This window comes from Legionella sp. ST3F1, from assembly GCF_048553315.1.
GTDB classification, from domain to species: Bacteria; Pseudomonadota; Gammaproteobacteria; order Legionellales; family Legionellaceae; genus Tatlockia; species Tatlockia donaldsonii.
The window spans coordinates 1-57,671 of record NZ_JBLZIO010000012.1; the positions used below are offsets into that span (position 1 = coordinate 1).

Here is a 57,671-nt window from a genome sequence, read left to right on the forward strand (position 1 = left end):
CTCGAAGCGCCCACACAGTTTGTCTTCCACTTCTTAATGAACCCGCCCCGAAGGCGTGATGCGTATTCTACTCATCCTCACTTCCTTGTCAAACACTTTTTTCATTTTTCATCAAAAAAATGTTTTTTATTTCAGTCTGCTTTTTGTAAGCGCACTTTGGCAATTCGACGTTTACCAACTTGAATAACATAAGATTGACCGGCATGGAGTGTCATCGCAGCGTCTGTTACCCGCTCGCTATCTAGCTTCACCGCACCTTGATTAGTTAATCTAATAGACTCAGAAGTGCTTTTTGTCAAATTAAGTTGTTTGAGAAGTTGCGCCATAACGATTGAGCCTTCACAGGAAATGGTTTGTTCTACCAGATCATCCGGAATCGCCCCTTTTTGAAAACGCTCGATAAAAGCTTGATGGGCAATCTCTGCCTGAGTTGTATCATGGAAACGTGCTATTAATTCCTTGGCTAAATCAATTTTAACATCCCGCGGATTTAAACCTTCAGCAACTGCCTTTTTGGTTTGCTGAATTTCACTACTGGATTTAAAACTAAGTAAATCAACGTAACGCCACATTAATTCGTCTGAAATGGACATGATTTTGCCAAACATCGTTTCTGCTGGCTCACTAATACCAATATAATTATTGAGGGACTTCGACATTTTCTTAACACCATCTAATCCCTCAATTAAAGGAGTCATCATTACGACCTGTGGCTCATACCCATAATGCTTCTGTAATTCACGTCCCATCAAAAGATTAAATTTTTGATCAGTTCCACCTAATTCTATATCGGCTTTTAAAACAACAGAATCATAGCCTTGTACCAAGGGATAAAGAAATTCATGAATAGCAATAGGTTGTCCTGTACTATAGCGCTTGCTGAAATCGTCTCTTTCCAACATTCGTGCTACCGTATGAGTCGCAGCTAAACGAATTAAATCTGCTGCATTTAAACGCCCCATCCATTCAGAGTTGAAAGCCACGGTTGTTTTTTCCGGGTCAAGAATTTTGAATACTTGCTGTTGGTAAGTTTTGGCATTTTCAATGACTGCTTCCTGGCTTAAAGGCATGCGAGTTACATTTTTTCCGGTTGGATCACCAATCATGGCTGTAAAATCACCGATTAAAAAAATTACCTTGTGGCCGATTAATTGAAATTGGCGTAGTTTATTGAGCAAAACAGTATGTCCTAAATGAAGGTCAGGCGCGGTAGGATCAAAGCCTGCTTTAATTGTTAACACCTGATTTTTTTGTATTTTTTTTTCCAGTTCTTGCTCTGGAAGTACCTCTTCACAACCGCGTTTTAATTCGGTGCATACTGATTTTTCGATTATCATAACAACAAAACCTTATTTTTAATGATTGACCTAACATCCTACAGCGAGTATCTTAGCCCGGTTATTCTCTTCTCGCTAGAGTATAGATAATCAGAAGAGATTAGAAGCGTTAAAGCTTAAGTGGTAATGACTAGTTGTGACTGATTCATCAATCTACCGATTGGGTTGAGGCACCTTAACTAAGCGGTCAGAACCAGAAGATGACTGTAAATATATTTACTGTAGCATTTTAAATAACAGCATTCTCCAGGATGACAGTAGTAAAGGCGAAACATGGATCAACGACCCAATGTCTCATTAGAAAATTCTGCAAAGCCCTCTAAATTGCTGGCACTTATTGCCTTGGTGATCGCTTTTGCTCTGCCTTTTGTTTTAGTCAAATCCTTTCCCCACAAACACAGAACAGGTTACAGTGAAAACCGTTTGTCGGTCCCAGAATTAGAAGAACCCAGTTCTATTCCAGTAACTGCTGTACGGCAAGCAGCCGCCACCGTACGAACTCAAAACACACCTGCAAAAGCAGCACCGAAGGTAACCCAGCCCTCTAAAACAACGGAACACGCCTCCGCAGCAACAAAGCCTAAATCGGTTGCGCCCACACGTACGCCAGCACCACCGGCGCCTGAAAATGAGTGGAAGACAGTTATTACAAAGAGTGGTGATTCCCTCGCCACCGTATTTAATCGACTAGGGTTAAGTCCAAAAATATTGCAAGCCATTATTCACGATAATCCGCATGCAAGGACCCTCACCCACCTCAAGCAAAATCAACAATTACAATTTTTGATCAAAAGACACACCTTGCAAAAAATGATAATTCCTTTTAGCGAAACCCAGTATTTAGTTGTTTCCAAAGAAGGGCAGCGTTATAAAAGCAAAGTGAATTCGCGCAAGATGAATAGCTACAATCATTACGTCACTGCCACTGTGCGCGGTTCTTTGTATAGTACCGCCAAGCGAAATAACATTCCTTATAAACTCATTCAGCAAATGACTGAAATTTTTACCTGGGATATTAATTTTGCCAAAGAAGTGCGAGCGGGGGATCAATTCACTATCATCTACGAAGCTTTTTATATTGAAAATAAAGTAGTTGGCACGGGTAATATTATTGCAGTGAGTTACAAAAACCGCGGCAAAACTTATCAGGCTATTCGCCACACAGATAAATCAGGGAACACGGAGTATTATTCCCCACAAGGGACCGGTTTAAAAAAGGCGTTCAATCGCTACCCGCTTCGCTTTAGCCATATCAGCTCCACTTTTAGCCTATCAAGAACACATCCCATTTTACATTACAGGCGTCCTCATAAAGGGGTGGATTTGGCAGCGCCAATCGGTACGCCGATCACCGCAACAGGTAATGGGCGTATTGAAATTATTGGCCGTCAGAGTGGTTATGGCAACATGATAAAGATAAGCCATAATAAACTTTACAGTACTATTTATGGACATATGTTGAGATTTCAAAAGGGCTTATCCAGAGGCTCCTATGTCAAACGCGGTCAAGTTATTGGCTATGTCGGACAAACAGGTTTGGCAACAGGTCCGCATTGCCATTATGAATTTCATATCAACAGGCAACCCAAGAATCCTACCACCGTTGATTTACCACGCGGATTACCCGTTCCCGCCAGAGAAATGGCTACTTTTAAAACCAAGAGCAACCTATTATTAGCTCAATTAAAACAGTATGAGAGAGCTGCTCTTGCCAGTAAAGGTCCTAATAAACCCCACAAAATAGCATAACCTGACCAGCACCCATCTGTTCATTTTTTATACTAATAGACTATACTTCTAAGGTTTGATGCATTAAAGCAAGCATAAACTCTGTGGAGAAAGAAATGAGCAGAAAAGAGAAAACCCCTAAGGCTGAAAAAGTAACTACTACCAAGAAAAAAAAGCTTGGCTCTGAGAATTTAAAAGAGGTTAGTGGCGGTAGATTGAGTCCAACGCGTATCCCTTGGCTGCCTAGAGGAAGATAGCGCAACAATAGACAACCTAGGTAAAAAGCTGGCGTTTAGCCATCGATTGGAATAAACCATCCTGCTGCATTAATTCGGAGTAGGTTCCTGATTGGATAACTTCCCCCTGATTCATTACCAGGATTAAATCAGCTTTCTCGATGGTCGTTAAACGGTGGGCAATGACTAAGCGAGTCGCTTTTAATCGTTCTAAACTTTCAATAACAACAGACTGGGTAAGATTATCCAGGGAACTGGTTGCTTCATCGAAGAATAGAATTCTTGGCTTTCTAGCCATTGCTCTTGCAATCAGTACACGCTGGCGTTGGCCTCCCGATAAGGTTCCTCCACGCTCAGAGACAATAGTATGCATCCCCATTGGCATTTTACGGATATCATCGGCCAAACCAGCCATTTCCGCAGCATGCCAGGCATCCTCCTGAGTTAAAGGTGCAGAGCCGACGATATTGTCAAACAAGGTGCCTGAAATTAATATACTATTTTGTAATACTACTCCGCATTGCTCGCGAACACGCTGTATATTTAACTGTTTAATATCGTGGTCATCAAAGAAAATATTGCCTTGCACAGGCTTTTCAAAACCCAGTAAAAGGCGCAAAAGTGTTGATTTCCCTGAACCGGAAGGCCCAGTAATAGCAATATATTGCCCAGGCTCAATTATAAAAGAAACGTCTTTAACAACTGTCTGCTCTTTAGAGGAATAAGAAAATCGTAAATGGTCTACCTCAAGCTTACCCTGTAACATCCCGGGATCAAGCTTCCCGGCGTAGATTTCAGGAATGTTTTCAATAATAGGCTTAATGCGTTTCATAATGGGGATACTGTTGATAACAGTACTGATTGCATCGGTCATTGCGAGCATACTCGCGGTAAACTGTCCTAAAGCCGCGTTAAACGCCAAAAATACTCCCAAACTGGGTGGATGTTCACGGCTAACAAATTGGGCAAAAATGATGACATACAATATAGTCAGGCATAAAGCATTCAAACTGGATAACAACGCGTTATACCAATTGGACTTATAGGTCTCCTTTTTTATCTGACTGTTTTTTATAGCCCACAACGAGAAAGCTGTTTTTTCGCGACCACTAGTCTGGATTTTACCAATACCCCCTAATAGTTGTACCACTATACCAGAGAGCTCCCCGCCAAGAGATGCTATCGCTTTATAATGAAAAAGTTGCTTTATGCTAATAAACAGTGTGTAAGCACAAACGAACAATATGAGGAAAATAGCTATTAAGGCCAATTTAACATCGTAATAAAATAATAGTGCAATACTAAAGAATGAAAAAATACCACTTAAAAGCGAGCTAATAACGACGCCAGCCATAATTTGCCGAACACGACTAGTTGCCATGGCCCTTTGGGCTAAATCACCGGTAGTAAATTGCTGAAAAAAAGTAACAGGAAGGCGAATAAGTCTATCCCAAATAGCGATTTCAAGATTAAGATTTAACTTAGAGCCGACCCGAAGCACGGTAATGGCTCGAACAAGCTCAAATAAACCAGCAGCCAAAGCTGCGACAACCAAAGCCCATACGATCTGATGCAATTGAAATTTATCGCCGGCAGGCACTACTTGTTCAAATAGAATGCCAGTAAACCATGGGGTAACCAAACTGAGTATCGCAGCAAAAGAACCTACCACTACCAAGCGAATTAAATCCCGCTGGCAACCTTGGAATGCAAAAGAAAATAAATCTCTAATTTTTAGTTTTTCCTTAGGTAGCGAAGAATAAATTTGCCAGGCTTCCATTGAAAATAACTCTGCGTCCTCGAGGGTTAATTTTTTCCTTAACCCTTTGAGGGGATCAATCAAAATGGAACCACGAGCCCCCTTAGGTAGTACCAGATAAAATCCTTCTTCATTTTCTTTTTTTAATAACAGGGGGTGTGTAACAGTCTGCCACCAGTTTTTACTCAGCCGGACTTGGCGCGTTTGCATGTCTGTTTTTGATGCGATTTCCTCTATTCTCGTAAAAGTAATATGTTCAGCCAAGGCGATTTGATAAAACTGAGCTGCATTTTGTATACAAAACGTCAGTGTATTGCTTCGTCCTATTTTACCAATAGAGCCATAGTGATGCAGAATTGAAAGCATTTGCATATGAGCACGTTTGAGTACATTATTTTCAATTTTTTTCCTTTCGCTGATACGTTGCGCTTCCTTGTAACGCGCCAACTTGATAGTAGCCATTAATTGCGGCTGAATATGATGGTAAAAACTTAAGAGCTCATCATGTAATTGGTCGGGCGACCCGGCAGCGATATCGGCAGTAGGCTGTTTGGCATAGTCACTTTTATATTGATGTAAATAAGTAATAAAGTGTTGCTTCCACTGTTGTAAAGACTCTAATCGTGATGGCTTGTCAAGAGCATCCCCGCGTAAGCGCTTTAAGGTAGTATTAACAGAGCAAGAGGCTAATAATTGCAGGCTCTCTTGTTTATCCCCCCCCTGCAATCCAATGAGGACTTCACCGGTTTTCCAGTGTCCTAAAGGATAACGCCTACCACACTCTTTTCCGCGAGTAGGGATTAGAAACACATCAACGCTCCCGCTGATAATTTCATAATGGCAATCAGTCGCAAGTAAATCAAACTCGCGAGGAAAAGAATCTTGCTTATCTGAAGTACCAGTCATTATTAGGCCTCACTCGCTAATAAACGACAATAAGCCCCTTGAAGAGCCACCAACTCTTCATGCGTACCACGCTCAACGACGTTGCCTCCTTCCAGTAGAATGATTTCATCTGCGTCACGTATCGTACTTAAACGATGAGAAATGATTAGCAAGGTACAACCCAAACGTCGTAAATGCGTGTCAATAACTTGTTCCATTTGTGCATCAAGCGCAGAAGTTGCTTCATCCAGGATAAGGATACTCGGCTTTTGGAGCAACGCCCGGGCAATTTCCAAACGTTGGCGTTGTCCACCACTAAAGTTGGTGCCGCCTTCGTTAATCATGCTTTCGTAACCATTTTCTCGTTCACCAGTAATCACGTCATGCATTAAGACTGCTTTACAAGCATTAAGTATTTCCTCATCCGGAACCAGAGGATCCCATAGGGTTAAATTGTCCTTAAGCGTTGCATGAAATAAATTGATATCCTGGTCCACGCTGGCAATTGAATGTACCCTTACCTCGTTGGGGATTTGCTGCAATAATTTTCCATCAATCCAGATTTTACCTGACCAAGGTTGATAATAGCTGAGTAAGAGTTTACCAATAGTTGATTTACCACTTCCTGAACTTCCTACCAAAGCAACTCGTTTACCTGGTTTAATTTCCAGGGAAAATTTGGTTAATAAGGGCTCTGCGAGAGGGCTATAGCCAAATGTAACGTCTTCAAAAACCACGTGTCCTATCAGCTTATCAATCCTGGCGGGGGTTTTGGTGGTCTCCTGATAACGCTCTGCCAATTTATGCGAGGTAATATCTTCTATCGTTAATAAATCGGCTGTAGTTTCCTGAATCTTTCCGGCCAGCATCACCAACATTTTGATTGGATAGATAAATCCCCTGTATAACAGTTGAAACCCGACCACTGCTCCAATAGTCATCTCTCCCTCGATTGTTAACCAGGCACCCAACCCCAGGATGAGTGTATTGGTTAATAATTCCAACACGATTGGAATTACCGAAATACAATCTCTCGTCCATCCCAACTGTTGCTCAGCTAATAAATAATTAGCGTGCATACCGCTAAATTTACGGAAGAAATCACCCTCTGCACCAGATGCCTTATAAGTTTCCATCATTTGCAAACCACTAATCGCAGTACTCATTAGATTATTTAACGCTTTGGTCTGCCGTTTGCTTTCACTGGCTCGTCGTTGTGCAACAAGAATGAGAATTAACACGTTAATTAAAGTCGAGAATATGACTAACAACGTTAAAGGTACACTTAACAAGAACAAAATGGCCAGATAAATGAAAGCCAGTAATATATTAACCATATTCGTGCCAAATTGTTGCGAAACTAAATTGGCAACAGTATCGCTAGCCTGCAAACGATTAAGGATATCCCCCAGATAGCGCTGATTAAAAAAAGACATGGGTAAGCGAAGTAAATGCCAGAAAAAGAAAGAACCATTCATTAGAGCCATTTTAGTCTCTAACCGACTCAACATAATTCGTTGATACCAGGTTAATAACGCATTAAAACAAGCCGCAATTACTAAACTGATTAAAACAGGCCTTTGCCAATTCGTCATATCCTGAATGAGAACCTCATCAATAAAGATCTTATTCAGCCCTGCGATAGCAATCCCCGGGATTGCCAATGCTAATGTGGCAAGTACAATGAAAATGACAGCTGCTGTGGAGCTTCGAAGCCGGCTCAATAAACTGGGTAACGCTTTGGGTCTATGGCCAGATTTAACAAATTGGGGACTTGGTGTTAACTCAAGGATAATACCTGTAAAACCTTCGTCAAATTCACCCCATGTTAAAACCCGGGCTCCGTAGGCCGGATCATTAATATAGACATGATGTTTACTTGCGCCTTCCAGAACCACAAAATGGTTAAACTCCCAATGAATAATGGCTGGTAAATGAGATTGTACGATCTCTTCAGGTTCAATACTGTAAGCATTCACCTCCATCCCATGTTTTTCTGCTGCGCGAAAAATATTATCGGCTCTACTGCCATCACGAGAAACACCACAATCATTACGTAAGACATCAAGAGGAATCCATCGGCCGTAATAAGCCAGAATAATTGCCAAAGCGACTGCACCACATTCAACAGACTCCATCTGCAAAATATTGGGTGTCTTGTTTATACGATAAAACAATTTAGTCATTATCATAATTCATTAGTCTATCCCTAAAAATTGTTTAATCGCCGGTATAAGCAAACTAATAGGAGGCTGCTTTTTAGTAATAATATCTGCTGTACATAAAGTACCGTTAGTCACAATCATATTAGGCCCCTTCGAGGTAGTCCATTTGTAATGACTTGGTGTATCTGCTTTGGTTAAATTAATCCGCACATACAACTGAGGCCCATACTTTGTAAAATCTTCCACTAATTTTTCATTCGACAAAACAGCCATCATGCTACTCTGACTACTGGGGAAATTCGCTACATCCTCGACAACACCTACAATACTACCGTATTCCTGTTTCGTTACTGTACTAGGCACTACCTGGGCTGGCATTCCAGGCAGAATAACCTTACCCATCCCCGCAGGCACATAAATCACTGCATCTACCGTTTCAGCGTAGGGTTCAATGTCCATAATTTTGACCCCACTTTGTACAATTTCCCCTGGTTTGCCAATGATGTTAATGATCTCTCCATCGACAGGGCTTAGGATAATACTCCCTACTTTAAGCTTTTTCTGAATAAGGGCTAAGTCCAGTTGCACCTGTAAAATACGATTACTGATTTCCACTAATCGTTGTTGATTGGCTTCCGTACGGCGCTTAAATTCGATAATGTTCTCCAACATCTTTTTTCTAATTTCATCACGTTGTTGTAATTCTTTGAAATAATTACTTTTTAGTTCGGCTAACTCTTGGCGAGAAACCACTTTATCAACTAATTTCTCTTGCTCATCGAGTGATTTTTTCAAATATTGCACATGAAGATTGGCATTTTCCAAATCTTTAGCCCAATTTTGTTGGAGTACAATATTATTCTGTTGTTCGAGTTTAAAATCTTTTTGGATAAACTGGTGTAAATTGCCGCGCTGTTTTTGCAGTGAGTCCAGCATCTGTTGTTTATGTTCCAGTTCTAAAGCAAGCAAGGGTAGTTTAATAGTGGCCAATTGCTGGCCTTTCTTGACCAGATCACCAATTTTCACATTAACAGTTAGCAAACGACCTGAATCTTCCGCTATAACATCATATATTTTTTGCCCGCCGCTAATCAGAATTCCGTTACCAGAAATCCGTGTATCAATAGTACCCCATAGAGACCAAGCCAGAATCATTGTCAAAAGAAGAACCAGGGCTGTTAATATGAGCCAATTTAAAGGAGGAACAATACGAAAAAGATTATCTAATTTTTCCGGACTGTTTAATCGGTGCAGACTTTTTTCACGAAACAATTTTGCCATAAATCATGCCGATCGATTAGCCTATGTTTTCAGTATATAGCTGATATTGCAGGATTTCGAATTCAAGAAATAAAAGTAGCCGTTGCCGTTTCATCAATTTTTAGAACTAGGGGCAACGGCAGGATTTTGGTTGGCACCGGGCTTCACATTTATTCCAGGCTTGCTACCTCCAGAGATATTTTTTAAATCTTCGGAAGAAAGTTTTTTGTTTCTTAGCCTGGCCCCTTCTTTTTTCACTTTTTTAGACATCTGAATCACCATTTAATTAACCCTATTGGTTGATTATAGTTCATCGATAAAAAAAGATAGCCTTCCCGCTAATCAGGCAAAGAGATAACGACAAATAGCCACACTTGCAATAATACCTGCGAGATCAGCCAATAAACCGGCCGGAATTGCATGTCTTGTCCGTTTTATACCGATTGCACCAAAATAAACAGCAATGACATAAAAGGTTGTCTCCGTACTTCCCATCATTGTTGCTGCGGTCTTGCCAATCAGCGAATTCCCTCCATGTTCATGGATTAATTCAGCCATTATTCCCGTTGAAGCACTACCGGAAAAAGGTCTAATGAGGGCTAAAGGCAGTAACTCGGTTGGCATACCAATAGCAGACAGTGCTGGCGCAAGCAAACTGCCAAGTAGTTCAAAAAAACCTGAAGCACGCAACATGCCTATGGCAACTATCATCGCAACAAGGTAAGGAATAATGCTTACACTGGTATCAAAGCCCTGTTTAGCGCCCGTTACAAAAGCATCAAAAACATTAATTTTTTTCAGAGCCCCGTACAAAGGTATCCCTACAACAAAAGCAAGGAAGATCCAGTTAGAAAATTGATTGGCAAAGTTATTCATTGATGCTACTCATGTCTTTAATTCGGTAACCAGGTAATTTAGCGAGTTTTTTAACCGCGATAATCGCAACTAACGTTGAAATAGACGTTGCAACCAATGAGCTAAAAATAACACTACTGGGATGCGTACTACCATTTGCGGCAAGAAAAGCAATTGCAGTAGCCGGAATCAGTTGCACACTGGAGGTATTAATTGCCAGAAAAGTACACATAGCGTCACTCGCTTCTTGCGCTTGTTCATTCAAGCGCTGCAACTCTTTCATAGCCTGCAAACCAAAAGGTGTGGCAGCATTGGCAAGCCCTAACATATTAGCCGATATATTGAGTACCATGGCTCCCATGGCAGGATGATCAACTGGGACATCAGGAAACAAACGACGCATCACCGGCCGCAGTAATCGAGCAAAACGATTAACCAAGCCAGATTCTGAAGCAATGGCCATAATACCCAGCCATAGCGCCATGATACCCGTTAACCCCAGGGCGATCTCAAAACCAAGCTTTGCAGAATCTGTCACTGCATGGACAACTTGTTCGATACGCCCCTGGATTACTCCGACAACAACGGAAAGCAGGATCATCCCCAACCATATTGCATTAAGCATTCTTGTACCTCAACAACGTCATAGGTTAAAATATATACTCCACACGAATGAGGAAAGTTATGAATAGGTTTTACCAGTATCTAAAAATAACAAAACAGCTTGTTTGGATTGGTTGTCTGGGTCTTTTATCATTCAATACCAATGCTGCTATTCACCCCAAACAACAACAGGCTATTGAAACAATAAATGAACTATACCACAGCCTGAATCAGATGCAGAAATCGGATATGACACACAGGCTTGATACCATTAGCGCCCAATTTTTAGGCAAGCCTTACGTCCTTGGCGCTCTCGGTGAAGGAAGCCATGCCCGCTTTGATCAAGAGCCTCGTTATCGAACAGATGCCTTTGACTGTGAAACTTATGTAACGACAGTACTGGCCTTGGCACTGGCTAAAGATACTACAGGATTTAAGCAGTGCCTAAGCAAACTGCGTTACCACAATGGACAGGTTAGCTACGTCACCCGTAATCATTTTACCGAGCTGGATTGGAACCTAAACAATCAGCGTCAGGGTTTTGTCAAAGATATCACTGAATCCTTTCAAGATAAAAGCAAAGCGCCTGTTGCCAAAATAGCCACCGCTTTGATTGATAAACCGTCCTGGTACCAACATTTCACCCTGGCAACTATCCGCTTGCAATCACCGGATAAAGCAGAGCAGACAAAGCGCTTAGCCGAACTCAAAACCAGAGGAAGCAAATTGCCAAAAACCAACGCGCAACTGCCATACATACCCCTAACTAGCTTGTTTAACGCAAAAGGTGAGCCCAATCAATATCTGTTTGCTCAAATACCTGATGGAGCCATTGTTGAAATCGTAAGACCGAATTGGAATCTGCGCGAACAAATTGGCACCAATTTAAATGTCTCCCACTTAGGCTTTGTATTTTGGAAAAACGGTGTTGCTACCTTCCGACAAGCGTCTTCAATCTACAATAAGGTTGTCGATGTTCCCTTAATTGACTATCTCAAAGAAGCCTATGAGAACAGCCCGACAATCAAAGGTATCAATGTACAAATCGTTGTACCGAAAAGCCCTCTGACTGATAGCTGTGGTGTCTCCGCATAACAAAGACCGGTCTCAACCTTGCTGGTGAAAAACCAGCAAGGTTTTCAATTTAAATAATACAATAGCTGCCAATAGCAATGGTTCGGTTATAAGGTAACTTATAAAATTCGATATTCAGGTTTGCAGAATAGTTCCGCATTAGAAAAGCAAACAACTTTTCCTGCCAAAAAAACATGAGTGTCTTTTTTTCCCGCGAAGCCACAACATTCGGTACCTCAACAAGGTAAGTGGCTGCATCAATATTCAGTTCAAATGGCAGTAAGCCCTTTTTCTCATTCGCTCTGGTCAACGCTTGCGGAACAGAGATATTGTCCATGAACCCATAATGCAAGGTCAACTGACAAATTTTCTCATCCAGCCGCGCTACTTCAAAGCGTTGGCTGTAATGCACATGCGGTTTATTTTCTACCGTGTAATTTACAATCAATATATTTTCCGGGACAGCAAGGCTTAATTTAAGGAAATGGAGAAAGCTACCTCCACTGCGATCATAGATATCGGTAATGAAGATCGCTGTCAATCCTGATAATTGCTTAAGGGATTTATAATGTAACTGTTTGACAATTTTGGAAATATCTTCTTTCTGCATATAAAAATTATGAATTAAAAATTGCAATCCCAAGTTCCAGGTATACATGATGAAAGCAACAACCAAGGCAAAACAAACAGGCACCCAACCCCCTGTTAAAAATTTATGAGCATTAGCACCCAGGAAAGTCAAATCAATAAACAGGAAAGGGGTAAACACGAGAATGATGCGAAGTAAAGACCAATGCCAGACATGGCTTGCTGCATAAGCTACCATGGTTGTCACCAGCAACATATCCAGGTTAACGGCAATACCATAAGCATGGGTCATCCCGCTTGAATTTTTAAACGTAAAAATAAGCAATAACGTACCGACTAATAAGACAAAATTCATTTGTGGAATATAAATTTGTCCCATATGTTCTTTTGAGGTTTGCACAATCGGCAGACGTGGGTATAAACCTAATAAAACAGCCTGTTTGGTTAAGGAAAAGGTGGCTGAAATCACCGCCTGTGAAGCAATTACCGTAGCAATAGTCGCTATGAGGATGAGAGGAATGCTGAACCAATCAGGAGAGAGCATATAAAAGGGGTTTTCGATGGCTTCCGGATGTTCAAGTAAATGCGCGCCTTGTCCGAAGTAATTCAATAGAAGGCCGGGTAAAGCAATACTGAACCAACTATAACGAATGGGATTTTTGCCAAAATGACCGATATCAGCATAGAGGGCTTCCCCGCCTGTCATTACCAGGAAAACGCCTCCAAGCAAGAAATACCCTCTGAAACCATTTGTATGTAAAAAATCATACGCATAATAAGGGTTGATAGCTTCCAACACGACAGGATTATCAGCAATATGTACCGCCCCCAAGATACCAATGGTAACAAACCAAATCAGGATCATGGGTCCAAAAGCAGCCCCAATTTTTCCAGTGCCTTTCGATTGCATAATAAAAAGCAAAATCAGGATGGTACAGGATAAGGGAATAATAAAGTCATCAAACTGAGGCGCGATGACTTTAAGACCTTCTATGGCACTGGTCACTGAAATCGCCGGTGTTAACATCCCGTCGCCTAATAGAAGGCCGGCACCAAAGATAGCCAGAAGATAAAAAAGAGACTCATGAGTCGTCTTTTTTTGCTTAAGCAGTGCTAATAATGCCAGAACGCCGCCTTCCCCTTCATTATCTGCGCGAAAAACGATGACTAAATACTTGATGGAAATAACAAGAATCAATGACCAGAAAATTAACGATAGAACACCTAGCACCTCTACCAAATTGATTGGCAAACCACTTAAGGTTTCGCGCATGGCATACAGAGGACTGGTACCAATATCCCCAAAAACAACCCCTAAAGCACCGAGGGCTAAAGGAAAAGAAACTTTTTTCTCAGATATCATAGTTAAGGGTATTGTGAATAGCGTTATCTAAACCACTATAACCAATCAGAATAGGATTGCGTAGTATTTATAAAACTATTTTTAACTTAACAACTTATTCCAGCAACTGTTGATTGCGAAATAGAGATGGATGCTTAATAATGGAAAAATTCTTCTATTAAAGGAGCGGGAATGTCACACAAGAGCTCTCTTGGGCGCTTGGCCTTTGTTAGTTTATTGACTTTTGCTTTGAGTGGCTGCTTCCGCCCACCCTATAACAATTTCAAACCCTATAATCGTACCTATATCCCGGCCAGCCAGGGTGCTTTGGCTGGAACCGTTGCTGTTGCCGCAGCAACCGGACCTGTAGGGGTAGGAACAGCAGCTGGAGCCGCGGTAGGTGCTCTCATAGGGCTTAATAAAGAGAGCCGACGAGCTGTTATTAATGAATTAAAAAAATTTGATATCCAATTTGTTGAATATGGCGACACACTCACACTCATAGTGCCTACCGATCGCTATTTTATTTTTAACAGTGCACGCTTCAATGAACTCTGTTATCCAGGCTTATACAGCATCATCAAGCTGATCAAAATGTATCCTCCACACTGCCCCGTTTATGTTGCAGGTTTTTCTGATAATGTGGGTTCGCGTGACTATAAAAGAAAAATGTCACAAGCTCGTGCCGAAACCATGTTGACCTTTTTATGGGCTAATGATATTCCTTCACAACGGTTGATTGCAGAGGGTTATGGTGATAAAAACCCGGTGGCGGACAATCAGCTTGTTCATGGCAGTGCTCAAAATCGCCGCCTGGAAATACAGTGGTTTAACAATTGTTCGGTTGCGCAGGCTCAACCTGCTCCTTTTAGAGGCGTTTTCAAGTAGTTTTACTACCATACGCGCCCAGTAACTGGTAGGTGTATTGATGAAATCCAGATTTATTGGTGGGATCCTTCTTATTGTCGGCACGTCGATTGGTGGCGGGATGCTTGCCTTGCCTGTAGCGAATGCAGCAACCGGCTTTTGGCAATCCTCTCTTTTTTTATTGCTATGCTGGGCAATCATGACTCTCGGCGCGTTATTTATTCTGGAAGCCAACCTTTATTTACCGCCCGGTAAGCATATGGTTTCTATGGCGGCAGCAACACTTGGTGTGCCAGGTTTATTCCTGGCCTGGTTGAGTTATCTTTTTCTTCTCTATACCCTTTTGGCCGCTTACATTTCCGGGGGTGCCGACGTCTTTGGTAATTTATTTGGCAAACTCGGCATTCCTATTGACGAATGGCAAGCCAGCCTTGTGTTTACTGTCCTTTTTGGTCTGGTGGTTTACGGTGGCATTCGCCGCGTGGATCTACTAAATCGCGGTTTAATGTTTGGTAAATTAGCAGTCTATCTTCTTCTCGTAGTATTGATCGCCCCCCATGTTAATTTTACCCACTTTCAGGGAGGACATTACCAATACATCACCGGCACAGTGATGATTTTGATCACCTCATTCGGCTTTGCAATCATTGTACCTAATTTACGTGACTACTTTAATGACGATGTCAAGGCTCTCAAACAAGTCGTATTAATTGGCTCACTGATCCCTCTTTTATGCTATTTAGCCTGGGATGCCGTCATCATGGGTAGCCTCTCTTCCCATGGGGAACAGGGTTTAATCGCTTTGATGCATGATGACCATACCACAAGCGCGCTGGCAGCGACCCTATCTAACACCGTGCAAAATAACGTGATTAGCTCTTTGTTTAATTTCTTTACTTCCATCTGTATGCTAACTGCTTTTCTTGGTGTTTCACTTTGTCTCATTAGTTTCCTGGCAGACGGCTTAAAGATGACACAGAAGGGTAGGCAGGGTTTTGGTTTGTTTCTGCTAACTTTCGTTCCACCCCTGCTCATTGTGATTTATTATCCTGGTGCCTATATCCACGCTCTAAGCTATGCTGGTATTTTTTGCGTGATCTTATTGCTTCTTCTGCCAGCATTGATGACGTTGTATGGCAGAAAAAAATTTTCAAGCCGCTATCATGTTCCTGGCGGTAAAATAGCCCAATGGTTAGTTATCATTTCGTCGGTAGTATTACTTATTAATGCAATTTGGCAGTTAGTAGGTTAATCTAGTTAATTCATGTCAGTAAACTAAAATACCATTGACTGCAACAGGTATTTTAATTTATCATATTGGTTTAATTTTATACAAACGGATGTTACAGTGCCTGACTCGAAATTCATTGGTGGCATGTTGCTCATTGTTGGCACCTCCATTGGCGGAGGAATGCTCGCTCTCCCCGTATCAACGGCAGAGGTTGGCTTTACCAATTCAATTTTTTTCTTGATTATGTGCTGGCTGGTTATGACCGTAGGCGCCTTACTTATTCTAGAAGTGAACTTACGTTTACCGGCCGGTTCTAATATGGTATCGATGGCAAAGTTCACCCTTGGAAAACCGGGACAAATTATTGCCTGGATCACCTATCTTTTTCTTCTCTACACATTGCTAGCCGCCTATATTTCCGGCGGTAGTGACGTTTTTAATGGTTTACTGCAAAAAGCCCATATTCCTCTCCCAAGCTGGTTAACCTCACTCTTGTTTACTTTGCTATTTAGTTTCGTTGTGTATGCTGGTATTCGAGCCGTTGACTACGTAAATCGCGGCCTTATGTTCGGTAAACTTGGTGTTTATTTGCTGCTGGTTATTATTATCAGTCCGCATGTGGATCTGAGCAGCTTGCGTGGTGGCTCTATTAAAGCCATTACAGGTAGCCTGATGATTTTAATCACCTCGTTTGGCTTTGCTTCGATCGTACCGAGTTTGCGTGAATATTTTAATGACGATGTTCATGCGTTGCGTAAGGTTATTCTTCTTGGTTCGCTGGTTCCCTTGACTTGCTATATTCTTTGGGATGCAGTAATCATGGGTGTCGTAGAGCGAGAAGGCAGTGATGGTTTACTGGCCCTTATGACGAATGACCATGCTACTAGCGGCCTGACCAATGCATTGAGCAATGCCGTGCAAAGTGAATGGATTACTGGCTTTTTTGGCTTTTTTACTTCGATTTGTATGATAACTGCTTTCTTAGGGGTATCCATTGGCTTATTTGATTTTTTAGCTGATGGCCTGACACTGAAGAAAACCGGATTACAGGGTAAATGGACTTTAATACTAACCTTTCTCCCGCCGTTGGCAGTTGTATTAATTAATCCTGGCATTTACCTGCATGCTCTAAGCTATGCAGGAATTTGCTGTGTCATTCTCTTATTGCTTTTACCTGCGTTGATGACTTGGCGCGCCAGATCAGTTGATCCTCGCGGAGGGATTCAACTCGTTCCTGGTGGTAATTTAAGTTTAGGGTTAGTTACTTTAATAGCCGTGTTTCTGCTTACTCTCGCAATTTAGTTTAGTCGCGGGCAATCTGCCCGACAAATTGCAATTCCACTAAAGCGCCTACTTATTTCATCCAGACTACAAATCTCAGACATTAGAAAAGGTGATGTCTGGGTTCTGTTCTTGAAGGCGCTCGGCCATTTCCTTGGCCAGCTCATGATTGAACAATTCCTCAAACGCGAGGAAATCTAGCCAATAGGTCTGTAATACCAATAAGCCCTTGTACCCCATCTCTAAATTGTTTGCTAATAATCGTTCAGCCACTTGTACAAACTGATGATCATAATGTTGGGTAATTGGTTTTATAGGTACTGACAAATTAGCTAACATTTTCTCAAACGCTTTATTAAAATAGTGAGTAACTAACTTAGGTACCGGCAAATTGCCATCAAAAATACGATGATCAGCGCTGATAGATACTGGAAGAATATCCTGTGGTTCAAACTCTTGAGTCTCTTTATTCCATACAGGCTTACGTTCGACTTCTAACAGGGTAATTTTCATCGCTTCGGATGAGCGCAAAGGTGATTTAGTTCGGGCATAACCGCAAAAACCGATATTACTTAAAGAGACAACGGAGTTTCCAGGCATGGGATAAGCGTAAAAATCATTTGCAAATTCATATAATCCTTTATTAACAATAGCCTTTAGATGAGGATATTCTTGCTCAAGCTGTTCCCGCCTCTTATAACAGTAAACCATCACTCTGACAATATTCCTTACTCTAACCGCTAACTCTTGTACAGTTGTTTGGTGGCAGTTCTCAAAAACAATAGTCCCAATGTGATCGCCGCATTCTGGTAATTTTACAATTAAACCAACATAGGCTTCCTTACTCTGATACATTTTCTGATGGCTTAGAAAAGAGCGGAAAGAATCATGCTCACTTATCCCCATGCTTATAGCGTGCATCATAAGCGTAGTGATGGTTTCTGGGGGAAATTTTTTATTAAAAAAATCAATGCAACTTACATTGAGATTAAATTCACCTACCATAGTCGGATCACTGGGATTATCCCATTGAGTCATGAATACTTTGCGAATAGGCGTCATTTCAATTTCATGGTTGAGTTCAGCATACCGCTGGATACGTGGAAAGAGCTCATGCGCAACTTTCATGAAAAAGTACCAATTTTCACTTGGCTCAAGCCCTATTTTCTTTATCTGCTCAGTATGTTTCTTATCCAGCTCTTGCAGAAATTCAATTGCACCGTCAACACCCTGTAATGCTACTACCGAAGCCACATATTTATATTGTAAAAAAATATTGCTCAGTAACTGGTTTTCCAGATATTCAAGCTTACTGCGCATAAGATCGTGCTCAGGTAGCCCAATATCACGATATAAATCGGCCTCACATACATGTCGATGTTCATCATCAATAATCGTTGTAAATACTTTTTCAGCAATTCCCTGTCGCTGCAGGCTCTTGAAAATTTCTTCAATCCACCCTTCTCCAATTAAATTTAATAAAACTACCGCAATCTTGGGACAATCTTCATTACGAATAAAATTACATAGGTGTTCAATATTTTCGTTGTATGCAGGGGGTAAAGCATGTGGTGCGCACAATAAATAAACAATTTTGGTAAATACCATGCCATGGAAAATTTCATCCAGCAATTGAATTCTCATACGCTTTTGATCTGCGGGAGAGGACATCTTGGATTCAAATTTTAATGGCACCTGGATTGCTAAAACTTCTAATTGAGCCAATAAAGAGAACGTATAGATATAAAACAATTTATCATGCTTTAACTCGAAAGGAAGGCCATCCTTAAATAACTCGTCCATCCGGTTTTTAATCAATTCCTTTTCTTCGCTGGAAATACGGTTCCAACCCTCTAAAATCCATTGTTCAGAGCCCCAGGAAGGTCTCAATAGTTCGCTAAGTTCGTTCACGTATCATCCAGCATCTAAATCGTAGTGCCTGAATCATACCCACAGCAAGCAGACAGCGTCAACCATCACTCTCGCTGCCGGTGAACTGGCAATTACACAATTATTATAAAATTGACGCGACAGGATCTGGTTATTTATGCGATATTAAGTAATACTTCGCTGTAATAAATCAGTACTCTTCCTATGATTAAAATCAAACCTTTCCTGAAATGGGCTGGCAGCAAATTTCGCTGTATTGAAACTATTTTAAATTCTTTACCTGCCGCGGAACGCCTCATCGAACCATTTACTGGCTCCGGCGCAATTTTTGTTAACTCCCACTACAAAAATTATCTTTTAGCAGAAGAAAATCCAGATTTAATTGCCTTGTTTACCTGCTTGCAAAAGGAAGGCGACGTATTTATTGATTATTGTGCCCGTTTTTTTGTATGTGAAAATAATTGCGCATCTAAATACTATCAATTACGTGAGGAATTTAATCAAAGTACTGATACACGATTGAGGGCGGCTTTATTTCTCTATTTGAACCGTCATGGCTACAACGGCCTATGTCGTTATAACCGCAGGGGCTTATATAATGTTCCTTTTGGTCGCTACAGTAAACCTTATTTTCCGCGCTTGGAAATGATGCACTTCCAGCAAAAAAGTCATTCAGCACAATTCGTTCAAGGTGATTTTCGTCAAACCTTTGCTCAAGCGCGAGCAGGTGACCTGATTTATTGTGATCCACCTTATGTACCTCTTTCAGCGAGCGCCAATTTTGCTTCTTATACGAATAAAAAATTTAATGAAGCGGATCAAATTGACCTGGCCCAGCTTGCTAGGGAAAGCGCCAATCGGGGTATCACTGTCGTTATTTCCAATCACGACACACCGTTTACCCGCCATCATTATCGTAACAGTCAAATGATATCCTTCCCTGTCAAGCGCTTTATCAGCTGCCAGGGTAACAAGCGTCATGCTGCTCAGGAACTTGTAGCCGTATTTAGTCAACAATAAATTATTTATACCACTCTGAGTTAGCTTTCAGGCGAAGTCTTGTTGACTACAGCAAGTCCTTACATAAGGACTTGCCAGAGCCTAGTGAACAGTAGAACGAACATCTTTCATAAAGAAAGCAAGAATAGTCACAAGAAGAAGGGAAAGGGGTAAGATTGATAAGGCAAGCTGATAATCCAAAACAGTATAAATGTGTTCCCCATTTACAATCCGACTATCACCAAAAGTATCAAGCAATTTACCAACTAAGGGCTGAAATACTACTCCACCCAGAGTAACAATCATGTTAACAGCGGCAAAGACAGTGCCTGATAACTTAGCACCACTATTTTCTTTTCCCATGATAAAAACAATAATTTCAGTCGCGCTGAATACCCCATAGAAAAACAACAAAATATTTAACCAGATATAGGATAAGCCAGGGTAATAAAGCACAAAACTAATACAAACCAGGGCCATTATTGCACCAACGACCAAGGGCAATACTCGGCGACCAGTTCTGTCGGAAAAATAGCCGGCTAGAGGAGCCCCTACTGCCCAACCAAGAAACATGGCAGAAATAGTTCTTGCAGCCTCAATTTTAGTCAAATGATGTGCTTGCTCCAGATAAGTTTTTCCCCATAACTCACCGAATACTGATAAAGAGGTATAAAGACAAGCACCGACGAACCCAATTAACCACACCTGCGGGGAAGATAAGACATGCCATACATTTCCAAAAAATTCTGGCCATGCATAGCGATGGGTGGTATGCCCTTCGGGACCGTCTCGTACAACAAAAAAGATGATGACAGTAAGCACGGCACCAATGGTGACCATAAGGGATAGGACATGATACCATCCCAACGCCAAAGCCATATCAGTAATTTTCATTTCGCCATATACCAAGCCCAACATACCTAATGTAGTAATTAAGCCGGCAACCAATGAAAAATAACGACGCGGCAACCAGTGCATTGCAAGCGATAAAACGCCGACAAAAGCAAAGGAAGACCCGAAGCCCACTAAGAAACGCCCGCTTCCTGCGATGAGCATTGATGAGGTATCTGTAAACATCCACGACCCAAGTGCACAACAGAGACAGGCAAAAGTTAATAATCGTCGTGGACCAAAACGATCCATCAACATTCCCACCGGCAATTGCATAGGGGAATAGGCAAAATAATAAAATGCTGATAATTGCCCGAATGTGGTTGCGGAGATGTGTCCAAAAGCAGCACTTAGCTCACTTTGCAAGGCTCCGGGTATGATTCGTAAAACGAATTCATAGCAGTAGAAAAAAGCCCCTACTGCACAGATTAAACTACCAAGCAGGGCTTGGTGTCGAGTGATAGGTTTAGTTATCTGCATTAGCATAAGTTTCCTTCAAAAAGAAGGTTAAAATGGCAGCAATGATTATGCCGATTGGAATAATTGATAAAGCAAATTGATAATCATCTGCTGTATACAACTGTTGTAATTTATCCACAGACACTTCTTGCAAAGGCAGACTGGTCATATGAGTAGATAAACTAAAATCCAGTAAACGCCCGACTAAAGGTTGCAAAAACATCGCCCCCAACATCACAATCATGTTAGTCATGGCCATTGCTGTCCCAGCCGCCTCATTAGGACTTAACTCTCGTCCTACGGCAAAAACGATACACTGTGCGCTATACAACAGGCCGAGAAGAAACATTAAAGCGCCAATATGCGATTCTGTCAGGCCTGGCATATACAGAACTATCATCATCACAATGCCTGCGCCTGCCGCACCAAATAACATAGGTGGTTTACGACGCTTTAATTTATCCGATAAATAGCCCATTAAAGGTGCGCCGATCGTAAATCCTAAAAATAATAGTGAGTTGGCAAAATCTGCACCTGCTTGCGACAAACCATGCGCATGCTTCAAATAAGGAATTCCCCACAACTCAGCAAAAACCGTTGTTGGCAAATACACTAAACAGCCGAACATCCCGTTAATCCATATTTGCCTATTTTTAGCAATAATTCCTAAATCGATCATGCTCTTTTTAAAATTCTCTACTGTACCGCTGCGCCGTTGATGGCTTTTCTTATCTCGGATACCAAACCATAAAATAATGGCTAAACCAATACCAAAATAAGCGGTTAAATTGACTGTCTCACGCCAGCCTACGTTTATGACCAGAGTACCCAGCAAATTATCGCCGATCATTGCTCCGATCGTACCCAGAGCAGCAGCCAAACCTGAAACCATTGCCAGCTTATTTTCAGGCAGCCATATTGTGGCAAGTTTTAATACACCAACAAAAGCGAAAGCAGAACCAAAGCCGACCAAAAAACGTCCAGTAGCCGCTATCCAGAATACAGTGGTCCCTGCAAAGATAAATGTTCCTACAACACAGATAAGGCAAGCGATGGTTATCAAAAGCCTCGGGCCATAACGATCCAGGAGCACACCGACCGGTATCTGTAAAGGAACATAAGCATAGTAATAGAATGCCGAGAGCAAACCAAAACCGGTAGCAGACAGATTAAAGTGTTCACGTAGGGAAGGCTCCATGACACTGGGAGAAATTCGCAAAAAGTATTCATAACTGTAATAAACGGCGCCAAGACCGCAAATTAACCAGGCAGCCAACAAATATTTTTTATCATTCTTCATTCGGAAAAAGACTCCTTCATTAATTGGTTAGGCATGACGCCTCAGTAAATTAATACTTTTCAGCAAGATCAACCCGGCTGACACCACTTGCTATAGCAGCCTTTGCCACAGCAAACGCAACTCGCTCCTTCAGGCGGGGATCAATCGGTTTTGGGATGATGTAATGCGGGCCAAAATCCCAATTGACTACACCGGGATAATTGTCTTTAACAACTTGGGGAACAGGCTCTTGCGCCAATTGGCGAATCGCTTCAACCGCAGCAATTTGCATTGATTGATTGATACAGGTCGCACGAACATCTAAAGCACCGCGGAAGATGTACGGAAAGCAAAGTACATTATTAACCTGGTTAGGGAAATCGCTTCTGCCAGTTGCAATAATTAAATCGTCACGAACCTGATGGGCAATTTCCGGTCTAATTTCTGGATCTGGATTGGACAATGCAAAAATGACGGGTTTAGGTGCCATCAATTGCAGAAGCTCTGCACTCAGTAAATCAGGCTTCGCTACACCTATAAATACATCGGCATCAACCAAAGCATCAGCCAGCGTACGCCGTGAGGTAGTCCGTGCAAAAGCAAATTTATAAGGGTTTAAGTCTTCTCGCCCTGTATGGATGACGCCTTTCGTATCTAAAAGCAGCATTTTTTCTTTATCAGCCCCTAGAGCAACGAGTAAACGCATAGACGCTAAACCAGCAGCACCGGCTCCGATACACACAATATTCGCTTCAGAAAGCTTCTTTCCCTGTAAATCCAAGGCATTCAGCAAACCAGCCGCAACGACAATTGCGGTCCCATGCTGATCATCATGAAAGACAGGAATATCCAATTGTTCTATCAACGCTTGTTCGATTTCAAAACATTCAGGCGCTTTAATATCTTCCAGGTTAATACCACCAAAAGTTGGAGAAATACGTTTTGCAGTAGCAATAAAAGCTTGAGGGTTTTCTGCGGCGACTTCGATATCAAAAACATCAATATCCGCGAAACGTTTAAATAAAACCGCCTTCCCTTCCATGACTGGCTTAGCGGCTAATGCACCAACATCACCTAACCCAAGTACTGCCGTACCATTGGTCATCACGGCCACTAAATTCCCTTTGGTTGTATAACGATAGGCGTCTTCAGGGTTCTCTGCAATAGCGAGTACTGGTTTGGCTACACCTGGCGTATAGGCAAGCGACAAATCATCTTGTGAATTCGTTGGCTTGGTCACATGCACACCCAGTTTTCCCGGAGTGGGGAATTCATGGTAGTGCAGAGCACGCTGCTTCAATACATCTTTATCCAAAGTACGTCCCCTCTATTTCAAACAACCCGGCGAAAAATCATATAGAAAAATGCTAGGGATGAATAGTCATTTTGAAAAAAAAAGGCGCAATTTCATTGCGCCCAAATACTTTTTTAACTCTGCAACAACGATTACGCGCTTTTCTTTTTCTGATAACGATCGCGGAATTTCTGTACACGACCGCCAGTATCAACTAATTTTTGCTTTCCAGTATAGAATGGATGGCATTGGGCGCAAACCTCGATAGTCAGATCATGACCCAAGGTTGAACCTGTTTCAAAGGTGTGGCCACAACTGCAGGTCACATTAATCGTTTTATAATCAGGATGAATTGAGGCTTTCATAATACCACTCTCTTTGTTTAAACGAGTATCGCCACCTGAACCGTTGCCAAGCACCATACTCTCAATAAATGACGCGCAACATTACCAGAAATACTATTATAGATCAATTTTTTCCCGCTGGTAAAAGACGTCCTTCTTCAAAAAAAGTTACTTTGCCTGTTTTAATATCATGCAAGCCGGCAACAATGCCTACCTCGCCCTTGGCTAATAAGTCTTTAATAATAGGGCTTTGCTCTTGAATTTGTTTGACTACCTGCAACGCATTGTTTTTAGCAATGGCATCGACTAATTCAGCTTTATCACAATCCTGAGTACCCAGTTCTTTTTCTGTAGGGGCTACTACTGGTTTTATCTTGGCCAGAACATGGTCCAAATGCCCCAAATTAACATCATGGCAAGCACCCGCTACGGCCCCACAGGAAGTATGCCCAAGAACGACAATCAAACGTGAGCCAACAACCTTGGTAGCATATTCCATACTACCCAAAATATCTTTATTCAAAACATTGCCTGCTACGCGTAAAGTAAATAAATCAGCCAGTCCTTGATCAAAAAATAATTCCGGAACACTCCGTGAATCCATACAATTCAGCACCACAGCCCAAGGAAATTGGCCATAAGAAGCCTGCTTTGCCTGGGCAAGATAATTACGTTGACGCATATTGTTAGTCAGGAAGCGTTGATTACCTTCTTTCAAACGCAGCAAAGCCTCCTTGGGAGACATCGCTTGCTGTGTAGTAGCCGATGTTACTTTTTTTTGCATCATCAACACTTCTTCAGCAGATTTAGCTGCCCACACCCCGGTGCTCAATAGAAAAATTGCACTAGCCAGAAGCCCTGTCCTAATAGTCATTGTCACGTCCTTATTCGAATTATGGTTATCAACAGTACAAACGATAACTAGTTTACAATGAAACTGGCATTAAATACGATCATTAATCTCAACCCAAACTGGCGCATGATCAGAAGGCCGCTCTGCTTTGCGAGGCTCTTTATCAATGCCTGCTTGTATACAAAGGGCCTTTAGTGTTTCACTCAGCAGGATATGATCAATACGTAATCCCCGATTGCGCCTAAAAGCAGCAGCGCGATAATCCCACCAACTAAAGGCTCGCTCTTCCTGCGGAAAATGACGGAAACTGTCCGTTAAGCCTAAACTTAATAAAGCAGTAAACGCTTCTCGTTCCAGAGGACTGACCAATACCTGCCCCACCCATTCTAATGGATCGTGCACATCCTCATCCTCAGGGGCAATATTAAAATCACCAACAACAGCAAGCTTTGGATAAAGTAGCATTTGTTCCTTAATAAATGCCGTCACTTTTTCCAACCAGTCAAGCTTATAACGATATTTCTCTGAAGTTAACTCGGATCCATTCGGTACATAAAGATTGATAAGACGAAGTTCCCCTATCGTCGCTGCTAAAATTCGGCGTTGGGGATCAATTAAATTTGGAATATCGGTCATCACATCGTTAAGGGGATAGCGGCTGATAATCGCAACACCGTTATAGGTTTTTTGACCCGCATAAACAACCTCATAGCCGCACTCAGTAAACGCTTCTTTAGGGAAGCTTTCATCAACCAATTTAATTTCCTGCAAAGCCAAGATATCGATCGCTGATGACGCAAGCCAGGTTAAAACCTGATCTAATCGAATTTTCAGCGAATTGACATTCCAACTGGCAAGCTTAAGCACACCAATCCCCCTTATATTCGATAATCAGGGGAGCATGATCAGACCAACGTACGTCACGAGCAACACTGACCTTAGTGACACTATCCATTAAACCAGGCGTAATGACTTGATAATCAATCCGCCACCCGATGTTTTTATCCCAGGCACCGCGACTGCGGTAGGACCACCATGTATATTGTTCTTCTTCTTGATTTAATACTCGAAAAGCATCTACAAATCCTAAAGCCCCAAAAAGATTATCCATCCACGCACGTTCTTCAGGCAGAAAACCAGAGTTTTTTTGGTTACCGCGCCAGTTTTTTAAATCAATTTTTTTATGGGCGATATTGTAATCACCGCACAAAATCAGTTCACGCCCTTCATTTTTCAGGACCTTCAGATGATTGGCAAACCGCTCTAAAAAATCATATTTCACGGCTTGTCGGCCTTCTCCACTCGTTCCTGACGGTAGATAAAGGGAAATCACACTTAAACGCGGGTAATCAAATTGAATATAACGGCCTTCAGTATCACAATAATCAAAACCCAAACCCTTTATTACTTTTAAAGGTTTATGACGAGCATAGATTGCCACGCCGCTATAACCTTTTTTGTGGGCGTCATAATACTCACAAAAATAATCACGTGGGTAATAAAGTTCTTCTGGCAACAACTGTGATATTTGGGCTTTTGTTTCCTGAAGACAAACAAAATCAGCATCCTGGGTAGCTAGCCAGTCATAAAATCCATTCCGAGCTGCTGCTCGAATACCATTGGCATTAAAGCTGATTATTTTCACGTGTTAATCACCGATTAAATTAGTGACCTTACTTAGGTCTTGGTCGAATTACCCGTTTAAATTGCTGCCTTCTTTTTTAGGCTCATCGCAATCTCTCCTAAACGCTTACCCAACTGTTTTGCCAGTATAATTTCATCCTGGCTCAATGAAGTGACATTGGCCAGGCCTGAAACATGGGTAACCCCATAAGGAGTCCCACCCGTTTGTGTACTACTTAGAGTCGGTTCAGTATAAGGTAAACCTAGCAGTAACATACCGTGATGGAATAACGGTAACATCATACTGGTTAGGGTGGTTTCCTGTCCACCATGCATCGAGGTTGAGGAAGAGAAGACACAAGCTGGCTTACCCACTAAATCACCGGTGAGCCACACAGGCGTCGTGCTATCTAAAAAATATTTCAGGGGAGCCGCCATATTACCAAACCGAGTCGGACTTCCTAGAGCCAGTCCTTGGCAATGACGCAAATCATCCAGGGTTGCATAGGGTGCTCCAGTATCCGGCACAGACTTATCCACTGCCTCGCAAGTAGCCGAGACAGGCGGTACTGTTCTTAATCTGGCTTCTATTCCAGTAACGCTTTCCACACCTCGAGCAAGGTATTGGGCGAGTTGAGCTGTCGCACCAGTGCGAGAATAATAAAGCACCAGAATATAAGGTTTAATCATTTAGCAGCTCCAAAATTTTCTCCGGTGGACGAGCAATCAGCATCTGCGAACCCAAAATAACGATAGGTCTTTGCAAAAGTTGCGGGTGGTCAATAATCGCCTGAATAATGGTTTCTTCATCAGCCTCTGCCAAACGTTGCTCCTTATAGACGGCTTCATTACTACGTACTATAGCTGCCAATCCTAATTTGGCAGCAAAGCGCCGTACGAGCTCAGCAGACAACGATTGGTGCATATAATCAACAATTTTAAGGGGGACTGCCGCTTCTTGAAGCAGTTGCAAACAAGCACGCGATTTCGAGCAGCGTGGATTATGGTAGATCGTATACATGCCTCAATCCTCAATAAAAAGACTGAGTATAACAAAGATCATTTTGTCGTACATGAAGTGAATTAAAGTGATTTAATAGAAATCATGGTGAATATACATGAATCTTAATGTATAATGACTACCCCCTTTTGAAATCATGTGAGACTGGTATGTCACAGCCTTTGATCAATATTTCCCGTCAACAGGCGCTTTATTTTGCCAGTTTCCTGGTTCTTTACCAATTTCTGGTCTACATAGCTAATGATATGATTATGCCTGGCATGATTCAGGTTACTGCCTCCTTCCATGCTCCGGAATCCGCTATAGCTACCTCATTAACGGTCTATGTACTGGGCGGTGCGAGTCTGCAATTGTTTTTAGGACCGGTTTCAGACCGTTTTGGCCGCAGACCTGTCATGCTGACTGGTGCATTCATTTTCCTTCTCTTTACTCTGCTGATTGCCTGCTCCAATTCGATGGAACAATTTTTACTTGCGCGCTACTTTCAAGGCATGGGCTTATGCTTTATTGCAGTGATTGGCTATGCCACTTTACAAGAAATCTTTGCTGAAATGGATGCTATTCGTTTAATTGCCGTCCTTGCCAATGTGGCTTGTCTCGCCCCCTTGCTTGGGCCTTTGGCTGGAGCCAGCTTTATCCTGTATTTTCACTGGCGTGGTATTTTTGTCCTGATTGGCGTATTGGCACTACTTGCTCTTTGGGGAATATGGCGCTTTATGCCTGAACCTGTAGGCGCGATTAAAAACGATGGTGAAAGAATAAAACCTGCCGCTTTAACACTGCGAGGAGTTGCGACCAATTATCTGCGGTTATTGCGTAATCCATCTTTTATGCTTGGTGCAATAGCCAGTGGCTTATTGGCAATACCTTGCATAGCCTGGATTGCCCTCTCGCCAATTATTCTGGTGACTGACGCCCAATTAACAGTGGTCGAATATGCTCTCTGGCAATTACCCGTTTTCGCAGCAGAGATTCTAGGTAGTTGGTATCTGCGTAAATTAACGCACCGATGTTCAATTAAACAAATTATTCTCTTAGGTTCAACGATAGCCATTTGCGGTCTTTTGGCGGCATGTTTGCTTCCCTTTACGAGTAATGGCAGTTTCTTATATTTCATGCCTGGACTTCTTATCTACTCTTTTGGCCAGGGTGTAACTACCGCCCCCCTAATCAGGCGTACTCTTTTTGCAACACCTATCAGTAAAGGCACGGCTTATGCTTTGATAAGTATGGTAAGTATGTGTGCTCAAGCGCTAGGAGTTGAAGTAGCTAATCAGTTCTATGCGACACACAACAATAGCTACTTCGGTCTCTATTGTGCGATAGTGGGTGTACTTTACCTGATTACTTTATTGGGTGTATTTAGCTTCACTCGACAACAAGATAATGAAGCGGGATTAGCAACAACATAACAACACATTGATACTGGATCCCGTAAGAATGCTACGCATCATACGAGCTAAGGTTTGTTGAGCGATCTAACATAGAACTCACGTAAATTAGCAATAACTAGGTTGCCCATGGATTGGAAAGAAAGAATAGCCAATAAATTTTATGAAGCGGAACGTTTTATTCGTTTTGTAGCTCATCATTTTATTGATGATGATTGCACTTACCGTGCTTCAGCACTCGCTTTTGCCAGCCTGCTCGCTGTTGTTCCACTTATGTCTGTTGGCTTAGCTATCCTTTCTTCCTTTCCAGTTTTTCAAGGGCTTGCACAACCGACACAAGACTTTATTTTTGACAATTTTGTCCCCACTACCGGAAAGGTAGTACAAAATTATTTACAGCAATTCGCAACCCAGGTGTCTAAATTGTCAGTCTGGGGGGTCGTGTTTCTCTTTGTTACAGCTATCCTGGTTATGGTGACCATTGAAGGGACCATGAATAAAATTTGGCGGGTTTCCACACCAAGAAAAGGAGTAGCAGCCTTTCTCCTTTATTGGGCTATTTTATCCTTAGCACCACTCTTGCTCGGTTTAAGTTTGGTCATCAGCTCGTATGTCATTTCAATTCCACTCCTTAAAGATCATCATGCCCCTTTAATTTTGTTAAATGCAATTCCCTTTGTTATATCGCTGACTGGTTTTACCTTTTTATATGTCATCGTGCCTAATTGCACTGTTAAATTTCGTGATGGCCTCTGGGGAGGCGTTGTAGCAGCCTTATTATTTGAGTCGGCCAAACAAGGTTTTGCTTACTATCTAACGCGCTACAACACTTATCAATTACTTTACGGGGCATTTGCCACAGTACCTATCTTTTTTATCTGGGTTTACTGGGTCTGGATTATTACCCTTTTAGGTGCGGAAATCAGTTATGCTCTCGCAGTACATCACCAACGACGCACAGGAAAAGCAATCGACGGGTTTTCACATGCTCTGCTTTGGCTTCATCAACTTTGGCATGCTCAAAGAAAAGGCAAAAGTCTACCTTTGGACGCCTTGGTCAATGCCAGTACTCATCCTTTTGCAATTGATGTTGATGACATGGTAAAGCTTCTGACCGGTTTGGAATTGATTCATACGACAGCCGAAGGCTCTTTTATGCTAAGTCGCGATCTCAGTCAGCTGAGTTTATACAACCTGAGTCAGTTACTTCCCTATCGCCTGCCTACACCAACAGAGGTGGAACATATTAAATCGGTGCACACGAATCATTGGCGGGCCATTTTTAAAAAAAATGACGAGGAACTGCAGAAGTGCCTCGCCATGGATTTAAATCAACTTTTTAGTCAAAGTTGCGCAACTTAGGCATCGTTAAGAGTCAGCCTTCTCTTCTGTAGCCCGGTTTAATACTTCGTGAGCAACAACAAGGGCTTGAGAAAACTCTGCAAAAACATTTTCTGTACCGACTAAGTTGATAATGCCCGCTTTTTGCAACTTGGATTTTACCCGCGTATTTGCCCCAGTCAACATGACTCGAACTTGGCGCTTATGGAAATTAACAATAACCTCTTCTAAAGTCTGTAAACCGGTAATATCAATAAAAGGAACCCAACGTAATCTAATAATTAATAGGCGCGGCTCGGTATGAGTACTAATGAGTGCCCGTTCAAAACTCTCTGCTGCCCCAAAGAAAAAAGGTCCTTCCACAGCATAGACTAGAAGGCCAGCAGGCAGAATATGGATACCATTACTAGCGAACTCTTTTTGTAATTCCTGGTCGCTAACTTGCTGCACTTCAACACTGGCAGCCATACGTCGCAGAAAGTGGAACGTGGCTAAAATAACACCGATATTGACTGCAACCACCAAATCAACAAAAACAGTGACTCCAAAAGTCACTAATAGGATAAGCACATCCGCTCTTGGCGCTCGTTTAAGCATTTTGAAAAAATGAGGTGCCTCACTCATATTCCATGCCACAACAAATAAGATAGCTGCAAGTGCTGCCAAGGGAACATTTACTGCCAATGGTGCAAGAAACAGAATAATCAATATCAAGGTAACGACGTGCACTATACCAGCAAGAGGGCTATTCCCCCCATTACGAATGTTGGTTGCCGTACGCGCAATCGCACCTGTTGCAGCAAAACCACCAAACAAAGGGGCAGCGATGTTAGCAACACCCTGGCCTATTAACTCTTGGTTAGAGTTATGCCGAGTACCGGCCATACCATCAGCAACCACAGCAGAAAGTAGCGATTCGATAGCACCAAGCATGGCAATAGTGAAAGCCGGACCAAGCAACTCAATGAGACGATTAACCGTCACTGTCGGCCAATGCAAGGCAGGTAAACCTTGAGGGATCCCACCAAATGTACTTCCTATGGTAGCTACCCCCTTAAAATGAAAATAGGATTGCAAACCTGTTGCAACCAGCAAAGCGACCAAAGGTCCAGGGACTCGTTTCAGACCCGGTAATTTGTATGAAAAACGTACCAGTAGTAAAGACAGTATTGCCAAGGCCGTAGTAGTTGGTTGCCATTGTGGGAATACTTGCAGCAAGTGCCACAGCTTCTCATGAAAATGAGCGCCTGACACAGCTGGCAGACCAAAAAAATCCTTCCACTGGCCGACCCAAATGATAACCGCAATCCCTGCTGTAAAGCCAACAATGACTGGATCAGGGATAAATTTTATTACTGTACCAAGACGTGCCATGCCCAGAAAGAGCAATATAAAGCCTGCCATTAGCGTCGCAATTTGCAACCCATCAATACCATACCGAGCAGTAATACTGGAAAGAATAACAATAAAGGCACCTGTTGGCCCGGCGATCTGTAAGCGGCTGCCACCAAATGCGGAAACCAGAAGTCCAGCGACAATTGCTGTATAAATACCCTGTTCCGGTTTAGTGCCAGAAGCAATCGCAAAAGCCATTGCCAATGGTAAGGCCACAACACCGACAATAACGCCTGAAACAATATTGGGTAGCCAGTTTTGTCGACGCAACAACCCAGCTCGGTAAGCTTCTAATAAAGCAATCATGGGCACTCAACCTGTGATTTGAAAAATCGCCATTATAGTTCTTTTATGGTTTATTTTGCGACAAATTTCTCACAATTAAGCGTATTTTGATACATTCGATTTCGTTCCAAAATTGCTGTGAGAACAGCACGAAGAGGAACGGGGCGCAGAACCGCTATGGATATACCGGTACATGAGGTCAGAGCATCGTATCGACGAAGCACTGCGAGGCAATAGAGGTCCGAGCACTTGGCACGCGAACTCAAGAAACTCTCGATAGACTGGGGCCACAGGTAAGAGGATGAGTGGATGGCTAGAGAAAAACGAATAGTCTCAGAGAGACTCTCTAAATCCAAAGGACTCATTTTCTTTGGTATTAGCTATGAGGTAAATCGGAAGGCGCGGAAGTATCGCTCAGTGTAGCAATCATTCGCCTAATACCCAGTTCACCCGTTATTTTTCGATTTACAATTAAATTAATATTCACTAATTGAACTGCCTTGCCTTTATCGCTTTGATAGAGAACTTTTAAGGGTAACTCGATTTTCCATTGATTGCCTTTAGCCTCAAGCAATTGAGCACCTCTGGCAATCTCACTGCTCATAGTTATCTGAAGTGTTTTAATGGCTTCAATATTACCTGATTTATACATTGCAGTCTGAAACTCAACCCACCCTTTTTTGGTGAAACAGGCTTGTAATCGCTGTAATTGGGTATCAATGAGTTCCGAATTAAAATTAAACGATTGCATTGCGGCATATTCTGCCCATCTTAAAACAATTGCTTGATCAATGGGGGTAGTTCCAGCAGGTGTTTTATAATCACAATTAAGAACCTGGCTTTGTGCCGCAATGGCGGATTGAGGGGTTGGAGGATTTTGCAGCACTAGCTGGGGTAATTGCTGTGGAATAGAGGCTTGTGCTTGCTGCATTGGATTATTTGCTTGTATTTTTTGCATCGCTTCTGTCGCTTGGTTAACCCTGGCCGCACTTATGCCAGCATTGGGTGAAGCAGCTTGTATAGTGGGGTGTACAGAAGGCCGACTCGCTGTAACGATCCTTGGCCTAAAATCATTCGCGGTAATTTTCCAACCTATTGTCACATGGAGTTGCGTTACTTTATTTTTATTGTTTGCATCAGCAAGGTTTAAAGGAAGGGTGATTTTCCACTGATCGTTATCAGTAACACTAAGGCGCGCCGCCTCATACATTGGGCTGTTCATTGCCGTTTTTTGTGTACTATTTGCTGAAATGCTATCTGATTTCTGTGCGGCCGTTCTAACTTCCCCATTTTCTGCATACCACGAGTGGAATTGTTGAACCGGTGTATCTAAAAATTTATATTTAAAATCAAACGACTGGATCAAAGCCTGATTTAATCCAAATAAAATAAAGTTTTGATGCATTTGGGTGATTTCAGCAAGTGTTTTATAACCAAAATTGCTATTAGGCTCTTCTTGACCTTGAGCAATTGGCATTCGCTGTATTGCTTGGGTTCTTTGTGGCAATGGATAGGGTGGCAGTTGAGCGATATGTTCGAACTGTCTTGGCTGGGCAGTGTTCGTTGGAGCCCTTAGTCCAATACGCTGGGGGAATAAGGACATAAAAAAAGAAGCCATATTTTTTTGTACGGCATTCAAAGTCTCTGCTTTTTTCTTAGCAACGATTTGGTACATACCCCCCACAGCCTTATCCACCGACGTTGATTTTAGAGAGATCGGTGCAAACCGTGGCGTGGCAATCATCTGCATGATTCCGAGATTACCATTTATTTTTCGACCTACCGTTAAATAAATATTAAGGAAATGAGTCACTCTTTCCTCATCGCTTTGATAAACCACCTTTAGAGGTACATTCATTTTCCATAAGTAATCTTTGAATTCGATGAGTTGTGCCTGGCCATCTATCTGGCTACTCACGGCCAGGTTTTGCGTTTTAATGACATCCACATTGCCAGAGCTCTGCAATGCGCTCTTAAATTTAACCCAACCACTTTCAGTATAACAAGCTTGTAATTTTTCCAGTTGGGTATCGACGGATGCAAAATTAAAATCAAACGATTGCCTAACAGCTTGCTGAGCCCAATTGATGACAAACTCTAAAGAAATATTTGAAATTTCAACAGGGATTTTATAATCACAATCAATCGTATCTGCTTGCTGTTGTTCAGGGAATAAGGATTGCGTATTTTGCTCTTCTTGCGGTTGCGGCAAAGCAAAAGAATGGGCTTCTTGTAGTGCACCATTGTCTTGTTTTGGCGGCATCAATCCTGACTGCACGGATTGTTTTATGACAGAACCCCTACCTATCAATATTGCTGTAGAAGGATCCGGATATTGCATAGCCTGCGCTTCAATACAGATTAAGTTAACGAGTGCACCATAAAGAATATTTTTTTTCATGGAACAATTTTATTAATAAGTATCTGACCATTCTGTGATAATCACCGGTTTTCGTCTATAGACTTAAAACCATAACTAATGGCCCAGCGAAAGATTTAAAAAATAATTATTTAAATTCAAATAATTATGATTAATTATTTTTTTACTGTACTACCCGATAAATGTCACCAATTTTGACATTCTGAATAGTCTAAATTCTTATTAGAAATAAAATTTGCTTTTATTGAACCGATGGGGAAAAAATTGGAAATCCATTGAACTTCTTTCGAAACTGGCTGCCATGAGAGAAGTGCCAGGAGAAACGGCGCCCAGAACCGCAATGTACACGTTAGTACATGAAGATCCGGACACCGTATTGACGAAGCCATGCACCGGGGCAATAGCGTTTCAACCCTCCGCACAATCTGGTCACAGAGAGTAACCGCGGCTTATAAAATATAGCGAGCCAAATCCTCATCAGCCACCAATTTGCCTAAATGTTTCTCCACATAGGCAGCATCAACATGTACAGATTCACCCGCTTTATCCGTTGCTTCAAAAGACACCACTTCCAACAAACGCTCCATGACGGTATACAATCGACGAGCACCAATGTTTTCGGTGCGTTCATTGACTCGCCAGGCTACCTCCGCAATACGGCGTATACCGGTTTCATCAAAGCTTAATTGCAACCCTTCAGTCGCCATGAGTGCAGCGTATTGCTCAGTCAATGAGGCGCTAGGCTCAGTCAGAATACGAACAAAATCATCTACACTTAATGCAGCTAATTCTACTCGAATAGGTAAGCGTCCCTGTAATTCAGCAATTAAATCAGACGGTTTCGCCACATGAAAAGCGCCTGAGGCAATAAATAAAATATGATCTGACTTTACCATACCGTATTTAGTGGATACTGTGCAGCCCTCTACCAACGGTAATAAATCACGCTGCACACCCTCACGCGACACATCACCACCGCCCTGCTCTGCTCGTTTAGCAACTTTATCCAATTCATCAATAAAGACAATGCCGTGTTGCTCAACATTTTCAATAGCACGCGTTTTAATATCTTCTTCATTGATTAATTTCGCCGCTTCTTCTTCACGCAATATCTTCATTGCTTTAGCAATTGTTAATTTACGTGTTTTTGTGCGGCCTGTGCCAACCTGCTGAAACATAGCCTGTAACTGGCTGGTCATTTCTTCCATACCAGGTGGTGCCATGATTTCTACGCCAACAGGTGTTGCTGATAACTCGATTTCAATTTCATTGTCATCAAGTGCTCCTTCACGCAATTGCTTACGGAAAACCTGGCGAGTTGATGATTCATTTTCACTGGTGATTACGGCTCCCCTGGCGGGTGGCAATAAAGCATTCAAGATCCGTTCTTCCGCAGCATCCTCAGCGAGATTCTCAACTTTCTTCATGGCTGATTCGCGTTCTTGTTTGATAGCAATATCCGTCAAATCACGAAGGATAGAATCGACATCTCGTCCGACATAACCAACTTCAGTAAATTTAGTCGCCTCTACTTTAATGAAAGGCGCCTGGGCTAATTTCGCCAGGCGTCTGGCAATTTCTGTTTTACCAACACCTGTTGGCCCAATCATCAAAATATTCTTGGGCATTATTTCGTTACGTAATACAGGATCTTTGATTTGCATACGTCGCCAACGGTTACGTAGAGCAATCGCTACAGCGCGTTTTGCTTCATCCTGACCAATAATGTGCTTGTCTAATTCTTGCACTATCTCACGGGGAGTCATTATCATTGTATTATTCACTAGTCACTATCCAATTCTTCAATGGTTAAATTGTGGTTGGTGTAGATACATATATCACCAGCAATCGATAAACTTTTCCGGACAATATCAGCCGCAGACAATTTAGTATTTTCCAACAGTGCTCGAGCTGCCGCCTGGGCAAATGGGCCCCCAGAACCAATAGCAATCAATCCTTCCTCTGGCTCAATGACATCACCATTTCCAGTAATAATTAAAGAGGCTTTACTGTCTGCTACTGCTAACAATGCCTCCAAACGACGTAAGATTTTGTCTGTTCGCCAATCTTTGGCAAGCTCAACAGCAGCACGCACTAAGTGTCCTTGATGCATCTCCAATTTGCGCTCGAAACGCTCAAAAAGGGTGAACGCGTCAGCAGTCCCGCCAGCAAAACCGGCAATTACTTTATCTTTATAAAGTCGTCTGACTTTGCGGGCATTGCCTTTCATTACGGTGTTCCCCATAGTGACTTGGCCATCACCCCCGATAACCACTTTACTGCCCCGCCTGACAGACAGGACGGTTGTACCACGATATTGTTCCAAGATACATCCTCATTACAGGTCGAAAAACCTAAAATGGGGATGCAAAAAAAAAAATCAATAGAGGGTTTGAATTATTTTTCGCTTTCTTGGGGCATAACAGATGAAAATACTTCGCTGGCCGGGCAACATTTCCTGCAAAGACCTTTTAATTCAATAGCATCATGGCCTAAATGGAAATGGTTCTCCGCTGATAATTTTTGTACCAGGGCACGTAGCGTTTTATCGTACACCTCATGAACCTGATGACAATCATTACACACCATTAATACCTCAGTAGCTCGCTGCTTTTCAGGCGCATGACACAGGGTATACGATTGGATAGATTCAATTTTATGTACTACACCTGATTCAACAAAATAATCAAGTACACGATACACTGCGGGAGGCTTGGAGCTTTGCTTGCTTTGCAATAACTTATCGAGAATTTCGTAGGCTTTTAATGGCTTTTCTGCACCCCATAAAAGAAACAAAACACTCTTACGTAAAGAAGTGAATTTCAATTCAATCGCTGAACAATAGTCTAGAAAGGGGGCTGGATAACTCATGTTCTTTAGCTTCTTTAGCCCCTCAATTATAAAGTTAACTCACTATTCTAGGCCGTTCATAAAAGATACGCCATGCATTAAGGGCTCAATTTGCAAATATTCCGCGATGCTTTGGCCAATATCCGCAAAACTATCCCGACGTCCGATAAAACAACTACCTAATTTTGGGCCAAAAGCCAACACCGGGATATGTTCTCTTGTATGATCAGAGCCCGGAAATGTAGGATCACAACCATGGTCGGCAGCTATTACAACCATATCATCAGGTTCTAACTGTTCTATCAGCGCTGGTAAACGCTGATCAAATTGTTCCAGGGCATGAGCATACCCACTCACATCACGTCGATGACCATAAGAAGAGTCAAAATCAACAAAATTGGTAAAGATCAAACTACCCGCTGGCGCTGTTTTCATTGCCGCTAAAGTAGCATCAAATAAGGCTTGGTTACCATCCGCTTTAATTGTCTGCGTCAACCCCTGATGAGCAAAGATATCGGCAATTTTACCAATAGCAATGACTTCTCGCCCTGCCTTTTTTAATGCATCTAAAAGAGTCGGCGCAGGCGGCAACGTTGCATAATCACGGCGATTACCAGTACGGGAAAACCCACCAGGTCTACCAACAAAAGGTCTGGCAATAACCCGTCCTATCTGATAATCATCGACTAGTTTACGCGCAATTTCACAGACTTCATACAAACGCGCCAAACCAAAACTTTCTTCATGGGCCGCAATTTGAAACACACTATCAGCCGACGTGTAAACGATTGGTTTACCTGTCTTAATATGCTCCTCACCCAACTCATCAATAATTGTCGTGCCCGAAGCATGTTTCTGCCCCAATACACCAGGCAACCCTGCTTTTTTTATCAATTCATTAATTAGTTTCTGCGGAAAACAAGGCTGCTCTGCGGGAAAATAGCCCCACTCAAAGGTCACTGGCACACCAGCCAACTCCCAATGGCCACTTGGTGTGTCCTTGCCCAGGCTTTGCTCCACAGCATAGCCGTAATATCCCTTTGGAATAGCAAGCGTTGATAAGTCGAGTAAAGGAAGACCTGAACTGGCTACAGTTGCATGATACAAACCCAGGCTTGCTAAATTAGGGAGATGTAATGCCCCCTGACGAAGCCCGTCTTTATTAGCAAGTCCTTCACTACAAGTCTGATAAATGTGAGCAAAGGTATTGGCTCCCTCATCCCCATAACGGTGCGCATCAAGACTCGCGCCAATCCCCAAGGAATCCATTAATAAAATACAAACACGCCCCAGCATCCTTATACCTCTTTTTGTCGACAGTGGGTTTCTTTTAAACCAAATAAGACAAGCAGAGCCAGAATTAAGCCTAGCGGTAAAATCATTGCAGCATATTGGTAATCACCCAGTGAATAAACAGGAACACCATCCAGCATTTTCATCTCGCCATGATGCATCAATAAAATACTAAATAAATTCTGATAAATGATATAACCGCCTTGAGTCAATATAGAAACCACACTGACTGCCGTGGCAGTTATTAATGGAGAACTGCTTTCAGCAACCAGCGCATAACTTATTACCTGAGCAGCAGTAAAAAAGCCCAAGAGAAAAAACAACACTTTCATGACAGGCAAAGAAACAGGCACAAACAATACGACAACCATGGTTACCAACGAGGCCCATACGCCAACCTTCATTGGTAATACACGTAAACCGAGTTTATCTGAACACCAGCCAATCAATGGCCCACCAACAATTGCCCCAAGAAATAACATGGAATTAACCACGGCCGCATCTTCTTTGGTGACCCCCATTCTCTGGACCAGGTAGAGTGAACCCATCATAGCACCAAACACAGCAATGGCCATGTTCATAAGGCTAGTATAGAGCGCGGCCCTTAAAGTTTGTGGATTAAGATAAGCTTTTTTAGCCGTAACAAGCAAACTGATTTTTTGCCCCACTTTGTGGCTTAGATCCTGTGCTTTATCAATAATTGCAAACGACATGAAAACTAACATAGCCGTACCAAGCCAACCTACTTGTACCAACGCATCCCGCCAACCAATTTGGGCAACTAATTTGGTTAAGGGATACTGCGCCAACATACCACCAGTCATTGCCATGGTGACAATTACACCAGCAACCATTGCCATACGTTGGGGTGGAAACCAGCGGGAAGCCAAGCGAACTGGCCCAAGAAAACAAAATGCGCTGCCAATACCAGTAACAAAACGACAAAACAACGCCAAATAAAAGGAGTGTGCATGAGCAAGGATGAAGGTGCTTAACACACAAAGCAGCATTGCTACCAGAATAGTTTTTTTAGTTGAAAATCGATCAAGGACAATACCAGCTACAAACAGAAAGAGAACGTTTGAAAGATAATATATGCTTGATAAATAAGCCATTTTATCGGCTTGCACATGAAAATCGTACATAATATTATCAGCAATAGATGCAAACATATTGCCTTGAATAAATTCGTAAAAGAAAAACAGTGATGCACTAAAACAAACTAACCATGGTAAGAAAGTTGATGCCAATCTATCACTTCCTTTGAATTCTTCCACCATCTGCATAAAAACTCCTCAATCCAAACGTTTGCAGTAAGTCTCACGAGTCATCAAAACCGCTAGTAAAGCTGCTACAGCGGTTAGAGGGAATATCCACATCGCATATTGAAAGTCAGCTACTGTATATTGTTGTGCTGAAGCAATAGCATGGTGTTGTATTAATACACCAAATATTACTTGCCCCACACCGCCTCCGCCCATGATAAGAACTGAAGCGATACCAGTTGCCGTACCTGTATTTTTGGTTGAATTACTTTCAGCAATTAGGGGATAACTAATCACTTGAGTGCTTGTGAATAAACCCAACATGAAAAACAGGATACTTAATTGGAACTGCGATAAAGCAAGATCCATAAATAAAGGAAGTACAGCTAATAAGGTTGCTATAGCACCCATGATCATTAAGGGTTTGCGGCGTCCCTGGCTATCCGAAAGCCAGCCCACCAATGGGCATCCAAGAATACTCCCCATAAAGATGAGGCTAACAACATTCGAGGCAGCCATTTCAGATAAATGGTGCACCACTTGCAAATAGCTAGCTCCCCACAAAGCGCAAAGAACCATAATGGGTAAATTCAAAAAAGAGGTATAAAAACCAGCAAGCCAGTTTTGGCGATTAGCCAGCGCCTGCAGAAAGCCGGGAAGAATCGCTGCTTGCCCGGAAGTAGGACGCCTTGAGACGATATAAGGCTTATCTTCAACTATTTTATAAATCCACAGCAATAAAAACACGCCTACTGCACCATCAATCAACAAAGAGTTTCTCCAGCCATAGTACTCATTAAGATGAGCAAAAGGAGTATGTGCCATCATCCCGCCCAAAAAGGCCATTGTTACTAAGGAACCGATAACCAAGGCTTGACGGCGAGGTGGAAACCAATTCGAGACTAATACCACACAGGATAAAAAACAGAATGCATTTCCAATCCCTGATAGGAAATGAAAAAAACAAGCTAAAGCGAAGGAGTGCGTCAGTGCAAATCCCAACGTACCAATCACACAAATGAACATAGCACTAAGAATCACCTGGCGGGTAGAAAAACGATCCAGAATGATGCCTGCGGGTAACAGAAATAAAATATCTGCCCACAAATAAGTACTCGACATCCAGCTAAGTTGAGCAGCATTTAAGTGAAAATCATCGCGTAAGGGTTGGTTAATTACATCAAAGATATTAAGTTGAAAAAATTCGTAAAAGAAAAATAATCCTGCTGACAGGCAGACCATCCAAGCCATTAAGTCACCACGAGGCAAAACTACGCCCGAATCCACTGCGACTGAATCAGACAAGATCACTCCTTAGCAAGGGTTGCAAAATTTGCGGCGAATTGTATCAAAAATCACATTGGATTGGTATCTTTATTGAACAATTTTTTCTTGCCAGGCAATACACCGACTTCCCCAGTTTTAAAATGTCGCCGGCAAGTAGAAACATAAAGTCCATCTCCACCAATAACTACCTGCTCCCCCTCTGAAATCACTTCACCTGCTTCACTAAGACGCAAATTCATGATCGCCTTGCGACCGCAATGACAAATTGTTTTAAGCTCGATTAATTCATCTGCCCAGGCAAGTAAATACTGGCTACCCTCAAATAGCTCCCCTCTGAAATCAGTACGTAAACCATAGGCTAGAACTGGAATCTGTAATTGATCAGTAATTTCTGTTAGCTGACTAACCTGCTTACGCGTTAGAAATTGGGCTTCATCAATCAGTACACAAGCATAGTGTTGCCCTTGTTGCAGGCGAGAACTGACTTGTTCATACAAATCATCTTCATTGTAAAAAATTAAGGCTTGTTCTGCTAAACCAATCCGGGAATGAATAATGCCTTGCTGGTATCGAGTATCAATAGCCGGTGTATAGAGCAAAGTTTGCATGCCACGCTCACGGTAATTATGGCTGGATTGCAGTAAAACCGTGCTTTTACCTGCATTCATAGCCGCAAAATAGAAATAAAGCTTTGCCATAAAAACGCTAACCTAATTAAAAGTTCCGGTACTCTACTATGGATTACCTAAAGAAAATAGAATCAGGACTTACGAAAAACGCCGAGGCCGAGGCAAAATTTGATTTTAAGAGGGAAGTTAGCCTAACTAAATGACCGAATTGAAATCAAATTTTAACGAAGAGATCGACGTTTTTCGTAAGTCCTTTGCAAATTAGATCGACTGAGCCTATATTAGCAGCGACTCATGCTCATGCTAAGGATAATTCTATGATTCCAGTACAAGGATATGCTGCCCCAAAGGCAAAAGCACCTCTTGCTCCTTACTCTTTTAAACGCAGAGATGTAGGTGAGCATGATGTTTTGATCGATATCCGTTATTGTGGTATTTGTCATTCTGATATTCACCAGGCACGCGATGAATGGGGTGGAGCCCTTTTCCCTATGGTACCTGGCCATGAGATTGTTGGTGTAGTCAGTAAAATTGGCGGTAAAGTAAAAAAATTTAAAGAGGGGGACCCTGTTGGAGTTGGCTGTTTTGTAGACTCCTGCCGGCGTTGTGAAAGCTGCCATGAAGGGTTAGAACAATATTGTTATGAAGGGATGACAACCACCTATAATGGTATGGAACGCAGTGGTAAACAACTCACGCAAGGCGGGTATTCAACCAAGATTGTGGTGAACGAAAATTATGTCCTTCATATTCCCGACAATTTGCCTCTCGATGCAACAGCACCTCTTTTGTGCGCCGGGATTACTGTCTACTCGCCATTAAAACATTGGGAAGCCGGCCCAGGAAAGAAAGTTGCTATTGTTGGTTTGGGTGGTTTAGGGCATATGGGCGTCAAGCTGGCCCATGCGTTAGGTGCAGAAGTCACTGTGCTCAGTCATTCATCTGCCAAAGAAGCTGACAGCAAGCACTTGGGTGCCGATCATTTTTATGCAACCTCCACCGCGTCGACTTTCGTCAAATTAAGCGCCAGTTTTGATCTTATTATATGTACTGTTTCGACAGGCATTGATTGGAATCAATATTTAAGATTACTGAAACGGGAAGGAACCATGGTCGTCTTGGGAGTTCCTGAAAAAAATGTTCCGGTTGGCGCATTTTCGCTGGTTAGCGGGCGTCGCAGTCTTGCTGGTTCATTGATTGGCGGGATTAAAGAAACCCAGGAAATGCTTGATTTCTGTGGTAAGCATAACATCACCTCCGAGATTGAGTTAATTCCGATTCAACAAGTCAATGAAGCCTATGAACGTGTTTTAAAAAGCGATGTCCGCTATCGTTTTGTCATTGACATAGCCTCGTTAAAATAAATAGTGGGCCCGACTTACCGGGCTCATCAAAAACGAAAACTGCCCCTCGGTTTAAGTGGACTTCACCAGTCAATATGCCTATAATTTAGTCAATTATTGGCTGTTGTAGCGCTGTAAATTGTGAGAATTTTATTTATTAACTTATCTGACCCTGGAACATTAGGGGAAAAATCGGGCGAAGCTTTAGAAAAAAAACATAAACCGTCTTTCTTTGCGAAAGATAAAAGTAGTAAAGTAACCGTATTAAACCTGATGACTTGCGCGTTGCAATTTGCCGACTCAGGAACGATCACTTTAGATCAGCAGACCTCAAAAATCCTTCAGGAATGGTTAAGCAAGAGAAAAAAAAACTATAAAATTATTATTGCCGCGCACGGTAAAGTCGATGATACCGATTACTGTTATGCCGAATCAGATCCTGAAGAGCTTTTCAAAACCCATAAATTACTCAATTATGCTCAGCTCGCTACCTTCGCAAAAAGTCTCCTTGACATGAAAGGTCAAAAAATGCCTTTCAATATGACTTTGAGTATTTGTTATAGTGCCCGCAGTCAAGAGCATGGGAAAGACCATATTCGCCAACTTGCAGAAATTGATATACGAACCAGTTTTGCAGCAAAATTTTATGCTCTCCTAGTTACTGAGTGTAACCTGCGTCTAAAAGCAGTTACGGGTTCCGTCGAATTTGATGAGGTAACCGGCTCTTTACTCGTCGAAAGTGAAGAAGCCATCCAGATAATGGAGCGTTATGATAGTTGCCTTAGAGAACTTAAACGTTTTGAACAAAAAACAGTCCAACCGCTGATGACAGCGTTTATCGATACCAATGGCTATGACGCCTGGGAAATTTATTTGCGCGATGCTGATTATAAAAAGCAGGACACCCCTCTAGATAAGGTCTGGACGCTATTTATTGCTATACAGGACCAATATGAAGAATTGCGCAAGGTAAAAACTCAATTAAGTCAAAAACATTATGGGCAAATCGTGTTTCATTATGATACACAAAAGGATACAGTGACTATTTCGTTAAAGCACAAAGAAAAACAAACCACCCTTAAAGTAATAAAACGGGATGATTTTGTTGCTTATTATAGCCCTGCTGACCACCAAGAGTTGCTGCGCGGCAAAAAACCATCGCCTGCGAAAGCTATTTCAGACGAAATGGACTCAGGCAACGCAATGCACCCAAACCATAAGGTATAACAGGACTACTTTTGACAATGATTGACTAATTGCTTACTTTTAAAGACTACCCTCCGAAATTGCAAAAGGATTTGGACCGTGAGACTCGTAAGTTCGGTAAAAATACCCGCCTTTTTAGCAGGCTTCGTTATTTCTTTTGCAAGCCTGAGTTTCCCTCTGATCGCGGCCGCCACTTCTTTTGATGCTAAAAAACCGATCTTACAAGTCCGGGATAAACCCTTTCAATTGGATAATCAGGGAAAAGCAGTCAAAGCTTTTGAAGTAGTATTGATTCAACCCGATGGTACAGAAAGCAAAGAAGGCTATACCGGTGTTAAAGGAGAATGGTTTGATGTCATTGTGGAAAATAAATCCGCAGAGCCGATTACCTTGCATTGGCATGGCTTGATTGTACCCAATGATCAGGATGGCGTTCCGGGAGTCACCCAAACGTTAATACAACCAGGCGAAAAAAGGCCTTATAAGTACAAGCTCGTGCAATCGGGCACCTACTGGATGCATTCCCATGAAGGCTTCCAAGAGCAACAGCAATTGTCAGCACCCTTTGTCATTTATGAATCGGAGCAGCAAAAAAATAGCGAACAGGATGTGGTTATGTTTATGAAAGATTTTACTTATCAAGACCCACAAGCCATATTCAACAAACTACGTAAGGCTAAAATGCCCGCTATGCAAATGGATAACATGCAAAATAGGCCTGGTATGCAAACGATGAAAGGAAGCGCTGATTATAATGATGTCAATTACGATGCGTACATCACCAATAAAAAAACCTTGGCCAAACCAACTATTCGTTATGTCACGCCTGGTCAAGTTAGATTACGTATTATCAATGCAGCCGCTGCCACCAATTTTGTTGTTGATTTAGGAAAATTGCAGGGGTCTTTGGTCGCTGTTGATGGCGCCAAAATTAAACCGGTTCAAGGTTCTAAATTTCCAATTGGTATTGCGAACCGCCTTGATGTCATTGTGAATATCCCCAACAATGGCGGGGCTTTCCCTATTTTAGGCCAAGCGGAAGGAACCAATAAACAAACAGGCTTAATACTCGCCACCCAAGGTGCGGAAATTCCCAAACTAAGTCCGACTGCCAGTCAAACTATCGGACGAATTCCTTATTATGAGTTAGAACAATCACTCAAAGCAGTTGACCCACTGCCCAAGAAAACAGTCGATATCAGTTTAAATTACAACTTACAGGGAACAATGAACGGTTATCGCTGGATGTTAAATGGTGAAAGCTGGCCTAAAATTAATCCGAAAGTCATTAAAAAAGGACAACGTGTGGAGTTGGTATTTACCAATAAAACCGCCATGTCTCACCCTATGCATTTCCACGGCCACGTCTTTCAAGTGACAGAAATTAATGGGAAACCCCTCAAAGATGGCGCCCGACGAGATACTGTCCTGGTTCAGCCATTTACTACCATCAAGGTTCAATTTGATGCTGATAATCCCGGCATCTGGATGAATCATTGCCATAATCTTTATCACATGGCAGGAGGAATGATGACCACGATCGAGTTTGCTGGTTATCCCAAACCTGCTTTTTATTTATCTACTATTGGCAAAACTCAATAATGGACAGGGTAACGAGTAGTTTTTGGGCTCAAATAAGAGTTGGCTTGGTGCCCTTATTAGTTTATTCCTGCCAACCTATTTAATCTGGCCAGTACCAACCAGGAGCATCTAAACGATCTTGGCCTTGCAGCTCCGTTTTACCAAGCTGTTTTTCAAGTTTGATCACGTTGCATCCCGGTTGCTCTTGCAAGAGGGTGATCAAACGCTCGGCATGAGAAACCACCCAGATCTGAGTATTTTCTGATGCACGCAAAATGAGTCTTGCCAAAGCAGGTAATAAATCCGGATGCAGGCTGGTTTCTGGTTCGTTAAGAATCATTAGTGAAGGTGGACGAGGGGTTAACAGTGCCGCTAACAGTAATACATACCGTAAAGTACCATCCGAAAATTCAGCGCAGGATAGTGGTCTTAACAAACCATGCTGGGAAATGGCTAACGATAGATACCCTTCCCCATGCTGAATAATGGTCAACTTTGCCCCAGGAAACGCATCGCTAAAGGCTTCATCCAAAGCATGACTGTCACCTATTTCTCGTATGGTCTGTAATGCAGCCGCAACATCATGACCATCATGGTGAAGCACCGGTGTACGCGTGCCTAATTGCGCCCTGCGGGCAGCCGCATCACGATCGGTACGAAAATGATCATAAAATCTCCAGTTACAAATAAACTCCCGCATACGAATTATTTCCGGTGTATGCTCTAATGAGCCAATTTGGTTAAAGAGACTTTCAAAAATATTCAAATGTTGCGAAACAACGTCAAAACGTCGTCCGGAACGGACTTTGACGAGAGGTCCCCGTCTGTCAACCAAAAGACTGGCTGGTCGGTAATAAGGCCCCGCCCATATACACTCTCTCTTTATTTCTGGATCTAACGAGAACGCCGATGACGAAGGGGCTGGTAAGCCAAGAGAAATAGCATAGCCAAATTCATCAGTAGCAAACCCCATACGCATACGCTTTCTTTCTTTACGAACCTGGCCTTCAACGGCTACCTCTCCGTTTAACATCGCCTTGGAAATGGTTTCGGGACCAGCCCAAAATGTGGAAGATAAGCCTCCCTCTTGGGCTAAAGCCTGCACTACGCCACCCTGTGCTGTTTCTGCTAATAAACGCAATGCACGGTAAATATTTGATTTGCCGCTGCCATTTGGACCGGTAATAAGATTAAGCGAACCTAAAGGAATAGCTAAATTTAAAACAGAACGGTAGTTATTTATGGCAAGGGTGAAAATCATCAGGATTGGCTAACGCGATCAATTTTTTGCATTGTACAATGTCAACCAGATTGGGCAAACTAGAAAATCGTTATAAACATGTCTTAGCGGCCGTTTTTGGAGAAACAGGAATGAAGGTAACTTTAATTGGTTTAGGGAAAATGGGCTCTGTTTTGGCACAAAGACTTTTAGATGCCAATTTTGAATTAACTGTTTTTAATCGCACCAGGGAGAAAATGCAACCACTCATCACGATGGGTGCCAAAGGAGCAAGCAGCCTGGAAGACGCAGTGACAGGCAAAGAACTTATCATTACTTCTCTTTTGGATGATAATGCCGTACTTCAAACGGTAGATGGCTTTATTCACTTCATGAAACCGGGAGCAATTCACCTGGGTACCTCAACAATTTTACCGGAAACCTCAAAACAATTAACTACGTTACATGATAAGCATGGACTTATTTATATTGCTGGCAATGTATTAGGAGTCCCCAAAGCTGCAGCAAGAGGGGAACTGACTACGATTGCGGCAGGGAGCGCCGAGGCAATCGAACAGTGTCGCCCCGTATTCAATGCCTATTCAACTAAAATTATCACTGCGGGCTCAATGCCTTATCAAGCCAATGTCATTAAAATATGTATGAATTACCTCCTTGTTTCAACAATTGAAACCATGGGGGAACTTTATACTTTTGCCGAAAAAAGCCAGGTCGATACAGGAATCCTGAATACTTTATTTCATAGTGTTTTTGCTCATCCAGCCTTTCAACTTTATGTGGATAAAATTAAAGAACGTAATTTTGATGAGGTCAATTTTGATTTAAAGGGCGGCTTTAAAGACTTGAATTTATTCCAACAAGCCTTGACCAACGCCCAGGTTGTTCCCCATATTGCCAATATTATTAAAGATAAATTTATTATTGCCCTAGCCCACCACCTGGAAGAAAAAGACTGGAGTGCAGTCACTGAAATTACCCGCCTGCAAGCTAACATTCTTAACTAGTTCCGTTCATAATCGGGGGGCTGTTTACCTTTCGCTAGCTCGAGTAGTATGACTTTATTTTGAGCAGCGAAGCACGCAGGAAATTAACGTTTTCCGGCCAAGCCAGTAAAAATATCAACAGCCCCTGGATTGCCGTGCAGAAAATCAAACATGAACTATACTTAGAGGTGCTATGCACTCTACGATTGAGTCTCCCGACTTTTTTGCCATTTATTACAACAATAAAGAGCAACCTATATTTAGAGATGAAGGATCATTATCATGTTAACGAATAATGAAGTTATTGCTCCCATCTTCAACATCAGCGCAGAAGATGAACAAGATCTTTGGGGAGCCGATAAAACGATCTGGTTTAAAAAATTATCGACTAAAGAGCTACAAGAACTGGTCAATACAGACCAGTATCAATTAAAAGATATTGCTCAAGGCGGTATAGGGAATTGCTATTTTTTGGCTGCTCTGAGCGCCATTGTAGACAGGGATCCTGGTTTATTAAAAAACATGATAACCCTAGGCAGAGACAAAGAAGGCAATCTGCGCGTCAATGTGACGCTGTACGCAGAAGATGGTTCACCACGTATTTATTCTATGCCTCCCACAGTGACACGGGGTTATACTGTAGGCACGGTTAATTACCACAAAAAACCCTGGGTCGAGATCCTGGAGAAAGCATACACGTTTCATCGCTTAACCCATTTAAAAAGCAAACCCACTCAGGAGGAATTTGAACGCGCTCAACATTTATTAAAGCAAGATGAAAGTGATTGGAGCGAAGAAGATAGTAATCTGGTCAAACGTTACAGAGAAACTCGCGAATACCTGGCCTCCCTGTCTTCTGGCTCACCTGCTGAAGTATTCAAAACCTTGTTGGGAACATCGGCTACCCGGGAAAAATTAGGGCAACCTTTCCTTTTAACCGATGCTTTTTGCTTAATGAACGATGCCTATGATGTAGTAGCCGATGAACGTCAATTGCGAAACTTAAAAACGTCTATTAGAGAATGTTTTCGCAACTCATTCGGCATTGAAGAACTTAATAATGACTGGCTAGAACAAAAGGCACAACAGCTAGTGGCCCTTTTTAAAGAGAGAGAGCGTCTCAGTCCTAAAAGAAAAATTTATTGCCATGAGTTAGAACCACTCATCGAATGGCTCGAACTCTGTGTCAATGAACTGAAACAAATGGCTACAGAAAAATTACCGGAACAATACCTACTGGGCGAGCAGACGTTAAATTCGCTCAAGCTCTTTTTACAACAAGACAATTTGCCTATTAGATCGCCGCTCTCACTGAAAGAATTTCATCTTGTCTTTCTCATGACTAACCTTCTGGCCAATAATCAGTTCATCACCCTTTCAACGGGGCCTCGTAAAGATTATCAAAATCACCCACTATCCCGTGTTATTGCGATGTCGGAAGATTCTGGCCATAGCTATCAGTGCCTCGGTTTATGGTTAGAGGGAGATGAATTATTTCTCCATCTTCGTAATCCCTGGGGTAAAGGCCAAATCGACTACAGACGTGATCTGGACGGTGAACTATTGCGAAACGAAGACGGGGAATTAATGCCTTTCATTATCCCAGAGAAAAAGAAACACTCTTCTTTCATGAGTTTTTTTGAAGGCTTAGTAATCAGCGAAGTCGATGATATGGAAGAACCAGATCGCATTAATTTATTCGTCAATTTAAGTGATGAAAAAATGCAAGAGCAACAAGAATCTGGCGGGGTTTTCTACCTTAGTTTGCATGATGTTGCACGCTATTTTACTGATGTGGATTTCACCAATAAACCAGAGGGATTTCCGTATTCAGAAACAGCTCAACCCAAAATTAGCTTCCAGCAATAAATAAGAGGCCTCTATGCCACACATTGCTCCTTGTCTATGGTTTGATAATCAAGCTGAAGAGGCAGTCCATTTCTATACTTCAATTTTTAACAACTCAAAAATTTTGCGTCTCAGCTATTATGGGGATGCCGGTGCAGAAATATCCGGGAAACCCCAAGGCAGTCTGATGACGGTTACTTTTCAACTTGAAGGACAACAATTCATTGCCTTAAATGGGGGGCCTGACTTCAAGTTCTCGCCAGCTATCTCTTTATTCGTCAGTTGTGAGAGCCAGGAAGAAATAGATGCTTTATGGAATAAGCTGTCTGCGGATGGTGAAACAATACAATGTGGATGGTTGCAAGATAAATACGGTATCTCATGGCAAATTGTTCCTGCTATTTTAGCTGATCTCTTAAATGATCCCGACACAGAAAAATCAGAACAGGTGATGAAAGCCATGCTGAAAATGAAGAAATTGGACATCCAGACCTTGAGAAAAGCCTATAACCAGTAAGAATAAAAATAATACTATAATTTAACTAGAAGCCTTGTTAAGAAACGTTTTCTTTTGCCGTAATGTGTTTCCAAAAAAAACACATTTTGATAAAAACTTAATAATGCCTTAATAAATTTCTGGTAAAACTATGTGGAAGATAAAGTATCAATTTGTTAATAAAGTGTAGCGAGAGCATCATGCCAAGAACGAAAATTAGTCTTAAAAAACATGCGTTTTTTGACAAAACAGCTAATGACGTCAACATTTCTTTTAAAGACTATGAGTTTAATTTAAATCAGCTTAAGACAGAATTTTCATCTCTATTTCAACTCTTTGTTTCCAATAAAGAACGTTTGACAAACAAGAGTGAACTCGTTGCTTATCTCGCCGCCGTTTGTGATTTAATGATTGAATACCACAAGTTGGATTACGTGGGTGAGGATTTAAAAGATCTCTTAAAAAAGAAAGAACAACTTGATGACTTTATCGGAAATAATTTCACTAAAGCCGAGCAGGCCAGAATTGCCAAACTCTCCACGTTTGTCGTGTCTGGCGCAGTAAGCAGCCTTAAAGATTATGCATCTGCCTTTGTTAGCTCCGCAAAATTACGCGAACATATTTCCACGCTAAACAGCAATCGAACTCATTGGAATTACAGTCGCGCTTTAGCCAGTTCTGCAATTCGCTATCTGCAAGGCATTGGTTTTCCTGAATTCATTAAAAGCTTGAATGCCAAGCTGGGGAATACTTATACCCCGGATGAGTTTGTCAGTTTATTAGATCAATCACGGGAAACATTGCGTGCATTGAGTGTGGGAATCTATGGGCTTCGCCTGACGATCAACTTTGTCACCATGACCAAGCACATTATAGAAGCTGGAGTCAGCGAGGAGTTATCTGCACGGAAAGTGGCGGTACAGGAAATAGAAAAACGCGGTTTCACTATGTTGAATGATGCGGTTTGGGGAACAGTCAATCTGCTGACCAATTATAATGACTATTTTCAAATTTCAACGGCCACAGCGTCACAGCTCACGGTTGCTTTCCTTGTATTTGACCTTGCCTTATTCGTAGCAAGGTGGTCTTATGAGGACTATCAATATCAGAATCGTATCCTGGAGTTAAATGAGCAAGCAAAAAATGCTGCTACACCACTTGAACGGGCAGTCATTCAGCGCCAAATTGATATATTAAATGATGAATGGGAAGTCCAATGTGCTTACTACCTGTTTAATATTACCGCAGCGACTATTCTGATTGTAGGTTTTACTGCCAGCCTCACCTTTACTGGCCCCGCTGCGGTAGCAGGTCTGGCTCTATTCAGTATGCTAGGTAATGCCATGTATAACAGTGCTGATGACTATAAGAAATACCAACAAGCCAGTATTGCAGTACAACGTGAGCGTGCGAATGATGTTAGTGGTGATGAGCTTCAACACCACCAAAAATTGATCAAAGAACTCAGCGACGACGCCAGTCAAGCTTCTACCAATTTTTGGAAAACCCTGGCCTTCAATACGGGTGGAACTGCCTTCATCATTACAGCTGCCGTCATTTCCTGGCCTGTAGCCCTTGGCTTAACGCTCGGATACGGCGCTTATCGCTTGAATAATAATTATCAAAGCCAATTAGGTGGCAACGATAAAAAACAAGAAGAACCACGCGATATATATCGCCTGTTTACTACGAAGGGAAGTCAAGAGGCTGTTCCTCCGACGACCAAGGACAATCCCCCAGTTATCGTAGTTGATAAACCCATCTAAACAACTAGTTCAAGACTTAATAGGGTTAGGCCTCAACCTAACCCCACTGATTCGAGCCTTGTCAATGAACTGATGCACTCGCCACCATCCGTCGCAGCGTTATTGCAAGCACTGGTTTTACATAGATAGGGTACCAAACACTGCTAACCTAGCGCCCCATCCACATACGCAGAGATAATCATCGCCGGTGTATTGCCATTTAAGCAGGAAATCAGGGGCTTTAATATCAACGACCAAAAAGAGATTGTACTGGATGGCAGCAAAACAATGTTGCCCATAAGGTGCGATAAACCCACTGTATTTGAACTGACTACCCCTGAATGACAACCTGTCTTCAACTCCATAGTGCCACTAAGAGGCGATACTAGTTGCGCAAAATCATGGCTGTGGCTCGCGATTTACGTTTTATAAGAGCGTGGCTTGAAAGTGCTAATTGCCCCCCATGGAGTGTATTGATTATGAAATTGATCTTGGCTTTAGCGAGCTTACCTGGCCTATCTGCTCTCATGCTTGGCGCGCTGGAATCACATGTGCTGATATCTTGCTATCAGTAAAAAGTGATTTGCGATAGGTATATTGTTAACTATTGAAAATTATTTTATTGTGAATGGATTTTTATAATTACCGCATAGTTTGAAATAATATAAGGATTTATTTATGAAAAAAGTTTGGCTTCTAATACTTGGACTCTTGCATGCAATCAATTCTTTAGCAGCTACAATGAATAATGCGGGGCCCGGAGCCAACTACTTAAAAGATATTTATTTGGGTGCAAATGTATCTGGAGATTACTCCAAATATAATGTTAAGGTAACTGATATACGCTTTTCCACAGGACTTGTTAATCGTTTTGGCCAATCATACCTGACTGATATGGCAGTAGCGGGGGGTATCTTTGCTGGTTTTGCCATCAGCTTCCCCTCTTCGGTGTCTCTTGGTGTAGAAGGATTTTTAGATTTTTCTTCGAATGAGGCCACGTCTAAAATTTTTGATGATAACGCGGCAAATTTAGGGGGCAGGTTTAACTTCGCATCGTTTAATGTGCGCCATAAAAGGCATGCAGGTATTGCCGTTTTGCCAGGTGTAAAAATCAATGATAAAACACTCGTGTATGCTCGTGCTGGTTACGTGGATGGAGTATTTAATGTTAATGGGGAGGGCCGCGCGCTATTAGCAACCGGGGTAGTCACCTCCTTTAATAACAACCACGATTTGAATGGCTTCCAAACAGGCTTGGGTATAAACACTGCTCTCTCGAGAAATTTCAGTCTTCGGGGAGAATGGGTGGTGAATATCTATCAATCCTTTACTGATCCTGTTATCAATACTCGAGATCTTGTTGAGGGAAGCTTAATATTTAATCATCCTGTGACGAGTCAATTTAATGTAGGTCTTATTTATCATTTTAATGACTTCGTTTAGAGCTTATCCGAAAAAGCGCTGGCTCCTCACCCATCGGAGGCTAATTGACCGATTAATGGACTGAAAATTGCGCAGGTCGAATCTCGGACGTCCTCAAATTGCTTTATAACTTGATGTATTGAGAGATTCTATGTCTTTTAATTACATCAAGTGCTAAGACAATTGGCTTTAGCGTATCATTGGTCGCTTTTGTTCAACAAAACCGTATTAGTTAACTCTCTTTATCACGTATACGGTACAAGGCGCTATGAAACCACGGATCACAGTAAAAATAACTTGTCATTCCACTACTTACTTTAAGAGAGAGTTGGCATAATAATCATTATCCGGCCTCAGGACGCCAAGGATTATTGGGTGGAAAATTGATATACCTTATTAATTGATAAAATGCATGAAGTTAGTTTGGATTGTCTGGGATGTTAAACCGGTGCCGCAATCAGTTTTAGAAAAAAATCGAGTTAAGCACCTAAAATAGATAAGGAATTTTCATGAAATTAATAACCCTTTTTTTAGTTACGATAATTTCAGTGTTTATCATGGATATGATTTGGTTAGGAATAATTGCAAAAAATATATATGCCCAAAATATTGGTATGCTGCTACGCAAATCCGGTGATGCAATGACCCCAATAGGGTGGTCTGCAGTGGTTGTTTATGTTTGCATCACTCTAGGAATTCTCTTTTTTGTACTTCCCAAGGCTCAGGGTGATTATTTTCTCGCGCTTTCCGGAGGTGTAATTTTTGGTTTAGTAACCTATGGTATTTATGATTTTACCAACTATTCCATACTTGCAAACTGGCCTTTGAAAATTACACTCATCGATTTTATTTGGGGAATGGTTCTATGCGGATTAAGTAGCCTTATTGCTGCCTTTATCCAGAATCGATTTTTCGCTTAAACCAAGGAAAAACTTTGAGGTTTCGGTAGTCGATGTATTTTTGTCCTGTTGATCACACCGAACCGCGCTCAGTGAGGGCGCGGTGATCTGGGTAAATATTAAATATAAAACCAGGAGTGGACAATTCCAAGGTACCGTGATGTGATTGTAATGCAAACAAATGGCGATCACATTCATTCTATATCCCTTGTATTCAACACCGCTTTTCTTTGAGCGGCAGCCAAAACTCATGTCACCCCGTTGAATTAGTATATAAAGTTTCTCGATAAACGCGGTATGCCTGAACCAATAACCGCGATTCGTTTCGACAAAGAAATCCTTCTCAATGCATGCGAATAAATAAACTTAACATAATAAACTGTTATCGTTACTTAGTTGGCTCCCGAAATTGCCCTCACGTCAATGGAGCAAAACCCATCAATATGGAAATTTTTACCTAGACCCTAGGTTTTTCATTTTTTAGGTCAAAGCGATCGGCGTTCATTACCTTTACCCACGCTTTAACGAAGTCGTTTACGAATTTTTCTTTGGCATCATCAGTCGCGTAAAATTCGGCAACCGCCCTTAGCTCTGAATTGGCACCAAAGATAAGATCCACTGAAGTGGCTTTCCACTTCAATTGTCCTGATTTGCGATCAAATCCTTCGTAGATCCCGGCTAGCTCTTTGGATTTCCTCCAATCTGTGGACATGTCTAGCAGATTGGTAAAAAAATCGTTACTTAAACGCCCTGGTTTATCAGTAAACACACCGTAGGGTGTTTGTCCACTATTTGCGTTGAGGACCCGCATACCCCCAACCAGAACTGCCATTTCTGGAACACTTAACTTCAACAAGCTTGCTTTGTCTACCAGCATTTCTGGGGGTGATTTCTGATTACTTTTATCAAAGTAGTTACGGAAACCATCCGCTGTAGACTGGAGAACTTCAAACGAACTCACATCTGTCATCGCTTGGGTGGCATCGGTGCGTCCGGGTACAAAAGGAACCTGAATAGTATAACCTGAGTTCTTGGCTGCCTGTTCTATTGCCACACTCCCTCCGAGAACAATCAAATCGGCAAGCGATACTTTCTTTCCCTCTCGTTGAGCATTATTAAAATCATTTTGAATGTCTTCGAGGATTTTTAATACCTTTGCCAACTCATTCGGATCATTTGCTGGCCAATCCTTCTGTGGTGCAAGTCGAATTCTTGCTCCATTTGCCCCTCCTCGCATGTCAGTACCACGAAAAGTAGAGGCTGAAGCCCAGGCAGTTCTTACCAGTTCAGCAGTAGTTAATCCTGAGTTGAGAACTTTGCTCTTGAGTCGATTGATATCTTCTTCATCAACTAACTTGTAATCGACTGCTGGAACAGGATCTTGCCAAATCATGACTTCTTGCGGAACTAATGGACCAAGATAACGTGAGCGTGGCCCCATATCACGGTGAATCAACTTAAACCAGGCTTTTGCAAAAGCCTCATCGAACTCCTTGGGATTATCCAGAAAACGTTTGGCAATTTTACTGTAAATGGGATCAAATTTAAGAGCCAGGTCAGTTGTCAGCATCATCGGAGCGTGTCGTTTATTAGAATCAAACGCATCAGGCACCATGGATGAAGCGCGTTCACTGTCAGGAATCCATTGGGTTGCTCCTGCCGGACTCTTGGTTTTGACCCAATTGAATGCGAACAGATTTTCTAGGTAATTATGGCTCCACTTGGTGGGTGATACTGTCCAAGAGCCTTCCAATCCGCTAGTAATAGTATCTTTACCTTTGCCGGACCCATAGCTGTTTTTCCAGCCAAAATCCTGTTGTACAATGTCCGCACCTGCTGGCGCTGGTCCCAGATGTTGAGTTGATGCAGCGCCATGAACTTTACCGAATGCATGTCCTCCTGCGATCAGCGCGACAGTTTCTTCATCATTCATCCCCATACGAGCGAAGGTCTCACGAATGTCTTTGGCTGCTGCAAGAGGATCTGGAACGCCATTTGGCCCTTCTGGATTGACATAAATTAACCCCATAACTGAAGCAGCAAGAGGCTTTTTTAGTTTTCCATCAGGGGAATGGCGGTTACTCTCCAGCCATTTTCCTTCAGAGCCCCAATTGATATTAAGAGCCTCCCAGGCATCTTCACGGCCACCGGCAAACCCCAAGGTTTTAAAGCCCATGGACTCCATGGCGACATTTCCAGTCAGAACGAGTAAATCAGCCCATGAAATCTTATCTCCATATTTTTGTTTGATTGGCCACAGCAAACGTCGTGCCTTATCGAGATTTGCATTGTCTGGCCAGCTGTTTAGGGGAATTAAACGCTGAAAACCGCCATTGGCTCCGCCTCGACCATCAAAAATTCGATAAGTTCCCGCTGCGTGCCATGACATGCGTATAAATAAAGGACCGTAATTGCCAAAGTCAGCGGGCCACCACTCCTGAGAACTCGTCATTAATTTCTTGAGATCATTAATAACTGCGTCCAGATCGAGACTATTAAACGCCTCAGCATAGTTGAATTGTTGTCGCATCGGATTAGAAGTTGGGTTCGGTTGACGAAGAGGGCTAAGATCTAGCGTTTTTGGCCACCAATATTGGTTGGTTTTAGGTGCATCTTCTGCGTGTAAAGAGGTGGACAAACTTAAAGGCGATAAAGCTGCGGTAAAGGCCGCGATAAAGAAAATAATTCGTTTTGGCATAAAAATATCCCTTTCTACAATAAAAACTAATATATACTATGAACAGCAAGGTTTAAATCATAAATAAAACTATAAAGATGGATCAGTTATTTTATCTATGAATAACTTGTGTTTAATTTTTCCATAGAGTTTTACCCTTTCCCATTATGCGAATTTTTAGATTTACTCATTATTAGCCATTATTCGCTTAGCTTTAAAGCAGGATCTTTTTCATATTTTCACGGAATACT

At 42.1% G+C, this 57,671-nt stretch carries 47 protein-coding genes; 18 read left to right on the top strand and 29 right to left on the bottom strand.

From position 1 onward, the window contains the following. Positions 1-131: 131 nt before the first annotated feature. Positions 132-1,337, bottom strand: coding sequence for a tyrosine--tRNA ligase (gene tyrS / locus ACN4Z1_RS09390; protein WP_228362822.1), 1,206 nt, complete (start codon positions 1,335-1,337; stop codon positions 132-134). A 273-nt stretch (positions 1,338-1,610) separates the two neighbouring features. On the opposite strand from tyrS, the gene ACN4Z1_RS09395 reads away from it, so the two are divergent. Together ACN4Z1_RS09395 and ACN4Z1_RS09400 are read left to right on the top strand one after the other, a co-directional pair. Then, positions 1,611-3,086, top strand: coding sequence for a peptidoglycan DD-metalloendopeptidase family protein (locus tag ACN4Z1_RS09395; protein ID WP_228362823.1), 1,476 nt, complete (start codon positions 1,611-1,613; stop codon positions 3,084-3,086). Positions 3,087-3,181: 95 nt separating this feature from the next. Beyond that, on the top strand, positions 3,182-3,322 hold the full coding sequence (locus tag ACN4Z1_RS09400) for a hypothetical protein (RefSeq protein ID WP_181879400.1): 141 nt from the start codon (positions 3,182-3,184) through the stop codon (positions 3,320-3,322). 16 nt (positions 3,323-3,338) lie between these two features. Here ACN4Z1_RS09400 and ACN4Z1_RS09405 read toward each other — a convergent pair whose 3' ends face one another. The 6 genes from ACN4Z1_RS09405 to ACN4Z1_RS09430 all read right to left on the bottom strand — a co-directional run bounded on the left by ACN4Z1_RS09405 (position 3,339) and on the right by ACN4Z1_RS09430 (position 10,850). After that, positions 3,339-5,966, bottom strand: coding sequence for an NHLP bacteriocin export ABC transporter permease/ATPase subunit (locus tag ACN4Z1_RS09405; RefSeq protein ID WP_228362824.1), 2,628 nt, complete (start codon positions 5,964-5,966; stop codon positions 3,339-3,341). Between the two features lie 2 nt (positions 5,967-5,968). Beyond that, the gene (locus ACN4Z1_RS09410) at positions 5,969-8,131 is read right to left on the bottom strand and encodes an NHLP family bacteriocin export ABC transporter peptidase/permease/ATPase subunit (RefSeq protein WP_228362825.1); all 2,163 of its coding nucleotides are present in this window, start codon (positions 8,129-8,131) and stop codon (positions 5,969-5,971) included. A 12-nt stretch (positions 8,132-8,143) separates the two neighbouring features. After that, on the bottom strand, positions 8,144-9,391 hold the full coding sequence (locus tag ACN4Z1_RS09415; RefSeq protein WP_228362826.1) for an NHLP bacteriocin system secretion protein: 1,248 nt from the start codon (positions 9,389-9,391) through the stop codon (positions 8,144-8,146). Between the two features lie 93 nt (positions 9,392-9,484). Further along, positions 9,485-9,640, bottom strand: a complete 156-nt coding sequence (locus ACN4Z1_RS09420) for a hypothetical protein (protein ID WP_228362827.1) — start codon at positions 9,638-9,640, stop codon at positions 9,485-9,487. A gap of 72 nt (positions 9,641-9,712) precedes the next feature. Beyond that, entirely contained in the window at positions 9,713-10,246 is a 534-nt protein-coding gene (locus ACN4Z1_RS09425) for a spore maturation protein (RefSeq protein WP_115222122.1), read from the bottom strand. Next, on the bottom strand, positions 10,239-10,850 hold the full coding sequence (locus tag ACN4Z1_RS09430; RefSeq protein ID WP_228362828.1) for a nucleoside recognition domain-containing protein: 612 nt from the start codon (positions 10,848-10,850) through the stop codon (positions 10,239-10,241). The genes ACN4Z1_RS09425 and ACN4Z1_RS09430 overlap by 8 nt, the downstream gene beginning before the upstream one ends. A gap of 59 nt (positions 10,851-10,909) precedes the next feature. Between ACN4Z1_RS09430 and ACN4Z1_RS09435 the strand changes: the two genes are divergently transcribed. Beyond that, positions 10,910-11,923 carry an N-acetylmuramoyl-L-alanine amidase-like domain-containing protein gene (locus ACN4Z1_RS09435; RefSeq protein ID WP_228362829.1) on the top strand — a complete coding sequence of 338 codons (1,014 nt, stop codon included), beginning with the start codon at positions 10,910-10,912 and terminating at the stop codon, positions 11,921-11,923. 49 nt (positions 11,924-11,972) lie between these two features. Here the strand turns inward: ACN4Z1_RS09435 and ACN4Z1_RS09440 are convergent, their stop codons facing one another. Beyond that, positions 11,973-13,853, bottom strand: coding sequence for a potassium transporter Kup (locus ACN4Z1_RS09440; protein ID WP_228362830.1), 1,881 nt, complete (start codon positions 13,851-13,853; stop codon positions 11,973-11,975). Between the two features lie 171 nt (positions 13,854-14,024). On the opposite strand from ACN4Z1_RS09440, the gene cmpA reads away from it, so the two are divergent. The 3 genes from cmpA (at position 14,025) to ACN4Z1_RS09455 (ending at position 17,232) form a co-directional block, all read left to right on the top strand. Then, positions 14,025-14,720 (top strand): C-OmpA-like family protein CmpA, encoded by a 696-nt coding sequence (gene cmpA / locus ACN4Z1_RS09445; RefSeq protein WP_115222126.1) that lies wholly within the window; start codon positions 14,025-14,027, stop codon positions 14,718-14,720. A gap of 40 nt (positions 14,721-14,760) precedes the next feature. Then, the gene (locus ACN4Z1_RS09450) at positions 14,761-15,951 is read left to right on the top strand and encodes an amino acid permease (RefSeq protein ID WP_228362831.1); all 1,191 of its coding nucleotides are present in this window, start codon (positions 14,761-14,763) and stop codon (positions 15,949-15,951) included. A gap of 96 nt (positions 15,952-16,047) precedes the next feature. Then, positions 16,048-17,232: an amino acid permease gene (locus tag ACN4Z1_RS09455; protein WP_228362832.1), complete on the top strand. Its 1,185-nt coding sequence runs from the start codon at positions 16,048-16,050 to the stop codon at positions 17,230-17,232. A 75-nt stretch (positions 17,233-17,307) separates the two neighbouring features. On the opposite strand, the gene ACN4Z1_RS09460 is transcribed toward ACN4Z1_RS09455, so the two are convergent. Beyond that, positions 17,308-19,122 carry a 2-oxo acid dehydrogenase subunit E2 gene (locus tag ACN4Z1_RS09460; RefSeq protein WP_228362833.1) on the bottom strand — a complete coding sequence of 605 codons (1,815 nt, stop codon included), beginning with the start codon at positions 19,120-19,122 and terminating at the stop codon, positions 17,308-17,310. Between the two features lie 183 nt (positions 19,123-19,305). Here ACN4Z1_RS09460 and ACN4Z1_RS09465 point away from each other — a divergent pair, with 183 nt between their 5' ends. After that, a complete protein-coding gene (locus ACN4Z1_RS09465; protein WP_228362834.1) occupies positions 19,306-20,121 on the top strand; it encodes a Dam family site-specific DNA-(adenine-N6)-methyltransferase in 816 nt (271 codons plus the stop codon). A gap of 81 nt (positions 20,122-20,202) precedes the next feature. Here ACN4Z1_RS09465 and ACN4Z1_RS09470 read toward each other — a convergent pair whose 3' ends face one another. The 9 genes from ACN4Z1_RS09470 to arsC all read right to left on the bottom strand — a co-directional run bounded on the left by ACN4Z1_RS09470 (position 20,203) and on the right by arsC (position 27,864). Beyond that, entirely contained in the window at positions 20,203-21,471 is a 1,269-nt protein-coding gene (locus ACN4Z1_RS09470; protein ID WP_228362835.1) for an MFS transporter, read from the bottom strand. Beyond that, positions 21,458-22,750, bottom strand: a complete 1,293-nt coding sequence (locus tag ACN4Z1_RS09475) for an MFS transporter (RefSeq protein ID WP_228362836.1) — start codon at positions 22,748-22,750, stop codon at positions 21,458-21,460. Before ACN4Z1_RS09475 ends, ACN4Z1_RS09470 begins: the two co-directional genes overlap by 14 nt. Before the next feature lie 49 nt (positions 22,751-22,799). Further along, complete coding sequence (locus ACN4Z1_RS09480) at positions 22,800-24,044, bottom strand: malic enzyme-like NAD(P)-binding protein (RefSeq protein WP_228362837.1); 1,245 nt, start codon at positions 24,042-24,044, stop codon at positions 22,800-22,802. A gap of 131 nt (positions 24,045-24,175) precedes the next feature. Next, on the bottom strand, positions 24,176-24,388 hold the full coding sequence (gene rpmE / locus ACN4Z1_RS09485) for a 50S ribosomal protein L31 (protein ID WP_115222762.1): 213 nt from the start codon (positions 24,386-24,388) through the stop codon (positions 24,176-24,178). Positions 24,389-24,491: 103 nt separating this feature from the next. Beyond that, positions 24,492-25,241 carry a carbonic anhydrase gene (locus ACN4Z1_RS09490; RefSeq protein ID WP_228362838.1) on the bottom strand — a complete coding sequence of 250 codons (750 nt, stop codon included), beginning with the start codon at positions 25,239-25,241 and terminating at the stop codon, positions 24,492-24,494. Between the two features lie 69 nt (positions 25,242-25,310). Next, on the bottom strand, positions 25,311-26,087 hold the full coding sequence (gene xth / locus ACN4Z1_RS09495) for an exodeoxyribonuclease III (protein WP_115222134.1): 777 nt from the start codon (positions 26,085-26,087) through the stop codon (positions 25,311-25,313). After that, positions 26,080-26,865, bottom strand: a complete 786-nt coding sequence (locus ACN4Z1_RS09500) for an exodeoxyribonuclease III (RefSeq protein WP_115222135.1) — start codon at positions 26,863-26,865, stop codon at positions 26,080-26,082. The genes xth and ACN4Z1_RS09500 overlap by 8 nt, the downstream gene beginning before the upstream one ends. A 56-nt stretch (positions 26,866-26,921) precedes the next feature. Beyond that, positions 26,922-27,533, bottom strand: a complete 612-nt coding sequence (wrbA, locus tag ACN4Z1_RS09505) for an NAD(P)H:quinone oxidoreductase (protein WP_228362839.1) — start codon at positions 27,531-27,533, stop codon at positions 26,922-26,924. Beyond that, positions 27,526-27,864 carry an arsenate reductase (glutaredoxin) gene (arsC, locus tag ACN4Z1_RS09510; protein WP_228362840.1) on the bottom strand — a complete coding sequence of 113 codons (339 nt, stop codon included), beginning with the start codon at positions 27,862-27,864 and terminating at the stop codon, positions 27,526-27,528. The genes wrbA and arsC overlap by 8 nt, the downstream gene beginning before the upstream one ends. A gap of 149 nt (positions 27,865-28,013) precedes the next feature. On the opposite strand from arsC, the gene ACN4Z1_RS09515 reads away from it, so the two are divergent. Together ACN4Z1_RS09515 and ACN4Z1_RS09520 are read left to right on the top strand one after the other, a co-directional pair. Further along, entirely contained in the window at positions 28,014-29,276 is a 1,263-nt protein-coding gene (locus ACN4Z1_RS09515; protein ID WP_115222763.1) for an MFS transporter, read from the top strand. Positions 29,277-29,384: 108 nt separating this feature from the next. Next, the gene (locus ACN4Z1_RS09520; protein WP_228362841.1) at positions 29,385-30,617 is read left to right on the top strand and encodes a YihY family inner membrane protein; all 1,233 of its coding nucleotides are present in this window, start codon (positions 29,385-29,387) and stop codon (positions 30,615-30,617) included. A 6-nt stretch (positions 30,618-30,623) separates the two neighbouring features. On the opposite strand, the gene ACN4Z1_RS09525 is transcribed toward ACN4Z1_RS09520, so the two are convergent. From ACN4Z1_RS09525 to ACN4Z1_RS09565, 9 genes are all read right to left on the bottom strand, one after another. Continuing rightward, a complete protein-coding gene (locus ACN4Z1_RS09525) occupies positions 30,624-32,297 on the bottom strand; it encodes a SulP family inorganic anion transporter (RefSeq protein ID WP_228362842.1) in 1,674 nt (557 codons plus the stop codon). Positions 32,298-32,652: 355 nt separating this feature from the next. Continuing rightward, positions 32,653-34,677, bottom strand: a complete 2,025-nt coding sequence (locus tag ACN4Z1_RS09530; RefSeq protein WP_228362843.1) for a DotI/IcmL family type IV secretion protein — start codon at positions 34,675-34,677, stop codon at positions 32,653-32,655. A 428-nt stretch (positions 34,678-35,105) separates the two neighbouring features. Beyond that, entirely contained in the window at positions 35,106-36,428 is a 1,323-nt protein-coding gene (gene hslU, locus ACN4Z1_RS09535) for an ATP-dependent protease ATPase subunit HslU (RefSeq protein ID WP_181879461.1), read from the bottom strand. Positions 36,429-36,439: 11 nt separating this feature from the next. Continuing rightward, on the bottom strand, positions 36,440-36,982 hold the full coding sequence (gene hslV, locus ACN4Z1_RS09540; RefSeq protein WP_115222141.1) for an ATP-dependent protease subunit HslV: 543 nt from the start codon (positions 36,980-36,982) through the stop codon (positions 36,440-36,442). 71 nt (positions 36,983-37,053) lie between these two features. Further along, on the bottom strand, positions 37,054-37,527 hold the full coding sequence (locus ACN4Z1_RS09545) for a transcriptional repressor (protein ID WP_228362844.1): 474 nt from the start codon (positions 37,525-37,527) through the stop codon (positions 37,054-37,056). Between the two features lie 42 nt (positions 37,528-37,569). Next, positions 37,570-38,802, bottom strand: a complete 1,233-nt coding sequence (locus ACN4Z1_RS09550; protein WP_228362845.1) for a phosphopentomutase — start codon at positions 38,800-38,802, stop codon at positions 37,570-37,572. Between the two features lie 2 nt (positions 38,803-38,804). After that, entirely contained in the window at positions 38,805-40,085 is a 1,281-nt protein-coding gene (locus tag ACN4Z1_RS09555; protein WP_115222144.1) for an MFS transporter, read from the bottom strand. Between the two features lie 9 nt (positions 40,086-40,094). Continuing rightward, a complete protein-coding gene (locus ACN4Z1_RS09560) occupies positions 40,095-41,369 on the bottom strand; it encodes an MFS transporter (protein WP_228362846.1) in 1,275 nt (424 codons plus the stop codon). Positions 41,370-41,419: 50 nt separating this feature from the next. Next, on the bottom strand, positions 41,420-42,049 hold the full coding sequence (locus ACN4Z1_RS09565; protein WP_115222146.1) for a thymidine kinase: 630 nt from the start codon (positions 42,047-42,049) through the stop codon (positions 41,420-41,422). Positions 42,050-42,297: 248 nt separating this feature from the next. Between ACN4Z1_RS09565 and ACN4Z1_RS09570 the strand changes: the two genes are divergently transcribed. The 3 genes from ACN4Z1_RS09570 to ACN4Z1_RS09580 all read left to right on the top strand — a co-directional run bounded on the left by ACN4Z1_RS09570 (position 42,298) and on the right by ACN4Z1_RS09580 (position 46,131). Further along, entirely contained in the window at positions 42,298-43,344 is a 1,047-nt protein-coding gene (locus tag ACN4Z1_RS09570; RefSeq protein ID WP_228362847.1) for an NAD(P)-dependent alcohol dehydrogenase, read from the top strand. A 120-nt stretch (positions 43,345-43,464) separates the two neighbouring features. Further along, positions 43,465-44,550, top strand: coding sequence for a hypothetical protein (locus ACN4Z1_RS09575; RefSeq protein ID WP_419388170.1), 1,086 nt, complete (start codon positions 43,465-43,467; stop codon positions 44,548-44,550). A gap of 78 nt (positions 44,551-44,628) precedes the next feature. After that, a complete protein-coding gene (locus tag ACN4Z1_RS09580) occupies positions 44,629-46,131 on the top strand; it encodes a multicopper oxidase family protein (protein ID WP_228362849.1) in 1,503 nt (500 codons plus the stop codon). A gap of 79 nt (positions 46,132-46,210) precedes the next feature. Here the strand turns inward: ACN4Z1_RS09580 and ACN4Z1_RS09585 are convergent, their stop codons facing one another. Beyond that, complete coding sequence (locus ACN4Z1_RS09585; protein ID WP_228362850.1) at positions 46,211-47,371, bottom strand: AAA family ATPase; 1,161 nt, start codon at positions 47,369-47,371, stop codon at positions 46,211-46,213. A 38-nt stretch (positions 47,372-47,409) separates the two neighbouring features. Between ACN4Z1_RS09585 and ACN4Z1_RS09590 the strand changes: the two genes are divergently transcribed. The 6 genes from ACN4Z1_RS09590 (at position 47,410) to ACN4Z1_RS09615 (ending at position 54,764) form a co-directional block, all read left to right on the top strand. Beyond that, positions 47,410-48,354 carry an NAD(P)-dependent oxidoreductase gene (locus tag ACN4Z1_RS09590; RefSeq protein WP_228362851.1) on the top strand — a complete coding sequence of 315 codons (945 nt, stop codon included), beginning with the start codon at positions 47,410-47,412 and terminating at the stop codon, positions 48,352-48,354. Between the two features lie 261 nt (positions 48,355-48,615). Then, positions 48,616-50,202, top strand: a complete 1,587-nt coding sequence (locus tag ACN4Z1_RS09595; protein ID WP_228362852.1) for a C2 family cysteine protease — start codon at positions 48,616-48,618, stop codon at positions 50,200-50,202. A gap of 13 nt (positions 50,203-50,215) precedes the next feature. Continuing rightward, positions 50,216-50,698 (top strand): VOC family protein, encoded by a 483-nt coding sequence (locus ACN4Z1_RS09600; protein WP_228362853.1) that lies wholly within the window; start codon positions 50,216-50,218, stop codon positions 50,696-50,698. Between the two features lie 179 nt (positions 50,699-50,877). Then, positions 50,878-52,443: a hypothetical protein gene (locus tag ACN4Z1_RS09605; protein ID WP_228362854.1), complete on the top strand. Its 1,566-nt coding sequence runs from the start codon at positions 50,878-50,880 to the stop codon at positions 52,441-52,443. A gap of 657 nt (positions 52,444-53,100) precedes the next feature. Further along, complete coding sequence (locus ACN4Z1_RS09610) at positions 53,101-53,865, top strand: outer membrane protein (RefSeq protein ID WP_228362855.1); 765 nt, start codon at positions 53,101-53,103, stop codon at positions 53,863-53,865. A gap of 488 nt (positions 53,866-54,353) precedes the next feature. Next, on the top strand, positions 54,354-54,764 hold the full coding sequence (locus ACN4Z1_RS09615) for a DUF2177 family protein (protein WP_228362856.1): 411 nt from the start codon (positions 54,354-54,356) through the stop codon (positions 54,762-54,764). A gap of 436 nt (positions 54,765-55,200) precedes the next feature. On the opposite strand, the gene katG is transcribed toward ACN4Z1_RS09615, so the two are convergent. Beyond that, entirely contained in the window at positions 55,201-57,441 is a 2,241-nt protein-coding gene (gene katG / locus ACN4Z1_RS09620) for a catalase/peroxidase HPI (RefSeq protein ID WP_228362857.1), read from the bottom strand. Between the last annotated feature and the right edge of the window lie 230 nt (positions 57,442-57,671).

Bases quoted from the DNA above. Each gene is read 5' to 3' on its own strand.
- tyrS (WP_228362822.1), bottom strand. From the start codon at position 1,337: ATGATAATCGAAAAATCAGTATGCACCGAATTAAAACGCGGTTGTGAA.
- ACN4Z1_RS09395 (WP_228362823.1), top strand. From the start codon at position 1,611: ATGGATCAACGACCCAATGTCTCATTAGAAAATTCTGCAAAGCCCTCT.
- ACN4Z1_RS09400 (WP_181879400.1), top strand. From the start codon at position 3,182: ATGAGCAGAAAAGAGAAAACCCCTAAGGCTGAAAAAGTAACTACTACC.
- ACN4Z1_RS09405 (WP_228362824.1), bottom strand. From the start codon at position 5,966: ATGACTGGTACTTCAGATAAGCAAGATTCTTTTCCTCGCGAGTTTGAT.
- ACN4Z1_RS09410 (WP_228362825.1), bottom strand. From the start codon at position 8,131: ATGACTAAATTGTTTTATCGTATAAACAAGACACCCAATATTTTGCAG.
- ACN4Z1_RS09415 (WP_228362826.1), bottom strand. From the start codon at position 9,391: ATGGCAAAATTGTTTCGTGAAAAAAGTCTGCACCGATTAAACAGTCCG.
- ACN4Z1_RS09420 (WP_228362827.1), bottom strand. From the start codon at position 9,640: ATGTCTAAAAAAGTGAAAAAAGAAGGGGCCAGGCTAAGAAACAAAAAA.
- ACN4Z1_RS09425 (WP_115222122.1), bottom strand. From the start codon at position 10,246: ATGAATAACTTTGCCAATCAATTTTCTAACTGGATCTTCCTTGCTTTT.
- ACN4Z1_RS09430 (WP_228362828.1), bottom strand. From the start codon at position 10,850: ATGCTTAATGCAATATGGTTGGGGATGATCCTGCTTTCCGTTGTTGTC.
- ACN4Z1_RS09435 (WP_228362829.1), top strand. From the start codon at position 10,910: ATGAATAGGTTTTACCAGTATCTAAAAATAACAAAACAGCTTGTTTGG.
- ACN4Z1_RS09440 (WP_228362830.1), bottom strand. From the start codon at position 13,853: ATGATATCTGAGAAAAAAGTTTCTTTTCCTTTAGCCCTCGGTGCTTTA.
- cmpA (WP_115222126.1), top strand. From the start codon at position 14,025: ATGTCACACAAGAGCTCTCTTGGGCGCTTGGCCTTTGTTAGTTTATTG.
- ACN4Z1_RS09450 (WP_228362831.1), top strand. From the start codon at position 14,761: ATGAAATCCAGATTTATTGGTGGGATCCTTCTTATTGTCGGCACGTCG.
- ACN4Z1_RS09465 (WP_228362834.1), top strand. From the start codon at position 19,306: ATGATTAAAATCAAACCTTTCCTGAAATGGGCTGGCAGCAAATTTCGC.
- ACN4Z1_RS09470 (WP_228362835.1), bottom strand. From the start codon at position 21,471: ATGCAGATAACTAAACCTATCACTCGACACCAAGCCCTGCTTGGTAGT.
- ACN4Z1_RS09475 (WP_228362836.1), bottom strand. From the start codon at position 22,750: ATGAAGAATGATAAAAAATATTTGTTGGCTGCCTGGTTAATTTGCGGT.
- rpmE (WP_115222762.1), bottom strand. From the start codon at position 24,388: ATGAAAGCCTCAATTCATCCTGATTATAAAACGATTAATGTGACCTGC.
- ACN4Z1_RS09490 (WP_228362838.1), bottom strand. From the start codon at position 25,241: ATGACTATTAGGACAGGGCTTCTGGCTAGTGCAATTTTTCTATTGAGC.
- wrbA (WP_228362839.1), bottom strand. From the start codon at position 27,533: ATGATTAAACCTTATATTCTGGTGCTTTATTATTCTCGCACTGGTGCG.
- arsC (WP_228362840.1), bottom strand. From the start codon at position 27,864: ATGTATACGATCTACCATAATCCACGCTGCTCGAAATCGCGTGCTTGT.
- ACN4Z1_RS09515 (WP_115222763.1), top strand. From the start codon at position 28,014: ATGTCACAGCCTTTGATCAATATTTCCCGTCAACAGGCGCTTTATTTT.
- ACN4Z1_RS09520 (WP_228362841.1), top strand. From the start codon at position 29,385: ATGGATTGGAAAGAAAGAATAGCCAATAAATTTTATGAAGCGGAACGT.
- ACN4Z1_RS09525 (WP_228362842.1), bottom strand. From the start codon at position 32,297: ATGATTGCTTTATTAGAAGCTTACCGAGCTGGGTTGTTGCGTCGACAA.
- ACN4Z1_RS09530 (WP_228362843.1), bottom strand. From the start codon at position 34,677: ATGAAAAAAAATATTCTTTATGGTGCACTCGTTAACTTAATCTGTATT.
- hslU (WP_181879461.1), bottom strand. From the start codon at position 36,428: ATGATAATGACTCCCCGTGAGATAGTGCAAGAATTAGACAAGCACATT.
- ACN4Z1_RS09545 (WP_228362844.1), bottom strand. From the start codon at position 37,527: ATGAGTTATCCAGCCCCCTTTCTAGACTATTGTTCAGCGATTGAATTG.
- ACN4Z1_RS09550 (WP_228362845.1), bottom strand. From the start codon at position 38,802: ATGCTGGGGCGTGTTTGTATTTTATTAATGGATTCCTTGGGGATTGGC.
- ACN4Z1_RS09555 (WP_115222144.1), bottom strand. From the start codon at position 40,085: ATGCAGATGGTGGAAGAATTCAAAGGAAGTGATAGATTGGCATCAACT.
- ACN4Z1_RS09565 (WP_115222146.1), bottom strand. From the start codon at position 42,049: ATGGCAAAGCTTTATTTCTATTTTGCGGCTATGAATGCAGGTAAAAGC.
- ACN4Z1_RS09570 (WP_228362847.1), top strand. From the start codon at position 42,298: ATGATTCCAGTACAAGGATATGCTGCCCCAAAGGCAAAAGCACCTCTT.
- ACN4Z1_RS09585 (WP_228362850.1), bottom strand. From the start codon at position 47,371: ATGATTTTCACCCTTGCCATAAATAACTACCGTTCTGTTTTAAATTTA.
- ACN4Z1_RS09590 (WP_228362851.1), top strand. From the start codon at position 47,410: ATGTCAACCAGATTGGGCAAACTAGAAAATCGTTATAAACATGTCTTA.
- ACN4Z1_RS09595 (WP_228362852.1), top strand. From the start codon at position 48,616: ATGTTAACGAATAATGAAGTTATTGCTCCCATCTTCAACATCAGCGCA.
- ACN4Z1_RS09600 (WP_228362853.1), top strand. From the start codon at position 50,216: ATGCCACACATTGCTCCTTGTCTATGGTTTGATAATCAAGCTGAAGAG.
- ACN4Z1_RS09605 (WP_228362854.1), top strand. From the start codon at position 50,878: ATGCCAAGAACGAAAATTAGTCTTAAAAAACATGCGTTTTTTGACAAA.
- ACN4Z1_RS09610 (WP_228362855.1), top strand. From the start codon at position 53,101: ATGAAAAAAGTTTGGCTTCTAATACTTGGACTCTTGCATGCAATCAAT.
- ACN4Z1_RS09615 (WP_228362856.1), top strand. From the start codon at position 54,354: ATGAAATTAATAACCCTTTTTTTAGTTACGATAATTTCAGTGTTTATC.
- katG (WP_228362857.1), bottom strand. From the start codon at position 57,441: ATGCCAAAACGAATTATTTTCTTTATCGCGGCCTTTACCGCAGCTTTA.